Source organism: Bradyrhizobium sp. 18BD (assembly GCF_054185225.1).
Genome location: NZ_JAVAYL010000013.1, coordinates 169,514 through 226,928 on the forward strand (window position 1 = coordinate 169,514; position 57,415 = coordinate 226,928).

The window sequence follows — 57,415 nt, forward strand, 5'->3', positions numbered from 1 at the left end:
CGACCGTCACGGGCGGCATTTCCGGCTTCTTTACGCCCAATCCGCTGGCGCATGCGGGGGATTCCTTTCCGCTCGGCGCCGATCACGCCGGCTATTATTCGACCGCGCCGCTGGAGTCGACGCTGCGCGAACTGGTCGATTTTGGCCTTGCCAATCGCTGCGCGCCGCGCCTGACGGTCGGTGCGGCTCATGTCGGCACCAGCGAGATGCGCTATTTCGACAGCCGCGACGGCGAGCTGACGGTGAAGCACATCATGGCCTCGGGTGCGCTGCCGCCGGCCTTCCCGGCGGTGCGTATCGACGGCGAGCTTTATTGGGACGGCGGCATCCTGTCGAACTCGCCGACGGAAGCGGTTTTCGAGGACAATCCGCGCAGGAATTCGCTGATCTTCTCCGTGCATCTGTGGAATCCGGTCGGTGCCGATCCGGCGACGATGGGGGAGGTGCTGAACCGGCACAAGGACGTGATGTACTCCAGCAGGATCACGAGCCAGATCGAGCGCCAGCAACAGGCCCATCGCCTGCGCCATGTCATCAACCAGCTTGCGGCACGCTTGCCCGAGAGCGAGCGCGACGACCCCGCCGTGCGCGAGCTCGCAAGCTATGGCTGCGCGACCCGCATGCACGTGGTGCGGCTGCTGGCGCCGCAGCTCGATCGTGAGACCCACACGAAGGACGTCGACTTCAGTCCGTCCGGCATCTCGCGGCGCTGGCACGCCGGCTACGCTCACACGAAGTCTGTGCTCGCGCGAAGACCTTGGATCGGCGAATTCGATCCGCTGGCCGGCGTGGTGCTGCACGAGCAGATCGACGAGATGCCGATGGCGGCGGAATAGGGCTGCGTCCGTCGTTCATCGAATTGCCACAGGCTCCGCGGATCGTAAGCGGTCCGCAGTCGATGAGGCTCTGCAAGTGGTGTCCGCGAACGATCTGGAATTGGCGCTCGATCAGGTCCGCATGAATGCGGCGGGACCGGTGCCGGGTGTGTTCGGTCCTGACACGGTGACCTGGCGGATCGACCGGGAAGCCGTGATCTTTCTCGGCGCCGGGCGCGCGCTGCTGCTTCAACTGGCTCATCCATGGGTCGCGGCCGCCATCGCCGAGCACTCAAAAACCTTTGCCGATCCGATCGGCCGCTTTCACCGTACCTTCGACATCGTCTTTGCCATGGTGTTCGGCTCGCTCGACCGGGCCTTGCTGTCGTCGCGGCAATTGCACCGGCGGCACAGCATGATCGTCGGCGAGATGCCCGAGACGGTCGGGCCGTTCGCGGCCGGCTCGCGCTATTGCGCCAACGACATCCCGTCGCTGCGCTGGGTTCATGCCACGCTGGTCGAGACCGCGCTGATGGCACACGACCTGGTCCTGCCGCCGCTCTCGGTGGAGGAGCGCGAGCGCTACTGGATAGGGAGCCGGACGTTCGGCGCGCTGTTCGGATTGACGGGTGATGATCTGCCGGCGGATTGGGCCGGCTTTGCGGCCTATACGGCGGCGATGGTGCAGTCGGAGACGCTGACCGTCAGCCCGGCGGCACGCGAGATCGCCGCGCAGATTTTTGGCGGCGCGCGCCCGTGGCTGCGGCCGCCGCGCTGGTACCGCGCGCTCACGGCGCGGATGCTGCCGGAGCCGATACGTGCGGGCTTTGGGTTTGAGCTGAGCGAGCGTGACGCGAGGTCTGCCGACAACGCGCTCCGATGGATACGGCGCGTCTATCCGAAATTGCCTGACCGGCTGCGCTATGTCGGTCCCTACCAGGAAGCGCTGACGCGGCTGAATGGCGGGACCGGGCCCGACTGGATGACCCGCTGCCTCAACCGCGCCTGGATCGGCCGCCCGCAGATGGATGTGCGCGGGAAGGGGTGAGGGCTGCGCTGCTTTTAGTCCCGTCATCCCCGCGCAATGGCTTCGCCGTTGCGCGGGGATGACGGTGATGGAGTGGTGCGCGCTGCTCCTACATCGTCATTGCGAGCGTAGCGAAGCAATCCAGAATCTTTCCGCGGAGGGATTCTGGATTGCTTCGTCGCTTCGCTCCTCGCAATGACGGTGGTGAGAGAGGTGCGCTCGCAATGACGGAGTAAACGGAAGCGCCCCCGCCCTCACACCGACGCCAGCTTCCTGTACAGCGCGCTGTAGCTCCCCGCCGAAATGCTCCAGGAGAACGACCGGCCCATGGCGCTGCGGCGCATGGTGTCGAGCTGGTCCTGGGCCATGAAGGCCGAGAAGGCGCGGCGGACGCCGCCGAGGAAGGATTCGTGCGACGGCCGCGAGAACAGGAAGCCGGTCTCGCCGTCGGTGATGGTCTCGGCAAGGCCGCCGGTCTGGTGGCCGATCGGCAGCGATCCGAAGCGCTGGGCGTACATCTGGCTGAGGCCGCACGGCTCGAAGCGCGACGGCATCAGGGTAAAGTCGCTGCCGGCAAAGATGCGCCGGGCCTGGGCGTCGTTGAAGCCGATGGTGACGCCGATCGCATCGGGGCGGCGGCGATGGGCGTCGATCAGGGCCTGCTCGAGCGCGGGCTCGCCGGAGCCGGTGACCACGATCTGCCCGCCGGAATCGATGATCTCGTCGGCGGCCGACAGCACGAGGTCGATGCCCTTCTGGTGCACGAGGCGCGCGACGATCGCGAATATCGGCCCGCGCGAGACCGCCAGCCCAAACTGCTTGCGGACATAATCCGCGTTGGCCTTCTTGCCGACCCAGTCGCCGGCGCCGAACTGCTGGGCGAGCTGGGAGCAGGAGCGCGGGTCCCAGCTCTCGTCGATGCCGTTGAGGATGCCGGTGAGCTCGGCCGCATCGGAGCGGACGCGGAGCAGGCCTTCGAGGCCGCAGCCGAATTCCTCCGTCGTGATCTCCCGCGCATAGGTGCCGCTGACCGTGGTGAGATGCGAGGCGTAGACGAGGCCGGCCTTGAGGAAGGAGAGCTGGTCGTAGAACTCGACGCCGTCGATGTGGAAGGAGCTTTCGGGGACGCCAATTCGCCGCAGCGACTCCTTCGGGAAGAGGCCCTGATAGGCGAGGTTATGGATGGTCAGGATCGACGGCAGCTTGGAGCCGCGCCAGGCGAGATAGGCCGGCACGAGCGAAGCCTGCCAGTCATTGGCATGGATCAGGTCAGCTGCCCAATTCTTGTCCAGCTTGCCCATGGCCAGCTCAGCGGCTGCCGAGGCAAAGCGCGCGAAGCGGATGTCGTTGTCCGGCCAGTCGCGTCCGGACTCGTCGCCATAGGGGTTGCCGGGCCGGTCGTAGAGTTGCGAGCACAACAGCACGTAGACCGGCAGGCCGTCCTTGGTCGCGGCCCGGCCGAGCGAGCAGGCGGGCATTTCCGCGAATGCGGGGCAGCGTCCGACGATCTGAATATGCGTGAGTTGTTCGATGATGTCGCGATAGCCGGGCAGCATGATCCGGATATCGGCGAAGGGGCGGAGCGCTCGGGGGAGGGCAGCGGAAACGGCGCCCAGTCCGCCGACGCGGACGAAGTCATCCATCTCCGTGGTGACGAATAAGACCCTCAAGAACGATTGCCCTCTTCCGATCCCGATTGCTGCTATGCAAGATCGGGTCCAGTTGCCCCTGGAAATCTCAAGCCCCCCACGAGACGGGTTCGTTCGGTAAAGACTTTCCTACTCAGTCGCCGCCCTCTAGGGTCGGCGCACCAACAACAGAGAACGTTGATCGTTCCTAAGGGACCGCCGGGGATGCAGCTACCAGATAAGCACGAACACACGACGACAAAGGCCTTCGCGGGCCTGCGGGTGCTGGATTTCTCGACCACCATCGCCGGTCCCCATTGTGCGCGGATGCTTGCCGACATGGGCGCCGAGGTCATTAAGATCGAGACCGACGGCGGTGAGACGATGCGCACCCGGCCACCGCTGCGCAAGGGCTGCAGCACGGTGTTCGGCCAGCTCAATGTCGGCAAGAAGAGCGTCGTGCTCGACCTGAAGTCCGAGGACGGCCGGGAGGCGGTCCGCCGGCTGGTCGCGACGTCGGACATCCTGGTCGAGAATTTTCGCCCCGGCGTGATGCGCCGGCTGCGGCTCGACTACGACAGCCTGCGCCCGGCCAATCCCAGGCTGATCTATTGCTCGATCTCGGGCTACGGCCAGAGCGGCCCCTCGGCCGAGCTGCCGGCCTATGCGCCGGTGATCCATGCGGCCTCCGGCTACGACATGGCGCATCTCGCCTATCAGCCCGGGCGTGTCAGGCCGGACTATTGCGGCATCTATCATGCCGACGTCGTCACCGGCACCTACGGTTTTGGCGCGATCGCCTCTGCGCTCTATCAGCGCACCGTGACCGGGCGGGGCCAGCACATCGATGTCTCCATGCTGGAGTCGATGCTGAGCCTGACGGTGATCGAGCTGCAGAGCTCGCAATTTGCGGTGAAGCCGCCGCCGCGCCCGATGTTCGGTCCGACCGAGACGGCTGACGGCTACGTCATGATCACCGTCGCCAGCGAAAAGACGTTCCAGTGCCTGATGGGCGTGATCGGCCGTCCTGAATGGATCTCCGATGCGCGCTTCTCCAGCTATGCCCCGCGCCGCGAGAACTGGGCCGACATGATGGACGGTGTCGAGGCCTGGTCGAAGCAGCTCTCGACCGATGCATGTCTCGTTGGGCTCAGCGCGGCCGGCGTGCCGGCCTCGGCCTATCGCACCGTGTCCGAGGCGCTGGCCGATCCGCAGCTCGCGCATCGCCAGGCGCTCTCCGCGGTGGAGGACGGAGGCGGCTCGTTCCAGGTGCTCAATCTGCCGTTCCGGATGTCGGGCGCCGACACCACGCCGGCGAAGATGATGGCCGAGCTCGGCGAGCATACTGCTGCGCTGCGCGACGAGGTCGGCCTGCCGAACGACGCGTCAATTCCGACAGGCAAAACAGCCGCGACACACTGAGCAACGTTGCGCCGCGTCGCGCACATGCGGCATTTGATCTCCGTCGTGTTCCTCTTGCCGTGGCGAGCATTTGTCGCCAATCTCGCGCCCGAGTCATTCAACGATCCGAAACATCGGACGAGGGATCCCGGGAGGAACCATGACGAAGATTGCTGCCGCAGCGCGCAATTGCGCGCCGATTTTCCTTGTTGCGGCATTTGCGCTTGTCTCGCCTGCGCAGGCGCAAAAATCGGGCGGCAGCATCACCGTCGGCCAGGAGATGGACATTTCGGGCTTCGACCCGCTCAAGGTCGGCGTCTACGACACCTCGACCAACACCGCTGCGGCTGCGATCTTCGACACGTTGACCACGCTCGACGACAAGGGCGAGGCTGCGCCAAAGCTCGCGGTGTCCTGGACGCATTCCGACGACTACAAGACCTGGACCTTCAAGCTGCGCGAGGGCGTGAAATTCCACGACGGCACGCCGTTCAATGCGCAGGCCTTCAAGGAGAATTTTGACCGGCAGAAGGATCCCGCCAACAAGTGCCGCTGCGCCTTCTACATCAGCAACGTCAAGGAGGTGCTGGCGCCGGACGAATACACTGTCGTCTACAATCTGACCGATCCCTCAGTGAACCTGCCGGCGACGAACACCATCCAGAGCTCCAACAACGTCATTCATTCGCCGACGGCCTGGAAAACCAGGGGCGCCGATTACAATCGCAATCCCGTCGGCACCGGTCCCTACATCGTGAAATCATGGACCGCCGGCGACCGCATGGTGCTGGAGAAGAACCCGGACTACTGGAACAAGGGCCGACCCTATCTCGACCGCATCATCCTGAAGCCGCTGCCCGACGCGCAGTCGCGGTTTGCCTCGCTGCAATCGGGCGAGGCCGACATCATCTGGGACGACGAGAACGACGCCGATAACATCATGAAGGCGCAGAAGGATCCCAAGCTCACCGTGCACACCTACAAGGGCTCGGGCGCGCAGGTCTACGCCTTCAACACCAAGGTCGCGCCGTTCGACGACGTTCGCGTCCGCCAGGCGCTGGTGATGTCGATCGACCGCCCGAAGATGTCGCAAGCGATCAGCAACGGCCTGAGCCGGCCCGCGAGCAATCCTTATGGCGATGGCTCCTGGGTCAAGTGCAAGGACGACGGCGCGCTGCCGTTCGACCTCGAGAAGGCCAAGGCGCTGCTCAAGGATTACGGCAAGCCGGTCGAGTTCAAGATGCTGGTGACCGCGACGCCGCGCGGCCGCATGATCGGCCAGGTGCTGCAGCAATTCTGGAAGCGCGCCGGCGCCAACATGGAGATCGAGCAGGTCGACCAGGCCACGATTCCGCCGCGCGCCTTCACGCGTCAGTTCCAGCTCGTGCCTTGGCGCATCGTCGATCTCGCCGACCCCGATCCGCAGATGTATGCCAACTTCCGCAGCGGCAGCCCGCTCGCGCTCTCCAATTTCGCCGATCCGGAGCTGGACCGGTTGCTCGACCACTCCCGCGTCACCGCTGATCCCGCGGCACGCACCGAGGATTATTGCGCGATCAGCCGCCTGATCAACAAGGAGGCGATCTGGTTCTGGACCTTCCAGAATACGTATTATGCGCTGTCGAGCGCCAAGCTGAAGGGTTTTCCAAAGATCTACAACGGCGTGATCGACGTCTCGACCACCTGGCTGGAATGATCGCGAGATGCTGATTTTCGTCGTGCGGCGGCTGCTTGCCATCCTGCCGGTTTTGCTTGCGGTCTCGCTGCTCACTTTCCTGATCGCCTCGCTGCTCCCGGGCGATCTCGCCTATGTCATTCTCGGCGACCAGGCAACGCCGGAGAATGTTGCCGCGCTCCGTCATGACATGGGGCTCGATCAGCCGCTGTGGTGGCGTTACCTGAGCTGGCTCGGGCACGTATTGCAGGGCGATCTCGGCCGCTCCTTCCGCACCGGGCAGACGGTGCTGCAGGCGGTGGCCGAACGCATTCCGGTCTCGCTGCAACTGATGCTGATGGCCGAGCTCATCGGCCTCCTGATCGGCGTTCCCGTCGCGATCGCCTGCGCGGCGCGCGCCGGCGGCGCGTTCGACCGCTTCATGACCGGCAGCGCCTTCGCCATGTTGTCGATGCCGTCCTTCCTGATGGCGATCCTGCTGATCTACCTGTTCGCGGTCGAGCTGCACTGGCTGCCGGCGACCGGCTATGTGCCGTTCACCGAGGAGCCGCTCAATAATTTGCGCTTCTTCGTGCTGCCGGCGCTGACGCTGGCCCTCGCCGAATGGCCGGGCATCATGCGGGTGCTGCGCTCCGACATGATCGCGACCCTGCAGGAGGACTATATCGCGCTCGCCAAGGCCAAAGGCTTGAAACCCGCGCGCATCCTGTTCGTGCACGCCCTCAAGCCTTCGTCGCTGACGCTGGTGACGGTGACGGGCATCAATATCGGCCGTCTGCTCGGCGGTACGCTGATCGTGGAGACGATCTTTGCGTTGCCGGGCATCGGCCGGCTGCTGGTCGGCGCGATCTACACCCGCGACCTCGTCATCTTGCAGGGCGTGGTGCTGCTGGTCGCCTGCGGCTTCGTCATCGTCAATTTCATCGTCGACATGCTCTACGCCGTGCTCGATCCGAGGATCCGCCATGGCCACGCTTGAGCTGTCGATGCAGGACGAGGCGACGGCCGCCCCCAGCCGCCGCAAACGCAGGCTCGGCCTGCTGTTCTGGATCGCGAGCGTCTGGCTCGCGGTCATCCTTGCGCTCGCCATCCTCGCGCCGGTGCTGCCGCTGCAGAACCCTGTCGACATGGACATGCTTGAGCGCCGCGCCGCGTTCTCCACCGAGCACTGGCTCGGCACCGACGGCCTCGGCCGCGACGAGCTCGCCCGGCTGATCTTTGGCGCGCGCGTGTCGCTCACGGTAGGGCTGATCGCACCGATGATCGGGCTGACGTTCGGCGGCGCGCTGGGCCTGCTCGCCGGCTATTTCCGCGGCCGGTTCGAGACACTGGTGGTCGGCAGCATGGATGTGCTGCTCGCCTTTCCACCGCTGATCTTCGCGCTCGCGGTGACCGCCTATCTCGGCCAGTCGATTCCCAATCTCACCATCATCCTCGGCATGCTTGGCATTCCCGCCTTCATGCGGGTGGCGCGCGCGGCGACGCTGACCCTGGCGCGGCGCGAGTTCGTCATCGCGGCCGAAGCCCTTGGCGCCAGCCATGCGCGCATCCTGCTGCGCGAGCTGCTGCCGAACGTGATCCTGCCGCTGCTGGCGTTCTTCCTGCTCGGTGTCGCCGTCACCATCGTGGTCGAGGGCGCGCTGTCCTTCCTCGGCCTCGGTGTGCCGCCGCCGATGGCGAGCTGGGGCAGCATGATCGGCGAGGGCCGCGACAGCCTCGACGTCGCGCCTCGGCTCGCCTTCCTGCCGGCGGCCGGGCTGTTCCTGACCGTGCTGGCGTTCAACCTCGTCGGCGACACCATGCGGGCACTGACCGACCCGCGTCAGGGGGCGCTGTGAGCAAGCCGCTCCTGACCATCGAGGACGTCGCGGTCGAGCTGCCGACCCCGCGCGGGAACCTGCGCGCCGTCGATCATGTCGATCTCTCGCTGGAGGCCGGCCGCACGCTCGGCATCGTCGGTGAGTCCGGCTGCGGCAAGACCATGCTGTCGCGCGCGGTGCTGCAATTGCTGCCGAAGAAGGCGAAGCTCACGGGCCGCGTCATGTTCGACGGCGAGGATCTGGTGCGGCTCGATGCGGAGCGCTTGCGGCGCCTGCGTGGGCGCGACCTCGCGGTCGTGTTCCAGGACCCCATGACTTCGCTCAATCCGGTGCTCACCATCGGTACCCAGTTGATGGAGACGATCCAGGAGCATCTCGAGCTCGATGCACCTGCCGCTAAGAAGCGCAGCATCGAGCTGCTCGCCGCCGTCGGCATCCCGGCGCCGGAGCAGCGGCTCGCGCAATATCCGCATCAATGTTCCGGCGGCATGCGCCAGCGCATCGCAATTGCCATCGCGCTGTCCTGCGAGCCGAAGCTGCTGATCGCGGACGAGCCGACCACAGCGCTCGACGTCACCATCCAGGCGCAAATCCTCGATCTGCTCGCGCGCGAGCAGCGCCGCCGTCACATGGCGATGATCATCATCACCCATGATCTCGGCGTCGTCGCCGGCCGCGCCGATGAGGTCGCGGTGATGTATGCGGGCAGGGTGGTCGAGCGTGCGCCGACGCAGGCGTTGTTCAAGCGGATGCACATGCCCTACACCGAGGCGCTGCTGGCGGCGATCCCGAAGCTCGAGACCGCGCCGCATACACCGCTGCCCGCGATCTCCGGCCGTCCGCCCGATCCGACCCGCCCGCTGAAGGGCTGTTCCTTTGCGCCGCGGTGCCGCTATGCCGCAGGGCGTTGCCATGAGACGAAACCCGAGCTGAAGGGAGCGGAGATGCCCGATCATCTCTATGCCTGCTTCCATCCGATCCAGATGGCCGAGGGGATCGGCGCATGATGCAACTGGCCGCGCGCAAAGAGCCGCTTCTGAATGTCGACAATCTCGTCGTCGAATATGGTCTCGGCAGCAGGACGGTGCACGCCGTCTCCGGGGTCAGCCTGAAGGTTGCGCGGGGCGAGACGCTGGGGCTGGTCGGCGAGTCCGGCTGCGGCAAGTCGACGCTGGGGCGCGCGGTGCTGCAATTGCGTCGCGCCAAAAGTGGCCGCGTGATGTTTGACGGCGAGGACCTCACCGCGATGGAAGGCGAGGCGCTGCGAAAAATGCGCCGCCGCGTGCAGCTGATCTTCCAGGATCCGATCGCCTCGCTCAATCCGCGCCGGCGTATCGGCGATATCGTGGCCGAGCCGCTGATCATCGCCAGCGTCAAGGATGCCGCCGAGCGCAAGCGCAGGGTTTACGACGTGCTCTCTGCGGTTGGGCTCGACCCCGATCTCGTATCGGGGCGGTTGCCGCACGAATTCTCCGGCGGGCAGTGCCAGCGCATCTGCATCGCGCGCTCGCTGGTGCTCAATCCCGAATTCATCGTCTGCGACGAGCCGGTCTCCGCCCTCGACGTCTCCATTCGTGCGCAGATCCTCAATCTGCTGGAGGAGATGAAGACGCGCTTCGGCCTGACGCTGCTGTTCATCGCGCACGACCTTGCGGTGGTCAAAGCGGTTAGCGATCGCGTCGCGGTGATGTATCTTGGCCGGCTCTGCGAGGTCGGGCCGTCGGAGCAATTGTTCGCTAGACCTGCGCATCCCTATACCGCGCTGCTGCTGCAGGCCATCCCGGTGCCCGATCCCGACGTGCGTCCCGCCGAGAGTGTGGCGACCGGTGAGCCGCCATCGCCGATTGCACCGCCGTCCGGTTGCCGCTTCCGCACCCGCTGCCCTCGCGCCGATCAGCGATGCAGCGCGGAGATACCGGAGTTGCGCGAGGTCGCGCCCGGCCAGTTCGCCGCTTGTCACCATCCGCTGGCCTGAATTAAGACCGCTGTGCGGGTTTGTCTCGCCCCGCTGCCCGTGGCATGGTGACGTGACGACAAGTATGCCGGGAGAACGCCGATGAAGAGTTTCAAGGTCGCCGATTTCAAGGCACCGCTGCAGGAGTTCGACGAGGCCACGCCGCAGCCGTCGGGCACGCAGGTGCTGATCAAGGTGAAGGCCGCCGGCGTCTGCCACAGCGACCTCCACATCTGGGAGGGCGGCTACGATCTCGGCCACGGCCGCAAGCCGCTGTCGCTGAAGGACCGCGGCATCAATCTGCCGCTGACCATGGGCCACGAGACCGTCGGCGAGGTCCTCGCGTTCGGTCCCGACGTCAAGCCGACCGACCAGCGCGATCTCAAGCTCGGCGACGTCGGCCTGGTCTATCCCTGGATCGGCTGCGGCAAGTGCGCCACGTGTCTCGCGGGTGACGAGAACATGTGCCTGACGCCGCGCTCGCTCGGCGTCTATTGCGACGGCGGCTATTCCGATCACATGCTGGTGCCGCATCCGCGCTATCTGCTCAATTTGAAGGGGCTCGATCCCGCCACGACCGCGCCCTATGCCTGCTCGGGCGTGACCACCTACAGCGCGCTGAAGAAGGTCGAGCAGCATTTCGACACCCCGATCGTGATGTTCGGCGCCGGTGGTCTCGGCCTGATGGCGCTGTCGCTGCTGAAAGCGATGGGCGGCAAGGGCGCGATCATGGTCGACATCGACGCCAGGAAGCGCGAGGCCGCAGAGAAGGCCGGCGCGCTCGCGACCATCGACCCCAAGGCGCCGGATGCACTGGAACAGCTTGGCAAGAAGGCGGGCGGTCCGATCCGCGCCGTGATCGATCTCGTCGGCAATGCCGCAACGACGCAGCTCGGGTTCGACTGCCTGACCAAGGGCGGCAAGCTCGTGATCGTCGGCCTGTTCGGCGGCGGCGCGACCTGGGCGCTGCCGCTGATCCCGATCAAGGCGGTGACGATCCAGGGCAGCTATGTCGGCAATCTGCGCGAGACGCAGGAGCTGCTCGACCTCGTGCGCGCGAAGAACGTCGCGCCGATCCCGGTGACGAAGGCGCCGCTCAACAAGGCCAACGACGCGCTGGTGCAATTGCAGCAGGGCGCGGTGGTCGGGCGCACGGTGCTGACGCCGTAATCATTTTTTCTCTCCTCCGTCATTGCGAGGAGCGAAGCGACGAAGCAATCCAGAATGTTTCCGCAGATGCAGTTCTGGATTGCTTCGCTTCGCTCGCAATGACGACTCGGCTGGCTCCCCTTCTTGAGGCCTCTTACATGTCCGCGAACAACGCCTTCCACATTGCCGTGCTCGCCGGTGACGGCATCGGTCCCGAAGTCATGGCGCCGGCCATCGAGGTGCTGCGCAAGATCGAGCAGAAATCGGGCCTGAGCTTCCGCTTCACCGAGGCGCCGGCCGGCGCCAACAATTATCTCGCCACCGGCAAGTCGATGCCGGATTCAACCATCAAGCTGTGCGAGGAGGCGGACGCGATCCTGCTCGGGGCCTGCGGCCTGCCGTCGGTGCGCTACCCCGATAACACCGAGATCGCGCCGCAGATCGAGCTGCGCTTCATCTTCGATCTCTATGCCGGCGTGCGTCCGGCGCGGCTGATCCCGGGTGTGCCGAGCCCGATTGTCGGCGCGGACAAGCGCGGCATCGATCTCGTGGTGATCCGCGAATCCACCGAAGGCCTGTTCGCCTCGATGGGCAAGGGTGTCGTCACGCACGAGGACGCGCGCGAGACCATGGTGATCACGCGCAGGACGTCCGAGCGCCTGTTCGAGCTTTCGTTCCGCCTCGCCGAGCGGCGCAAGGCGCGCGGCAAGCCGGGCGCGCTGACCTGCGTCGACAAGGCGAACGTGTTCAAGGCGTTTGCGTTCTTCCGCGGCATTTTCGACGAGATCGAGAAGAAGCATCCGGGCGTGAAGACCGATCGCCTTTATGTCGATGCCTGCTCGGCGATGCTTGTCAAGCGCCCCTGGGATTTCGACGTGATGGTGATGGAGAACATGTTCGGCGATATCGTCTCCGACATCACCGCGAGCCTGATCGGTGGCCTCGGCATGGCGCCGTCGGCCGACATCGGCGACAAATACGCCGTGTTCCAGCCCTGCCACGGCACCGCGCCCGACATCATGGGGCAGGGCAAGGCCAATCCGACCGGCATGATCCTGTCGGCCGCGATGATGCTGGACTGGCTCGCCGACAAGCACGGCGTCGAGAGCGCGGCCGAAGCCGGCGAGACGATCGAGCGCGCGGTCGATCAGGTCTATGCCGGCGGCATCAAGCCGATGGAGTTCGGCGGCAGCAACGGCACGGCGGATATCACGAAAGCCGTGCTCGCGGCGCTGTAGTCTGCGTTTCTTCACCTCTCCCCGCTTGCGGGGCGAGGGAGCGCACGGTCCGAGTGGTGATCACAAACGCTTATGAAAAAGGGGCCTTCCGGCCCCTTTCGTGATTCACCAGCGGTGCCAGTGGCGGTGGCCCCAGCCCCACGGGCGCGGGCCGCCATAGTACCGGCGAGGGCCGCCGTAATAGCCATAGGCGCCGTAATAGTTCGGGCGCCACCAGCAGCGGCCCCAGGCGTTGCAGACCATCCGCACCTGATCGACATTCGCGGCCGGGCCGCCTGCGACCTTATCGGCCTGCGGGATGCCATTCGGCATCGCCGCGAGCGCCGAACCCGAGGCCAGCGCAGCGCCGCCCAGGGTAGCCAGACCAAGAACAGCAAAGCTGAGTTTCATCGCAATCTCCTCCATTGGTGGCGGGAGAACTTGCGGCGGATCAGTTGGTTGCTACCGCGATGCGAACGGCAAAGGAATTTAATCTTCCTGAATTTCTGTTCACGCCGGCTGATCTCAGAAGTTCCGGGTGACGATGTTCAACGCCGCCAGAACTCTCTCCATCCCGTCGTTGCGAGCGCAGCGAAGCAATCCAGAATCCTTCCGCGGAGGAAGTCTGAATTGCTTCGTCGCTGCGCTCCTCGCAATGACGTGGTGAGAGGAGCGCGCTCGCAATGATGAGCAACGACGCTGCCCTCACTTCCCCTGGAACTGCGGCTTGCGCTTTTCCATGAAGGCTTGCCGGCCCTCGCGGAAATCCGCGCTGTCCATGCAGGCTGTGCCGACCGCCCTGATCGCTTCCATGTCGCGCTGGCTCTCGTCTTTCAGCACCTGCGCGATGGTGATCTTCGCGGCCTTGATCGCGAGCGGGGCGTTCTCGGAGATGGTCTGCGCAATCGTCATGGTCTCACCCCAGAGCTCGTCGACCGGGAACACGCGCTCGACCAGGCCGATGCGCAGTGCCTCGGCGGACTCGATGCGCATGCCCGTGTACATCAGGAGCCGCGCCCAGGACGGGCCGACCAGCGACACCAGGTGCTTCAAGCCGTCATAGCCATAGGCGATGCCGAGCCTGGCCGCGGGGATGCCGAACTGGCTGCCATACGCGGCGAGGCGGATATCGGCGAGCATCGCGACCTGCATGCCGCCGCCGAGGCAAAACCCCTCGATGCAGGCAATGGTCGGCTTGGGATAGTCGGCGAGCAGCGCGCGTTGGGCGGCGCTGCGCTTGGCATATTCCTCGGACGCCGCCGCGTTGTGGCGTGTCTTCTCGAACTGGCTGATGTCGGCCCCTGACACGAACGCCTTGCCGCCGGCACCGCGCAGGATCACGACGCGCACCGCATCATCGTCGCGCAAGGCCGTCAGCGCTTCGCCAAAGCCCTCCCACATCTCCAGCGACATCGCATTGCGCTTGTCGGGATTGTTGAAGGTGACGACGCCGACGCCGTCAACGACGTGCTTGAGGATCTTGCCGTCGGCGTAGGGTGTTCCGGTCGTGCTGAAAATGTCGGGCATCGCGCGCTCGCTGGTCATTGGCGAGCGCAATGTGCGGCCGGGCCGCGGCCCTGGTCAATCGCGGCGAGGGAGGCGGCTTTGCATCCGCCTGTGCCGCGATTGCATGGCGCGCCTACTGTGCCATATGCGCGGTCAGCGGATGGCCGGCGGCCTTGCCGAAGAACGCCGCCTCCTCGGCGGTCGCCTCGAGCAACTGCTCGTCCTGGTTATAGACGTCGTTGCGGAACTGGATGGCCTGGTCCCTGGTCATCCAGGCCGTGAGGTAGATCCAGGCCACCGGCACCTTCTTCGCCATGGTGACCTCGAGATGCTGGCCGCTTGCGATCTCCGCGTCGATCGCGGCGCGGCTCCATTTCGGCTGGTCCTTGAGCAGCCAGGCGGCGAGATCGCGCACATTGTCCACGCGCGAGCAGCCGTGGGAGTCGAAGCGGTAGTCGTCGCTGAACAGATTGCGCTGGTTGGTGTCGTGCATGTAGACCGAATAGGCGTTCGGCATGTCGATCTTGACAGCACCGAGCGCGTTGAAGGTGCCGTTCTGCTGACGCACGGTGAAGTTCGGCGTGTGCGTGCCCGACCAGTCGACCGAATGCGGATCGATCGGATTGTCGTGGGCGTCGAGCACGTCCATGTGCATGCGCGCCAGGTAGGTCGGGTCTTTGCGCATATGCGCGGAGATCTCGGTCTTGGCGATCGAGGAGGGGACAGTCCAGGTCGGATTGAGCACGACGCTGGTGATCTGCGCCGTCAGCGTCGGCGAGGGCTTTTCGGTCTTGCCGACGATGACGCGATAGCGGCGAACCACCACGTCGTTCTCGACCGCCTCGGCGAAGGCGGCGGGGATGTTGACCACGACATAACGCTGGCCGAAGCCGAAATTCATGTTCTCGAGCCGCTCCAGCGAAGCCTCGAGTTGCCGGATGCGCTTCTGCACGGAGACGTTCATCGCCGCGAGCGTGCGCGGCGTCACCGTGCCGGTCGGCGCCAATCCATGGCGGGCCTGGAAGCGCTTCACGGCGTCCGCGAGATCCTGGTCGAAGGCGCCGCTCGCCTTGTCGGCGGCGAGGTCGCCGGAGATGATGAGCCGCTTGCGCAACAGATCGTCATTGGCGCCCTGGACGCCGAGCGCGAATTTTGCATCCGCCGGGATGGTCGGCCAGCCGCCGCGCACCGCGAGGTCGGAATAGCTCAGCGCGGCATCCTTGATGCGTTGGGCCGAGCCTTCGTCGTAGGTCGGCTCGTGCGTCATCGCGAGCGCGGCGGCCGAGCGGCCCTCCGGCGTCGAGGCTGAACCTGGCGCGGCAGCTTTCGGCGCAGGCGCATGGGCCGGGTTCGCCGCTGATGGCACCGTGCCTGATGTCGCTGGCTTGGGCCCGGCCTGGCCGATGGTCTCTGTCTGCGCCAGCGCGGAGGCGCTTGCGAGCAGGCCGACGGCAATGATCATCGCATGGCGTTTCGACATCTGTCCCATCTTCCCCTTGAGGACGAGGCCCGGGCGGGCACTCGCATTGGCAATTCCCGGCCGCCGCGCCGCGGGCACCGATTCGCAAAATCGGCGGAAAACTAGGGCACCAATGTTGAGGTCACATTAAGCACGGCGAATCAAAAACTCCGCGCGTCACGTGCGGAGATTCTCATTAGGTCGCTGCAGGGGTGGGATGGGTTCGCAAAATCCGCGACGAATGGCGGCCAAACGGCCGAGAAAAACACCCAAGAAAACCAGACAAGAAAAAAGGGCGGCCAAGCCGCCCCGAGGAAGGCCGCGCGCACGCGCGCCAGCCCATATCTGATCCCGTCGGTCTAGTCCAATCCGGCCGCGCCCCCGCGACGCGGCGGATTGAACATCGGCCGTCAAGGCCAGAGCGACGATCTCAGTCTTCGTTCGCTGCGATCGATTCCATCAACGAGACGAGCTGACGCTGCACCGTCTGGTCCTTGATCTTGCTGTAGGCGCGCAGAAGGCGGAGGCTGAAGGCCGAGTCGAGGAACAGCAGGCTCTCGACTTCGCGCGCCTTGTTGTCGCCGTCGTAGAAGAAGGTCACCGGCACGTCGAGGGCGGAGGCGATCTGCTGAAGCCGAGCCGCGCCGACGCGATTGACGCCTTTCTCGTATTTCTGGACCTGCTGGAAGCTGACGCCGAGCTTCTCACCGAGCTCAGCCTGCGAGATCTTCATCTCGACGCGCCGCAGACGGATGCGCTTGCCAAGCTCGATGTCCGGCTTGCCGGCGCTGCGCTGCTTCATTCTCTTCGCCGCTGCTTTCATTTTAGTTTTCACCTTTGTTCTTCGGTTGAAAATCCCCCGAAGAGCTGGGTCAGGGGTTCGCCCATATACGAGTCCTTGAATTCATGCGGATGCACGAACTCTTCCTTAAACCACGGGAAGCGAGCCGGATTGAAAGCCTCGATCAGCCAGTCAATCATGTGCCGCACGCGGGGAATCCGGCCGCTACCGGGATGGTAGGACAACCAGATATCCAGCGGTCGGTTCAATTCGACCTCCAGTGGAATCAACTTCCCGCCAAGCGCAATGGCGTAGCTCGGGAATACGCCGATTCCGGCGCCGTTCGCGACCGCCCAGTAGTTGGCGCTCGAGACGTTGGTCTTCATGACCAGAAGGTCACGCTCCTGAACGCCCGGGAAGAAGCTCTCAAATGTTTCCTTGGCGGCGAGCTGGTCGGCGAATTGCAGCACCAGGCGATGCTTGATCAATTCGTGGGCCGAACGCGGTGTGCCGCATTTCTCAAGGTATTTTTCCGAAGCCCAGAACATCAGATGCATGCGGCCGAGCCGCACCAGCTTGACGTCGAGCGCGGAGGGACGCGACAGGTGGATGGCAACGTCGGCCTCGTGGCGGGAGACGTCGGCTGAGCGCATCGCGCAGTGGAGATCGACCAGGACCTTCGGATAGGCCTGCTGGAATTCGACCAGCCGCGGGGCGAGCCAGAACGTGCCCAGGCCCTCGGTCACGGCGACGCGGACCTCGCCGGACAGCGCGTTGGCGGTCGAATCGCTGGTGCGCAGCACGTCGAAGGCTGCCGCCTCCATGCGCTCGACCGCGGAGACCACCATCGCGCCCTCATCGGTCAGATGCGTGCCGTGGACGTCGCGAGTGAACAGAGTGGTGCCGGTCTGGCGTTCGAAATCGTCGATGCGACGGCGGACGGCGTTGATGGACAACGACAGGCGTTCAGCCGCCGAGCGAAAACTTCCGCATCGGACGACTTCCAGAAATATTCGGGCCGCATCCCAATCGGAGAGGCTGCTCAGATTTGTCTTTGGGCGTTCCTCCAGTGGAACGCCCCTTTCCGCCAAGGAGTGCATACAAGTCCTCTCGGTCCGTTAAACTGGCAGAATCTGGCGCAAACCACAACCACGACGGGTTGGGGAATGACGAGTTTTGAACGTCATCCTTTACTACCGCGTGGGTGGTATATTGGTGCCGCCGGAAGTGGGAATAAGGCTGGGAATCGGGCAGTTTATTGCCCGTTGAGGGGTGTCGCGTGAGGTCCGTTGCGAGCCTTGAAATGGCTGCGGGATTGTCGGCGTTGTCCGCACTGGACGCCCTCGCGAGAGAGGCGCTGCTGCCTTCTTCGTTGGATCAATCACGGCGCGCGAGGCGTTTTGCCTCCGGTTGCTCGTCCGATCGCCGCCAACGCAACGGCGCGATGGTCGCAAAAACCGCGGTTTCAGCGCGGAAACGCACTGAAATCATGTTCAAGGGCGCAGGAGCCTCATGCTATCCTCGGCATTCCATGGGGGCCGAGGGGATCACCACAAACACGTCTCGCAGGCCGAATTAACGGAAAGAACGCCGGTGTCGCATTCAGACGAACAGTTGCAGTCGGTGCTGGAAACGCTCGAGGGCTGCCGCAGGGCGCTTAACGAGATGAACAGCCGTGAGTCGGCCGAACTGCTGTCCATCGTCATTCTCGACGTACGGATGAAGCTCAAAGGAATTGACGGCGCCGATCTCAAGGCGCTGTGCGACGAAATGTTGCGGAGCGCTGGAAGCGAACCGCAGCCCCCCTCCAAGCAGACGCAGGACCAGCCCCGGCGTCCGCTGCTCCGCGTGGTGAAGTAGCCACGCCGCCGAGTCTCGCTTTTTGGCGAGATTTGTGCGCGTCCCGATGCCGCATCTGTGATTGCAGACGGCATCGGGAGGAGCCCTGGTTTTGTGCGCCTCTGTTGCGCATTCCCCGGCATCGGCTACACCAGAGCCGTTCGGCTCCGGCGCGCGCATCCCAGCGCGTGGCCAACGGGCCTGAGATGGCTCCGACTGCACCATGCAAAATGTTTCGATCCCGGCGGCGCTGATTGCCGGCCTCGTCAGCTTCCTCTCCCCTTGTGTCCTGCCGCTGGTTCCGCCCTATTTGATCTATCTCACGGGCGCGACGATCGAGCATGTCGAGAGCGACGAGGAGGCCGCCGCCTCCAAGCGTGCGATCATGATGTCGGCGCTGCTGTTCGTGCTCGGCTTCTCCACGGTGTTCGTGGCGCTCGGCGCCAGCGCCTCGCTGATCGGCGGGCTGATCCGCGCCTGGTCGGCCGAGCTCTCGATCCTCGCCGGCATCGTCATCATCATCATGGGGCTGCACTTCCTCGGCCTGACCCGCATCGGCCTGTTGATGCGCGAGGGCCGGATGCCGATCCCCAAGCCCGTCGGCCTCTGGGGCGCCTACATCATGGGCCTCGCCTTCGCCTTCGGCTGGACGCCCTGTATCGGCCCGATCCTGGCCGCGATCCTCTCGATCGCCGCGGCGGAGGCCACCGTGACGAAGGGCGCGGGCCTGCTCGCGGTCTATTCGGCGGGCCTCGGCATTCCCTTCCTGATCGCGGCGCTGATGATCGAGCAGTTCTCAAAGCTGTTCGCGCGCATGAAGGGCCATCTCGCCAATGTCGAGCGCGCCATGGGCGTGTTGATGGTGATCACCGGCATCGGCTTTCTCACCGGCGCCGTCTCGAATGTGAGCATCTGGCTGCTCGAGACGTTCCCGGCGCTGCAGACGATCGGTTAGATTGTGCGTATTGGTCGCGGCGGCTTCCGCTTCGCGATCGGAAGCGGAAGCAACTGAGGCCGGGACCGCACCAGGCTGCGCGAGACTCAAGCCAGTCCCAAGCCGCCATCGACGGCGAGAACCTGGCCGGTCAGCCATCGCGAGGCGGGACCGGCAAGCTGAACGATCCACTCGGCGACGTCTTCGGGAACGCCGCGCCGACGGAGCGGGATCCGCGTCCGCTCTTCTTCCTTGACCGCCTCCGCCTGTGCCGCAGACAGGCCCATCATCCCGGTCAAGGCGCCCGATTCCGTGGGGCCGGCAGCGACCGCATTCACTCTGATTCCGAGCGGTGCGAGTTCGAGTGCCCAGCAACGGGTGAGGTGCTCCAGCGCCGCCTTGCTGGCGGCGTAGTGGGATAACCCCGCTGCCGGCCGGTGACCGAAGGTCGAGGAAATGTTGATGATGGTGCCCTGTGCCGCCTTCAGATGAGGAAGTGCAGCGCGGGCCAGCAGGCTCGGGCCGACCACGTTGACGGCGAAGATGTCTGCGATCCGATCGGGCGCCACATCCGACAATGGAAGGATGGCTCCCGCGCCGGCATTGTTGACGAGCGCATCGAGTCGCTCCCATTTGTTGATCGCCGCATCGATGGTCCGCCTCGCGTCGTCAGCGGATGCCGTGTCCGCAACGATGCCCGCGATATTCCGATGCTCCGCCATCGTTTGCTCGATCGGGCCGGCGCGGCGGCCGGTGATGAGCACTTTGTCGCCCTGATTGGCGAAACGCAGCGCGGCCGCCCGGCCGATACCGGAACTGCCGCCTGTTATGATGATGACTTTTTCGTTCTGCATGTCGTTCGATGTGTTGCGCCGGGCAAAGCGCCGAAGCGGGCGATGAACCATCGCCTTGGCCTTGCCGGCTTCGTGGGTACAAGAGGCTGAACCAGGGCGCGCACGTATCAACGCCCGCGCCCTGGCTTAACTTCATCAAGCGGTCAGTAGTCCCAGAACACCGGCACCCAGCGGAAGGCGTCGCCATCGACCGCGACGCGTCCGACCGACGGGAACGGCAAATGGGTGGCCACCAGCATCTCGCCGGTCGCGGCAAGCTCCCGCAAGAGGTTGACACGAACGCGCGCGGCTTCCTCGGGATCGTGCTCGAAGCCGTTGTACCAGTCGGGTTGCTCGAATCCGACGGCAAACACGGCATCGCCGGCGAATGTCAGCGCGTCGCCGCCGGACGCCACGCGAACCACGCTGTGCCCGGGGGTATGACCGCCGGTGCGACGGGCGACCACGCCGGGCGCAATCTCGTGCGTCTCATCGAATGTGCGCAGTTGACTGCCGTACTCCTTCACGAATTGCCTGGCGGTCGCCCGGAGCGCATCCGGAAAACCCTGCGGCATGTTGGTGTGGGTGAAGTCGGGCGCTTCCCAGAACTTGACCTCGGCGGCCGCCACGTGGATGCGCAGATCCTTGCGCAGCCGCTGCTTCACGCCGTCGACGAGCAGGCCGCCGATATGGTCCATGTGCATATGGGTCAGCACCAGATCGGTCACGGTCGACAGATCGATACCGGCGGCCTCCAGTCGCTTGATCAACTGGCCGGCCCGCGGCAGGTGCAGGTCAGGATCGGATCCGAGGCCGGCATCGATGAGGATGGTCTTGCCGCCGCTCTTGACCATGACGGCATTCAGCGCCCAGTCGAAAGCATCCTGCGGCAGGAACATGTCGTGCAGCCAGGCCGCGCGCTCGGCCGGGGCCGCATTGTGCGCCAGCATCGTGGTCGGCAGCGGCAGCACGCCGTCGCTGACCACGAGCACGTCGATATCGCCGATCTTGACCGCATAGCGCGACGGAACGAGCTCTTCGGGTCCCGACGCCACGGGATGTGACGGATTGTGCAGATTCATGTTCGTCTCCTGGTTCATGATAGTGGCCCCGGCAGGTTCTGGTTGAACGGGCCGCGCAGCCGGGAGTGCGCGGCCGTGATCGTTTCGTGCGTCAGAGATCGGTGACACGCTCCGGATCGGCCGAGGCGAGCGCTGCGGCGCGCTCGGCCTTCGGTGGGTAGATCCAGACGGTGTTGATCTCCTGCTTGGTCTTCTTGGCGACGTCGCCGACCATCTCGACCTCGCGCTCCCAGCCGCGCGTGAACAGCGCGCCGGCTTCGCCGAGGTCGAGGCAGGTCACATAGGCCTTCTGGTGATAGGGCCTTGTGGGAACGCCGAGCAGCTCGGCTGCGGCGTTGTTGCCGGCAAAGGCGCCCATGCGGGTGGCGTGCTGGCACGACATCAGCGCGTAATTGCCGTCGTCGTCGCAGGCCGCGCGGGCGGCATCGCCGGTGGCGAAGACGCCGACCACACCCGGCACGCGCAGATCGCGATCGACCAGCAGCCGGCCGAAATTGTCGCGCTCGGCGGGAATCTGCGCCGTCAACGGCGCGGCGCGAATGCCTGCGGCCCAGATCACGGTCTCGGTCTCGATATGCTCGCCGGTCGACAGCGTGACACCGGATTTATCGAGCGAGGCGACGCCGGCGCCGAGCCGTGTCTCCACGCCGAGCTTGTTCAGCGCGTCCGCGATCACGGGGCGGGGACCTTCGCCCATGTCTGGAGCAATTGCGCTGTTGCGCTCGACGATGATCACGCGCGTTTTGGAATCCTTGCCGAAGATCTTGCGAAGGCGCGTGGGCAATTCGGTCGCTGCCTCGATGCCGGTGAAGCCGCCGCCGGCGACGACCACCGTGTCGCGGCCGTTCACAGCCGGCCGGTCGGCGAGACCGTGCAGATGCTTGTCCAACGCGATCGCGTCGTCGAGCGAGTCGACGCTGAAACCGTGCTCGGCGAGGCCGGGAATGTTGGGGCGGAACAGGCGGCTGCCGGTGGCGATCACCAGGCGGTCGTAGGACAGGGTTTTCTTTGTGCCTTTTGCAGTCGTGACCTGCACCGTCCGTGCCTCGGTGTTGACGGTCTCGGCGCTGCCCTGGATGTAGTCGACGTCGATCGCCCTGAGGACGTCGAGCAGCGGCGCCGTCAGGGTTTCCGGCTTCGGCTCATAGAGCCGCGGGCGGACCACCAGCGTCGGCTCCGGCGCGATCAGCGCGATCTCGAGATCTTCGGGGGAGGCGCCCTGGATGTCGCGCAGGCGGGCGGCGGAGAGGGCGGCGTACATGCCGGCGAAGCCGGCGCCAATGATGAGCAGTCGCATGTGGTTCACTCCTGAGTTGGTTCTGGATCGGGTTGGTTTGCGCGCGGCATCGCCGCCGCTCGATGCGAGCGGAGCCGTTGCGGTCGACGATGACGCAGAGAGGTAAGACGGAGACGGCCGGGCCGTTACGGCGCGGTGCAGTTCGGTAGCGAAGACAAGAGCGCGGGGCCTTCACAGGCGGCGCGGCAGCTTCGCGGGCCCAACGGCCAGCCGCGCAGGGCGACCGGCATCGTCGGTCTGTTGGGCCAGCTACGATCAATCAGGATCGACGTCGCGTGGCTGGCGCCTTGCGCGATCTGTGCCGGCGCTTCCTCGGCTGTCGGCGAGGTGAAGCGCACGGTCAGGGAGAGCCCGTACACGAGCGCTGTCGAGACGGCTTTCCGTCGTGGTGCAATCGCAAGAGATTTCCAGTCCATCGTTCGTCTCCGTCCGCGTGGTGCGATGCTGCAATGTCTAGCGAACCAGATCGTCGACTGCCCCAGAGCGATTGCCGTCGCTATCGCGCGATTGCTGTCAACGGACGCGCCTGCGCCAATCACTCGGCGTTTCGCCCATCAGCTTCTTGAAGGCGGCGGCGAAGGCGGTCTGGGAGGAATAGCCAAGGGTCGCAGCGATCGAGGCCATTGTTTCATCGCTCTCCCGGAGCATGTTCATGGCCTGCTCGAGCCGGTGCTGGCGCAGCCAGCCGTGCGGCGAAAGCCCGGTGCTCTCCTTGAAGGCGCGGCAGAAATGGAAGCGCGACAGGCCGGCATCGGACGCAAGCGCCGAGAGCGAGACGTCCGCATCGCTGTCCGAACGCAGGCGCTCGATCGCCCGGCGCAGGATCGCCGGTGAAAGCCCGCCGATGATCGGCTGCGGCGTGGCCGCAACGCCGGCGTGGGCGGCGAGCAGGCGCGTGGCGAGAAGATCGGTCAATTGCTGCCTGAACAGCGTGTCCAGTGCGGCGCTGCCGTCGAGTGCGTCGGCAGCGCTCAGCAGAAGACGGGACGTGATGGCGTCGGGATGACCGGTTCTCTCCAGCAGATCGTCAGGGCCTGCCGTGTTGGCCTCATCGGCGATCCGCAGCAGCGTCCGCTGCGGAAGATAGAGCTGAACGACATGCATGGGCCGGTGAATGTCCCATCGCGACGTCGAGCCCGCCGGGATGATCGTCACGACGCCTGGACGCGCTGTGCTGATGGCGGCCGATTTGCCGCTGCGCCGCTCCAGCGCCTGCGAGCCGACGGGATATGTCATGATGACGTGATCGGCCATGGGTTCGACCACGTCGTGCAACGGCTCGTGCTTCCAATAGGCGATGGCGCCGCTCTGGGAATCGGAGGCCATGCGAAGCGGCTGCGTCTTGAGCACCCGCGCCATCTCCGCGTCGGCGGCGCGCAGTTCGGGCGTCGAGCCGTCGTTGGGCTGTGCGGATGGTGGTGACGGCAAGCCCTTGTGCGAGGGATCGCGCATGAGTGCGGTGCTCCCGGTCATTTCATGGAATCTCCTGATCGCATCGAGCTTCAAATCAGGCGCCCGTATCTGTACGGGTCGGCGCGTGTTCTATGCGGTGCAAGGACGAAGCGTCTTTCCTGAAGCGGCCGTGCTTTGTCCGATCCTGCTTCGGGCAGGACGCGTGATTTCGTAAACGCACGCTGGGCGGGCTGCGCTGATATGGAATGGAGACGCGGGTAGACGACTTTCGACAAAGCCTGTGGCAAGCCGCCACACGTCTATCTCACGGGCAAGTCAGGAAAACTGCTCGATTGCCGATGACGTGCCTCAACTTGCGGCAAAGCGCGCGAGTGCCTCGAGATTGATCTCGATGCCGAGCCCCGGACCGTCGGGGATTCGCACGACGCCCTTGGCATGCTCGATCGGCTCTTTCAGGATCGCCTGCCGGATCGGATGTTCGGTGCGGTCGAATTCCAGCATCGGCTCGAGCGGCGCGAGCGAGGTCGGCGTGTGCGAGGGCAGCACCGCGAGAAGCTGCAGCGAGGCGGCGATCGCTACACCGGTGCCCCAGACATGCGGATTATAGCGAATGCCGAAGGCTTCGCTCATGTCGGCGATCTTCTTGCATTCGGAGAGGCCGCCGGCCGCGCAGGTGTCGGGCTGGGCGATATCGAGCGCATGCGAGGCGAACAGGTCGCGGAAGCCGAAGCGGGTGAATTCGCATTCGCCGCCGGCGACGGGGATCGTGAGCGCGGATTTCACCGCGCGATAGCCGGCGACGTCCTCGGGCGGCACCGGCTCTTCGAACCATCCGATGTCGCAGGGTTCGATCAGGCGGCCAAGCCGGATCGCCGCGACCGCGTCATAGGCATGGTTCGCATCGGCCATCAGCGCGACATCGCCGCCGATCGCCTCGCGCACCGCGCGCGTGACCGCAGCGTCCTCTTCGATGCCGAAGCCGACCTTCAGCTTCACGGCGCGAAATCCCTCCGCGACATAACCGGCCGCTTCCTCCGGCAGATATTTGAGCGGGTCGCCCGATTTGCGCCGGTAGAGCCCGGTCGCATAGGCCTGCACTTCGCGCCGCGCCGCGCCGCCAAGAAGCTGATGCGCGGGCACGCCAAAATGCTTGCCCTTGATATCCCACAGCGCGATGTCGATGCCGCTCAGCCCCTGGATCACGATGCCCTTCTGGCCGTGATCGCGCAGGCGCGCGTAGATCGTTTGCCACAAAACGTCGGTGCGCAGCGGGTCCTCACCGATCAGCCACGATGCGACACTATTGACCACAGAAGCCGTCATCCGCGCCGGCCCATAGCACTCCCCCCAGCCGGTCAGCCCCGCATCGGTCTCGATCTCGACCAGCATGGCAGTGCGGGTGTCGTACCAGGCGCGCGAATAGGCGAAGGGCTGCGAGAGCCTGGCTTCGAGGATGTGCGTGCGAATGTTGATGATCTTCATCGCTAGTCCCCTCGTCTATTGCGCCTCGTCCAAGGTCCAGGTCACCGTGCAGACGACGCCGCGCGGCAGGAAATCGACGGTCGCCTCGCCGCCGAGCTGGTCGCGGGCGCTGCGTTCGATCAGGCGCGAGCCGAAGCCGCGTCGCACCGGCTCCGTCACCGGCGGTCCGCCGATCTCGGTCCAGATCAGCCGCAGCCGTGGCTTCGGCGTGTCGGCGATGACGTCCCACTCCAGCGTCACCCGTCCGGTCTCGTTGGAGAGCGCGCCGTATTTCGCGGCGTTGGTGGCGATCTCGTGCACGATCATCGACAGCACCAAGGCAAGCCGCGGCGACAGCGGCACCGCTGGTCCGCTGATCCGGATGCGGTCGGGCGCATTGAGCAGGAAGGGCTGCAGCGCACGCGCGACGACGTCCTTCAGCTCGGAGCCCGCCCATTTCTCCTGACTGAGCAGATTATGCGCCTCCGCAAGTGCGCCGAGCCGTCCCTCGAATTTGGCGCGCTCGTCGCGGCTCGCGCTGCGGAAGGTCTGCACCGCGATGGCCTGCATCAAGGCCAGCGTGTTCTTGACGCGGTGGTTGAGCTCCTCGATCAGGAGATCGTGCAGCATCTCGCCGCGCGCGATCGTAGTTGCCATCCGCACTGCGAAGGTGAGGCCGACCAGCAGCAGGATGCCGCCGATCAGGCTGGTGATGGCGATGTTGCGCCAGAGCGGTGCGATCAGCGAGCTTTCGGGCACGCCCGCAGCCACCGTCCAGGCCGTGAGTTGCGACCGGGTGTAAGCGGACGCGAGCGCGACGCCATCGAGCGATATCGACGAGAGCGTCGCCTCGGGTGCGCGAAACATCTCCACGTAGAGCGAGGGCGAGGCGCGCTTGCCGAATGTCTCGCCGGGATTCGGCACGCGTGCGAACACGGTGCCCTTGGCGTCGAGCAGGGACACCGTCCATTGCTGGTCGGGCCGCTGCTTCTCGACCATCTCCTGGAAGATGCTGACCGGCGGACTGAAGCAGAGGTCGTAGATCACCTCGCCGTTGCGAAACACCGGCACTTCGACGGTCAGAACCTGCCGTCCATTGAGTGCGCCGGTGAACAGATCGGAATATTGCGGCGCCCTGGTCGCGAACACCTTCTCGACGATCTCGAGATTGCCCCGCGGCGGCAGGCTCGCGATGTCCTCCGTCGACGAGGAGAACAGCAGGCGGCCCTTGTGGTCGGAGATCAGCAACAGGCCGCCTTTGCCGTACTGGTCGAGAAAGCCGAGCGCGATGCGGCGGAAATTCGTGAAGTCGTCGTTGCGCAGCGAGTTCGTCAGCGCGAGCACCTGCAGGCTGCCGGTCATCCGCTGCACCTCGGAATCCAGCACCAGGCGCATGCTGCGCACGTTCTCCAGCACGCGGCGGGCCGCGTCGCTGCGATCCTGCTTGTAATGGTAGAACGCGATGCCGACCGCGAACACGATCATGGGCAGCGTCGTTCCCGCGACCAGGAGAGCGAGCCGGACCGGCAAAGTGAGCTTGGACAAACGCGGACGTCCCGGTTCCGGCGACGGCGCCGGATTATGATTTTGCGGAGAACCATATGGGCAGGACCTGCACCGCGCCATGATTTTCGCATGCGGCGAGAGGTCCGAAAGAGTTTTGCAGCGCAGTGCGGAAAGGCCTGCGCCTCAGCTCATGCTGATTGCGGTCAGCAGGAGGCACATGGCGTAGACGGCCGCCAGGCTCAACCCGGCGATCCGGGCCTCTCGATGCGATGTCATGCGGGCAGTTCCGGCAAGGGCGGCCGCCGTCACAGCGGCCGCCCGTCCGTCAGGTCCTGATCAATCGATTTCCTGAACGACAGTCCGCGTGCCGGGATCCACCAGCATCACGCGCTCGCCGGAATAGATATAGCGATACTGCGTCAGCGACGGGCCCCAGTCGGCCGGCACGGCTTCGAGCTCGACATCGGTCGGAACCGTCGCGCCGACGACGATCTTCTCCTTGGTCGTGACCGGGCGCAGATGATGCTCGGTGACGTAGGATTTGATCCGGGTGCGGTACTGCGGCTCGATCTGTACCGCGGCGGCATGACCGGTTCCGGTGGTGGTGGTCACGGTAGATTGCGCGAACGCGCCGGTCGAGATCATCAGTGTCGCGGCGGAAAGCAGAAACAGCTTTTTCATGTTGTCCTCCTCGGAACGATAAGCGCGGCGTCAACCTCTCATCTCGGACAGCGTTCCTGCTGCTTAGGAACAAATTGCTAGATTTTCCCGTTCGTGAATCGACCGGGCGCGGAACGCCCGGCAATTGGAGGAGGAGAGTATGAAGCTGAGGATCGCAACCGCAGCGCTGATGGTTGCTGCGTTTTCCATGCCGGCGTTCGCGGCCGACGAGTTCTACGTCGTCCAGGACGTCAAGACCAAGAAGTGCACGATCGTGGACAAGAGGCCGACGGATACATCCATGACCGTCGTCAGCCCGTCAGGCACGATCTACAAATCGCGCGCCGAGGCTGAAAGCGGCATGAAGACCGTCAAGGTCTGCACGTCGAACTGAGGAGGACGGCAATGCCAGTTCTGATTCTGTGGGCCGTGCCGGCCGTGCTGGTGATCGGCGGCGGCATCTACCTGATCGGTCATCTCCACTAGGCCGCAACGACAATGGGCCCCACGATGACGTGGAGCCCATTGCAACAAATGTTAGGAAGCTCAGAGATTGCTCTCGGTGATCGCCGCATAGACCATGCTGCGCAGCTCGCGGCGGAGCGGATAGGCGCTCGACGGCAGAACCTGCGTCATGAAGATGGTGATCAGCTCCTCGGCCGGATCGATCCAGAACGAGGTGGTGGCCGCGCCGCCCCAATTATATTCGCCGGGGCTGCCGGCGATCAGCGTCTCGGCCGGGCGCGTGGTCACGGCGAAGCCGAGGCCGAAGCCGATGCCGTTATAGGCCGCCTCCGAGAACAGCGAGCGTGACACTTCAGGCAGCGCGCGGCCGCCCGGAATGTGGTTGCTCGTCATCAAGGCCAGCGTCTTCGGACCGATCAGCCTGACGCCGCCGAGCTCGCCGCCGTTGAGCAGGGCGCGGCAGAAGGTGAGATAGTCGGCCACGGTCGAGCACAGTCCGCCGCCGCCGGAGATGAAGGCGGGCGGGGTGAGGAACGAGCTCGTGGCCGGATCGTCCTGGAGCGTCAGCCCCTTGCGGCGCTGGCCGGCATGGAAGGTCATGCCGCCACCGGGATCGGCCGAATAGCAGGCTGCGAAACGATGCGCTTTCGAGGCCGGCACGTGAAAATCGGTGTCGGTCATGCCGAGCGGATCGAGAATGCGCTGCTTGAGGAACTGTTCGAACGGCATTCCCGAGATCTTGCCGACGAGATAGCCGACCACGTCGGTTGCGACCGAATAGTTCCAGGCCTCGCCCGGCGAGAACTCAAGCGGGATCTTTGCCAGGCCTTCGATCATGCTCTGGAGCGTGCCTGATTTCTCGACCTCGCCGATCTTTTCGCTGCGATAGGCGGCGTCGACATTGGAGCGCTGCTGGAAGCCGTAGGTGAGGCCGGCGGTGTGACGCAAGAGGTCGACGATCAGCATCGGCCGGGACGGCGGCCGGGTCAGGAAGGCCGGGGCGGTGCCGGCGATGAACACGCCGAGATCCTTCCACTCCGGAATGTATTTGGCGACCGGCTCGTCGATCGCGACGAGGCCTTCCTCGACCAGCATCATGAAGGCGACGCTGGTGAGCGGCTTGGTCATGGAATAGATGCGGTAGATGGTGTCGTCCTTGACCGGCGCCTTGCGCTCGACGTCGGCAAAGCCCTGCACCGAACTGTGGGCGATCTTGCCGCGGCGAAAGACCAGCAGATGCGTGCCCGGGAAGCGGCCGGCATCGATGTACCGGTTCTTCAGGTGCGCATCGACGCGGTCGAGCGCGGCCTTGGACATGCCGACGGATTCGGGCGAGGCGGGGGCAGGGGCGAGCATCAGTTCCTCCGGGCAGTTTCTCGAAAAGGTGATAGCCAAATGGCGGCCTCATTCCAAGCCGGTCGCGCTTAACGCGAGGCCGCCCGTTGGTGTAGTCTCCAGTCTGGAACGCCTCCAGGGCGACCCAAGGGAGACCCAAGGGATCCCGGCGGGGCCAACGAGAAAACGCAGGGCAAACGCACCATGACCCAGTTCAACGAGACCGAACTCACCGAAGCCGTCGTCAGCAGCTTCGATCAGACGCCCAACCCGCGGGCGAAATTCCTGCTCCAGGAATTGGTGAAGTCGCTGCACGATTACGTGAGCAAGACCGGTCTCACCTTCGAGGAATGGGAGTATGCGATCGACTTCCTGACCCGCACCGGCCAGAAATGCACCGACACCCGCCAGGAGTTCATCCTGCTGTCCGACGTGCTCGGCGTTTCCATGCTGGTCGACGCGGTCAACCACCGGGACCGCGACGGCGCCACCGAGACCACGGTGCTCGGGCCGTTCTATGTCGGCGAGCACAAGGTGACCGCGCACGGCACCGACATCTCCCCGAACAATCTCACGGGCGAGCGGATGTTCGTGCAGAGTCGCGTCACCGACCTGAAGGGCAAGCCGCTCGCGAATGTCCCCGTCGACGTCTGGCATGCCGATGATGACGGCTTCTATGATTCACAGAAGGCCAATTATGACGAGGTGGGCGCCTCGGCGCGGGCGCGCTTCATCACCGACAGCGACGGCCGCTTCTTCTTCCGCACGATATTGCCGTGCAGCTACCCGATCCCGACCGATGGCCCCGTCGGCGAGATGATCGTGCAGACCAACCGGCATCCGATGCGCCCGGCGCATGTTCACTTCCTGGTCAATGCGAAGGGCTATGAGCCGCTGATCACCCACGTCTTCATGGACGGCGACAAATATCTCGATTCCGACGTCGTGTTCGGGGTCAAGGACGAACTCGTCGCCAAGGTCGAGCCGCGCAACGATGCGGCGATGCCCGATGGCACCAAGGCGAGCGGGCAGTGGCACCTGATGACTTACGAATTCCACCTCAAGCCCGGCGGCGGCATGGCGCCGAAACCGCTGGGGACGAAGGCGGCGGAGCCGGCGTGAGCGCGCGCTGCTTTGGCTATCGCAGCCGAAGCACTGCAAGCAGCACGATCACGACGCAGGCCAGCATCGCCGTGGTCAGCTTCCAGAACAGCAGCGGGTTGCGCTCCAGCAGGGGCGTGGTCCGCGTGGCAAGATAGGCCGGATTGGGATTTCTGAGCTCGAAGACGAACTCGGAAAGATCTTCGTGGCGCTTGTAGGGATCGGGATGCAGTGCCTTCCTCAGCGCGCCGTCGATCCAGCCGGGGATGCCGCGCTCGGCGTCGATCGCGGGACGGTATTGCAATTTCCACGCGTCCGATTTGCCCCGAATTTTGGCAAGCTGGGCGCCGTAGGGAAGATGTCCGGTGAGCATGTGGTAACAGATCGCCGCCAGTGAAAACATGTCGGAGCGGGGCGATCCGCCTTCGCCGAGGAAATACTCCGGCGCGGTGTACTGGACCGTGCCGAGGATCTCCGCGTCGGCCGCTCCAGGCGCAGCCTCAGCGACGCCCGCGACCCTGACCGAGCCGAAGTCGATGATCTTCGCGGTGCCGGTCTTGTCGAGCAGGACATTGTCGGGCCTGAGGTCCTGGTGCAGCATCTCCATGCGGTGGAAGGCGCGCAGTCCGGTGGCGATCTGCTCGACGATCCTGCGGACCGTCTCCAGATCCGGGCGCGGATTGTCCAGCATCCACTGCCGCAGCGTCTGGCCCTCGACGAACTCGGTCGCGACATAGAGATAGTTGCGCCGGGTCGATCGCGTTCGCGGCTTGAGCACGTACGGACTGTCGATCCGCCGCGCGATCCACTCCTCCATCAGGAAGCGCTTCAGATAGGCCTGATTGTCGCGCAGGTCGATCGACGGAATCTTGAGCGCGACCGCTTCCTCGGTGTCCGCATCGACGGCGAGATAGATGTGACTGCGGCTGCTGCCGTGGATCTCCCGGATGATCCGGTAGCCATCGAACATCGCCCGAGGCTCAAGCAGCGGCGGCAGCGGCAGCGCGGAGGCCTGATCGAACACGCCGGATTCCTGCTCCGGCACCGCATCGATCCGCAGGATCTGCACCGTGATGTTGTCGTCGCTGCCGCGCCGATAGGCTTCCTCGACGATGGCTTTTGCAGCGTTGTCGAGCTCGCTTGCATGCTCATCGATGGCACTCGTGACGAACCGCGGATCGACGAATTCATAGGCGCCGTCGGTCGCCAGCAGGAAGGTGTCGCCGGCCTGGATCTCGACGGTCTGGTAGTCGATCTCGAGCTGCGGATTGATGCCGAGCGCCCGGCCGAGATAGGTCTGCTCCGACGACACGATGATCCGGTGATCGTCGGTCAGTTGTTCGAGCGCCTTGCCGGCGACACGGTAGATGCGGCAGTCGCCGACATGGAAGATGTGCGCGGTGGTCGCCTTGATGACCATGGCGCTGAGCGTGCAGACATAGCCCTTGTCGCGGTCATAGGCATATTGGCTCTTGCACGTCTGCGCGTGCAGCCAGGAATTGGTCGCCTCCAGCACACGCCGGGCGGAGGTCTTCACCGTCCAGGATTCCGACGTGCAGTAATAGTCCATCAGGAAGCTCTTGACCGCCGACTCGCTGGCGATCTGGCTCACCGTGCTGCTGGAGATGCCGTCGGCGAGCACGGCCGCGATGCCCTTGAGGCTGAGCAGCGGCTCTTCCGGAATCAGGACGCCGTGAAAATCCTGGTTGACGGGCTTGCAGCCCCTGTCGGAGTGCTGGCCGATCGAAATCAGGAGACCGCGGGTCATCGTCGTCACCAGGGCAAAGAGAGCCTCACCCTGGTCGGGCGAGGCTCCCCTGTCGAGAGTCTTCGATCAGGCCGCGACGCGGGGCGGCGTGGCCTTGCCGGCCTGGCGCTTCGGCTGGGTCATGACATGCGTGGCGTAGAGGGTCATGCCGGTGAAGGCGAGGCCGCCGACGAGGTTGCCGAGCACGGTCGGGATCTCGTTCCAGATCAGATAGTCCATGATCGAGAATTTCCCGTGCAGCATGAGGCCCGACGGGAACAGGAACATGTTCACCACCGAGTGCTCGAACACCATGTAGAAGAACACCAGGATCGGCATCCACATCGCAATGACCTTGCCGGGGACCGAGGTCGAGATCATGGCGCCGACGACGCCGGTCGAGACCATCCAGTTGCAGAGCATGCCGCGCATGAACAGCGTCGCCATGCCGGCCGCGCCGTGCGCAGCATAGCCCAGCGTTCGGCCCTCGCCGATATTGCCGATGGCGGTGCCGATCTTGTCGGGGTCCTGCGTGAAGCCGAAGGTCGTGACGAAGGCCATCATGAAGGCGACGGTGAAGGCGCCGGCGAAATTGCCGACGAAGACGAGGCCCCAGTTGCGCAGCACGCCGCTGAAGGTGACGCCCGGGCGCTTATCGATCAAGGCGAGCGGTGAGAGCACGAACACGCCGGTCAGGAGGTCGAAGCCCAGGAGATAGAGCATGACGAAGCCGACCGGAAACAGCAGCGCGCCGACCAGCGGCTGGCCGGTGTTCACGTTGATGGTGACGGCAAACCAGGCGGCGAGGGCGAGGATGGCGCCGGCCATGTAGGCCCGGATGATGGTATCCCGGGTGGACATGAAGATCTTGGACTCGCCTGCATCCACCATCTTGGTGACGAATTCCGAAGGCGCGAGATACGACATCAATGGTTCCTTTTGCTTCGTAAGTGGGATCGACGCGCCCGAGAGAGCGCGGCTGAACGTCATTGGCCGTGCGGGCTGGCCGGCCGCGCACGAGGGCTATGGAATGTCTGGAAGCCTTGGGAATCGCGTCACGAGGACTGAGCCGGGAAGGGCCGCGAAGCAGTTGAGCTTCCGGGATGCGGCCGCCAGAGGCCGCAACAATGCGGCGAGCCGCAGTCTTCGTTGACGCCAACAGAGAAGCAAGTTGCGTGCCGTCGATGTGCGTCGGGAAAGGCGAATGATATCAATCGGATGAAGGCTGTCTCGTCCCGCCCTTTGCGGTCCCTGCGGCTTGTTGGTTAGGCGGCTGCATAAGATTTGTGCGCCGCACACGGAATGGGCAGGTCGCAAATTTCGCGTGCTCCGCACGTCTGCGACGGACTGGCGCGGAGCGTATAACTAATTGATTTCAAGTCATTTTCGGCGATGGCAGGCTTGGCATGAAGCTTGAATAGTTCCAAGCCGACGCCATTGAAGCCGTCCCGCGAGACTTCTCATCCGAATTTGCTGACGCCACCAGACGGGGGTCCCCCCGTCGCGCGTCCGCATGCGCCTTTTTTGGGCGTCACGGACGGACGGGCTGCTCGTGCGCACTGACGCAATCATTCGCAACGACGCACAAAGGACGACACCACCCATGACCAAGCGCATTCGCCGGCCCTCGGATAATGTCCTCAGCCGCCGTCAATTGTTGAAGGCCACTGGTTCTACCGCCGCTCTTCTCGCCGCCGCCAAGCTCAATTTCCCCGCAGGCGCTTTCGCGCAGGATGCAGGCCCCGAGGTCAAGGGCGCCAAGCTCGGTTTCATCGCGCTGAGCGATGCCGGCCCGCTCTTCGTCGCCAAGGACAAGGGCCTGTTCGCCAAATACGGCATGCCCGATGTCGACGTGCAGAAGCAGGCCTCCTGGGGCACGACGCGTGACAATCTCGTGCTCGGCTCCGAGGGCAACGGCATCGACGGCGCGCACATCCTCACCCCGATGCCGTATCTGATCTCGGCCGGCAAGGTGACGCAGAACAACCAGCCCACGCCGATGTACATCCTGGCGCGGCTCAATCTCGACAGCCAGTGCATCTCCGTTGCCAACGAATATGCCGACCTGAAGCTCGGCGTCGACGCATCTCCGTTCAAGGCGGCTCTGGAAAAAAAGAAGGCCTCCGGCAAGTCGGTGAAGGCGGCGATGACCTTCCCCGGCGGTACGCATGATCTCTGGATCCGCTACTGGCTCGCTGCCGGCGGCATCGATCCCGACAAGGACATCGAGACCATCGTTGTGCCGCCGCCGCAGATGGTGGCCAACATGAAGGTCGGCACCATGGATTGCTTCTGCGTCGGTGAGCCCTGGAACCTGCAACTGATCCACCAGAACATCGGCTACACCGCGGTCAACACCGGTGAGCTCTGGAACAAACATCCGGAAAAATCCTTCGGCATGCGCGCTGCGTTCGTGGACAAATATCCGAAGGCGGCGAAGGCGCTCCTGATGGCGGTGATGGAAGCCCAGCAATGGTCCGACAAGGCCGAGAATAAGGCCGAGCTCGCCGCCATCATGGGCAAGCGGCAGTGGATGAACTGTCCGGTCGAGGACGTGCTCGACCGCACCGCGGGCAAGTTCGACTACGGCATCCCCGGCAAGGTGGTCGAGAACTCGCCGCACATCATGAAGTACTGGCGCGACTTCGCCTCCTATCCGTTCCAGAGCCACGACCTCTGGTTCCTCACCGAGGACATCCGCTGGGGCAAGTACGAGGCGAATTTCGACACCAAGGCGCTGATCGCCAAGGTCAACCGCGAGGACATGTGGCGCGATGCGGCCAAGACGCTCGGTGTTTCCGCTGCCGAGATCCCGGCCTCGACCTCGCGCGGCAAGGAGACCTTCTTCGACGGCAAGGTGTTCGATCCTGAAAATCCGGCTGCCTATCTGAAGTCGCTCGCGATCAAGCGCGTCGAAGTCTGATCGAGCCCTGCGGCCGCCGCGAGGCGGCCGCATCGTCCTTGGGAAGCCGGAGAGATATTGCGATGAACATGCCTGCCACGAAGATTGAGGTTGAGACTGCGGCGCCCGCGGCCGTCGCCGCGCCTGTTGTCGCGATGACGCCGAAGCGGCCGCCGCGCAGCGAGGCCTACGCACGCATGGCACGGGAGACCGCGGTGCGCGTGATCCCGCCGCTGGTCGTGATCGCGCTGCTGACGCTGGTGTGGGAGCTGGTCTGCCGCCGCGCCGGCTCGGCGCTGCCGCCGCCGTCGAAAGTGTTCAAGGACACCAAGGAGCTGATCCTCGATCCGTTCTTCGACCATGGCGGTATCGACAAGGGCCTGTTCTGGCATCTCTCGGCCAGTCTCCAGCGCGTCGCGCTCGGCTATTCGCTGTCCGCGATCGCCGGCATCGCGCTCGGCGTGCTGGTCGGGCAGTCGGTCTGGGCGATGCGCGGGCTCGATCCGCTGTTCCAGGTGCTGCGCACCATTCCGCCGCTGGCCTGGCTGCCGCTCTCGCTCGCTGCTTTCCGCGACGGCCAGCCCTCGGCGATCTTCGTCATCTTCATCACCTCGATCTGGCCGATCATCATCAACACCGCGGTCGGCATCCGCAACATCCCGCAGGACTATCGCAACGTCGCCGCGGTGGTGCAGCTCAATCCGCTCGAATTCTTCGGCAAGATCATGATCCCGGCGGCAGCGCCCTACATCTTCACCGGCCTTCGCATCGGCATCGGCCTGTCCTGGCTCGCGATCGTCGCGGCCGAAATGCTGATCGGCGGTGTCGGCATCGGCTTCTTCATCTGGGACGCCTGGAACTCCTCGCATATCAGCGAGATCATCCTGGCGCTGTTTTATGTCGGCATCGTCGGCTTCGTGCTCGATCGCCTGATCGCGGGCCTCGGCAAGATCGTCACCCGCGGCACCGCCACAAGCTAACGGGGAAGGGACACATGACCGCCTATCTGAAGCTCGACCACATCGACAAGATCTTCACCCGCGGCGCCGCCACCACGGAGGTGTTGAAGGACATCAACTTGACCATCGAGAAGGGACAATACGTCTCGATCATCGGCCATTCCGGCTGCGGCAAGTCGACCCTGCTCAACATCATCGCGGGATTGACCACCGCCTCGACCGGCGGCGTGCTGCTGGAGAACCGCGAGGTCAACTCGCCAGGTCCCGACCGCGCTGTGGTGTTCCAGAACCACAGCCTGCTGCCGTGGCTCACCGTGTATGAGAACGTCAAGCTCGGCGTCGACAAGGTCTTTGCCAAGTCCAAGACGAAGGCCGAGCGCGACGCTTGGGTGATGCACAATCTCAACCTGGTGCAGATGGCCCATGCCAGGGACAAGCGCCCGTCCGAAATCTCCGGCGGCATGAAGCAGCGCGTCGGTATCGCGCGGGCGCTGGCGATGGAGCCGAAAGTGCTGCTGCTGGATGAGCCGTTCGGCGCGCTCGACGCGCTGACCCGCGCTCACTTGCAGGATTCGGTGATGGCGCTGCATCAGAAGCTCGGCAACACGATCCTGATGATTACCCACGACGTCGACGAAGCGGTGCTGCTGTCCGACCGCATCGTGATGATGACGAACGGGCCGAGCGCGCGGATCGGTGAGGTGCTGGAGGTGCCGCTCGCGCGGCCGCGCAAGCGGCTCGAGCTTGCCACCAACACCACCTACTTGAAGTGCCGGCAGCGCGTGCTCGAATTCCTCTATGAGCGTCACCGCTTCGTCGAGGCTGCGTAAACGCGTCGTTAACGCGTGGCAACGTTGCGCCTAATTTGGGATCACGAAGCTCAATCCTTGTGCGCCGCACAGGGATTGAGCGAATCGCAAAATTTGCGTGCGAAACAGCCCTGCAAAAATTTCGGGCAATTCGAATAAGCTGCTGAATTCCCTGTATTTCCCGATCGCGGCGAGTTGGCACGGAAGTTGAATTACCTTGTCCGACGCCAACGACGACGTCCCTCAACATCATCAATCAGCATCGTGAACTCGCCACCGGGGCTTGGCCTCGGAGCGCGCCTCCGTGGCCGGAGGCAGAGCCTGCAACGACGCAGCGGTGAGCCTGGAAGGGATAAGCAATGACGAAGAGTCCGGCTCTAAATAAGACTTGGATTTCTGACTGGCGCCCCGAAGATAAGGCGTTCTGGAATGCGGGCGGTAAAGCCATCGCCCGGCGTAACCTGATCTGGTCGATCGTTGCCGAGCATATCGGCTTCTCGGTGTGGCTGATCTGGAGCATCGTCACCACCAAGCTGCCGCAGGCAGGCTTCCATTACACCACCGACCAGCTGTTCCAGCTCGTCGCGGTGCCGGGGCTGATCGGCGCATTGATGCGCTTCCCCTACACCTTCGCGGTCACGACCTTCGGCGGCCGCAACTGGACCATTCTCAGCGCGGCGATCCTGTTCATCCCGACGCTGTCGCTCGCCTATTTCGTGAGCCAGCCCGATACGCCGTTCTGGCTGATGCTGCTGGTGGCCTCGACCGCCGGCCTTGGCGGCGGCAATTTCGCCTCCAGCATGACCAACATCTCCTTCTTCTTCCCCGACCGGATGAAGGGCTGGGCGCTCGGTCTCAATGCGGCCGGCGGCAATATCGGCGTCTCCAGTGTGCAGCTGCTGACCCCGATCCTGATGACGCTCGCGGTCTTCAATCTGTTCCAGGCCACGCCCGTCGACGGCATCTTCCTTCAGAACGCCGGCCTGATGTGGGTGCTGCCGATCGCGATCGCGGTGTTCGGTGCGGTGTTCTTCATGAACAACCTCACCACGGCGAAATCGTCGATCAAGAACCAGCTCGCCGTGGTCAAGCGCAAGCACACCTGGATCATGGCGTATCTCTATATCGGCACGTTCGGATCCTTCATCGGCTATTCCGCGGCGTTTCCGCTGCTGATCAAGACGCAGTTTCCGTCGGTGACGATCTCGATCGCGTTCCTCGGGCCTCTGGTCGGTTCGCTGTCGCGACCGCTCGGCGGCCTGCTCGCCGACAAGATCGGCGGCTCCATCCTAACTTTCTGGAATTTCATCGCGATGGCGGCGGCGACGGTCGGCGTGCTCTACTTCGTCGGGCACAAGGACTTCATCGGCTTCCTGTCGATGTTCCTGGTCCTGTTCGTGACGACGGGCATCGGCAACGGCTCGACCTACCGCATGATCCCCTCGATCTTCCGCGAGCAGAACCTGTTCAAGGTGTGCGGCAAGGGCGATGCGGCACGTGCGGCTGCCCTGAAGACGGCGAGCATCGAGAGCGGTGCGGCGGTCGGCTTCATCGGCGCGGTCGGGGCCGTCGGTGGCTATCTGATCCCGAGCGGCTTCGGCAAGTCGATCGCCATGACCGGCGGCCCGTCGCTCGCGCTCGCGATCTATCTCGCCTTCTACGCCTCCTGCCTCGGCCTGACCTGGTGGTTCTACCTGCGTCGCGGTCCGCAAAGCGAAGGCGCGCCAAGCCTTGCCGAGGCGCGCGTGTAACACTTGGCATGAAACACCCTTCTCTCCGTACGCGGGGAGAAGCCGCTCTGATGACGTTTGACCCATGAACTTTTTCCGCAACGGCGCGGACAAAGGCAGACCGAAACAGACAGGAGACCACCATGACGCCTCAGCAGATCGCCCTCGTGCAGCAGAGCTTTTCCAAGGTCGCACCGATTTCAGAAGCAGCCTCAGGGCTGTTCTACGACCGCTTGTTCGAGGTGGCGCCGTCCGTGCGCGCGATGTTCCCTGAAGACATGACCGAACAGCGCAAGAAGCTGATGGGCATGCTTGCTGCCGTCGTCAGCGGCTTGTCGAACCTCGAGACGATTCTTCCCGCGGCCTCCGCGCTCGCCAAGCGCCACGTCGCCTATGGCGCCAAGGCCGAGCACTACCCTGTGGTCGGCGCGACCCTGCTGTGGACCCTGGAGAAGGGGCTCGGCGAGGCCTGGACGCCCGAGCTTGCCGCCGCCTGGACCGACGCTTACGGCGTGCTGTCCGGCTACATGATTTCCGAGGCCTATGGCGCGCAAGCGCACGCCGCCGAATAGGAGATGCCTTGTGAGCGAACCGCTGGTTATCGTCGGTAACGGTATGGCAGCCGCGCGTCTGGTCGACGAGCTCGCCAAGACCTCGCTCGGCCGCTACGCGGTCGCTGTGATCGGCGAGGAGCCGCGGCTCGCTTACAATCGCGTCCTGCTCTCATCCGTGCTGGCCGGCGAGACCGGCTCGCACGAGATCGAGCTGAGACCTGCGGATTGGTGGCGCCATCGCGGCGTCACCGTGCGCTACGGCTATCGCGTCACCGAGATCGACACCGGCCGCCGCGAGCTCAAGATCGCCGGCGAAGAGAGCATGGAATATTCCAAGCTCGTGCTCGCGACGGGGTCGACGCCGCTGCGGCTCAACGTGCCCGGCGCTGATCTCGCCGGCGTGCACACCTTTCGCGACACGCGGGACGTCGATCTGCTGCTGACGCTTGCGGCCGCCAAGAAGCGCGTCGTCGTGGTCGGCGGCGGCCTGCTCGGACTTGAGGCCGCCTATGGCCTCGCCAAGGCCGGCGCGCCGGTGACGCTGCTGCACCTGATGGACCGGCTGATGGAGCGCCAGCTCGATGGGCCCGCGGCCGATCTGCTCAAGATGCTGGTCGAGCGCAAGGGCATCCGCATCGTCCTCAATGCCTCCACGGCCCGCATTCACGGCGATGGACATGTCGAGGCCGTCGAGCTTGCCGACGGCAGCCGCATCGAGGCCGACGCGGTGATCTTCGCGGCCGGTATCAGGCCGAACATTGCGCTGGCCAAGGAAGCCGGCATTGCTGTCAACCGCGGCATCGTCGTCAACGACGAGATGCAGACGGCATCACCCGACATCTACGCGCTCGGCGAATGCGCCGAGCATCGCGGCACCTGCTATGGCCTGGTCGAGCCCGCCTACGAGCAGGCGCGCGTGCTGGCGCGGCATCTCGCCGGCCGTCCCGCCGCCTATCAGGGCAGCGTAGTCTCGACCAATCTGAAGGTCTCGGGCGTCAGCGTGTTCTCCGCCGGCGACTTCATGGGCGGGGAGGGCAGCGAGAGCCTCGTGCTGTCGGACCGCAGGCGCGGCACCTACAAGAAGCTCGTCATCGCCGACGGCCGGCTCGCCGGCGCCGTGCTGATCGGCGATACCGTCGATGCGCTCTGGTATCTCGAGCTGATCCGCAATCGCGACAAGGTGGCGGCGATCCGCGCCGACATGATGTTCGGCCGCGCGCTCGCGGTTCCTTCCAAGGCGGCCTGAGATGACTGCGATCGACCCGACACTCCGCACCACCAAGACAACCTGTCCCTATTGCGGCGTCGGCTGCGGCGTGCTGGCGACGCCTGACGGCAAGGGCGGCGCCGCGATCGCGGGCGATCCTGATCATCCCGCCAATTTCGGCCGGCTGTGCTCGAAGGGCTCGGCACTCGGCGAGACCGTCGGGCTCGAAAGCCGGCTGCTCTATCCGATGATCCGCTGCAAGGGCGTGCTGGAGCGCGTCGCCTGGAGTGATGCGCTCGATCACGTCGCCCATCGCATGCAGCACATCGTCGCCCGTGACGGCGCCGATGCGGTCGCCTTCTATCTCTCCGGCCAGCTCCTCACCGAGGACTATTACGTCGCCAACAAGCTGATGAAGGGCTTTGTCGGCACCGCGAATGTCGACACCAATTCGCGGCTCTGCATGTCGTCTTCGGTCGCCGGCCATCGCCGCGCCTTCGGCGCCGACACCGTGCCGGGCTGCTACGAGGATCTCGATCAGGCCGATCTGCTGGTCTTCGTCGGCTCGAACGCGGCCTGGTGTCACCCCGTGCTGTTCCAGCGCATGCTGAAGAACCGCGGGGAGCGCGGCGCGCGGATGATCGTGATCGATCCGCGCCGCACCGACACGGCAAGCGACGTCGATCTGTTCCTCGGCCTCAAGCCCGGCACCGACACGGCGCTGTTCTCCGGCCTGTTCGTGCATCTCGCCGACAATGGCGCGCTGGATCAGGATTACATCGCGCAGAACACGAGCGGCTTCGACGACGCGCTGGCGCGCGCGCGCAACATCGCCGGCAGCATCGCCGCGACTGCACTCGCGACGGGACTGTCCGAGCCCGACGTCGCCGCCTTCTTCAAGATGTTCCGCGAGACGGAGCGGGTCGTCACGCTCTATTCGCAGGGCGTCAACCAGTCAGCGCAGGGCACCGACAAGGTCAATGCGATCCTGAACTGCCACCTCGCGACGGGGCGCATCGGCAAGCCCGGTGCTTCGCCGTTCTCGCTGACCGGTCAGCCCAACGCGATGGGCGGCCGCGAGGTTGGCGGTCTTGCCAACCAGCTTGCCGCGCATATGAATTTTACGCCGCCCGACATCGACCGCGTCAGGCGGTTCTGGAAGGCGCCGCGTATCGCTACCCATGAGGGATTGAAGGCGGTTCAGCTGTTCGAGGCAATCAACCGCGGCGAGGTCAAGGCGCTGTGGGTGATGGGCACCAATCCCGCGGTGTCGCTGCCCGATGCGGACTTCGTGCGCGAGGCGCTGAAGAAGCTCGAGCTGTTCGTGGTGTCCGAGAACGTGCTCTCCAACGACACGGTTGAGGCCGGCCCGCATGTGCTGCTGCCTGCGCTTGCCTGGGGCGAGAAGTCGGGCACGGTCACCAACTCCGAGCGCCGCATCTCGCGCCAGCGCTCGTTCCTTCCGGCGCCGGGCGAGGCGCGACCGGACTGGTGGATCCTCAGCGAGACCGCCAAACGTCTCGGCTTCGGCGACAGTTTTAACTACAAATCCGCCGCCGACATTTTTCGTGAGCATGCCGCACTCTCGGCGTTCGAGAACAATGGCAGCCGTGATTTCGATATCGGCGCGCTGTCCGCACTGTCCGACGAAGGCTTCGACGCGTTGAAGCCGGTGCAGTGGCCGCTGCGTGACGGTCAGGCGCCGGGCGAACGGTTCTTCGCAAGCGGCGGCTTTTTCACCAATGACGGCAAGGGCCGCTTCGTCGCGCCCGAGGTGCCGGCACTGCGCAGCGAGACCGGTCCGTCACGTCCCCTCAGGCTCAACACCGGCCGCATACGCGACCAGTGGCACACCATGACGCGCACGGGGCTGAGCCAGCGGCTCGGTGCGCATCTGCCCGAGCCGTTCGTCGAGATCCATCCTGATGACGCCAGCAAATACGGCATCGCCCACGACGGCTTTGCCCGCATGACCACCGATTACGGCCAGTGCATCCTGAAGGTCGTCGTCAGCGCGCGCCAGCAGCGCGGAACGCTGTTCGCGCCGATCCACTGGAGCGCGATGAACGCCTCGCACGGCCGCGTCGGCGCGCTGGTAGCACCGTTCACCGATCCGTTCTCGGGCCAACCGGAGTCGAAGGCGACGCCGGCAGCGATCGCACCCTATGAATACGTCTTCCGCGGCTTTGCGCTGTCGCGCAAAGAACTCGATCTGCCGCCAAACCTGATGTGGACCCGCGTCACGGTGAGCGGTGGCTTCGGCTATCTCTTCGCAGACAATGCCGATCTGCCGCGCTGGCCGGCCTGGCTCGACGGTGTCGCCGGCGAGGACGTCGCCGAATATCGGGACTTCGGCGGCGGTGTCTACCGCGCGGCGTCGTTTGCCGGAGATCGCATCGAGACCTGCCTGTTCGTCGGCCCCGCGCATGACGCGGGCGACTGGGAGGTGGTGAAGAGCCTGTTCGTGGCCGACCACGTCACCGACGATCAGCGCCGCATGTTGCTCTCAGGCAAGTCCAGCGAGGGCGCGGCCTCGACCGGCCCGATCGTCTGCGCCTGCTTCGGCGTCGGCCGCGGCACCATCTGTGACGCCATCGCATCCGGCGCACGCACGGCCACCGAGATCGGCGCAAAGCTCAAGGCCGGCACCAATTGCGGCTCCTGCATCCCCGAGCTGAAGCGCCTGATCGCGACGACGGAAGTCGCGCCGGTGAAAGAGGCCAGGCTGGCTGGGGCGGCGGGGTAGGGCTCCTCTCTTAGCCCGAATGGAGCGCAGCGAAATCCGGGCTACGATTCTTTCGTCATTGCGAGCGCAGCGAAGCAATCCAGGAATTTCTCCGCGGACGCAGCTCTGGATTGCTTCGCTTCGCTCGCAATGATGGCGTGGATGCGGTTTGCTCGACAACCGCTCCCAGGTCTCCGGTGCGTCCATCTCCCCAAGGCAGCCATGACGACTCCCCAATCGACGCGCCTGCGATTGTGCCGTATGTTGCCGCGCTCTCCCTCAACATCCATAAAAACAATGATGTACCTGGAAACGCCGCCGCGCCTGATCGAAACCAAGATCTTCTCCGCCATGCCCGACACGTTCCGCCGCAAGGGCGTACGGACCGATTGGGCCGACGCCAACCGGCCGGGTGTGCCGACCGACAGTTTTATCGAGGGACCGTCCTTCGATAGGGCCGGCAATCTCTACATCGTCGACATTCCCTTCGGCCGCATCTTCCGCATCGCACCTGATGGCGAGTGGTCGCTGGTGATCGAATACGACGGTTGGCCGAACGGGCTGAAGATCGCGGCTGACGGCCGCATCCTGGTCGCCGACTACATGCACGGCATCATGGAGCTCGACGGCAAGGCCGGAAGCATCAAGCCGATCCTCACCGCGCGCAATTCGGAATCCTTCCGCGGCTGCAACGACCTGCATCTCGCTTCCAACGGCGATATCTTTTTCACCGATCAGGGCCAGACCGGCTTGCATGATCCCTCCGGCCGCGTCTACCGGCTGGCACCGAATGGCCGTCTCGATTGCCTGATCGACACCGGCATCAGTCCGAACGGCCTGGTGCTCGATCCCAGCGAGAGCGTGCTGTTCGTCGCCATGACGCGCGACAACGCCGTGTGGCGGCTGCCCTTCATGAAGGATGGCAGTGTCTCCAAGGTCGGCCGGTTCTGCTCGCTGTTCGGCACATCAGGCCCTGACGGCATGACGATGGATGCGGCGGGACGGCTGTTCGTCGGCCATGCCTCGCTCGGCCACGTCTTCGTGTTCGCGCCGAACGGCGAGCTGATCGCGCGGATCAAGTCGTGCGCGGGACCGAACTGCACCAACGTCGCGGTCGGTGGCGCGAAGAAGGATCGGCTCTATATCACGGAGTCTGCGACCGGCAGTGTGCTGGTCGCCGACATCAGCGGATCGAACTCTTGAGCTTGAGCACAGTTGCCTGAGTGAAAGAGTGGCATCGGAGCGAACATGAACACAAAACCCTTCGGCAAGACCGGCGCCAATGTCTCCGTGATCGGGCAGGGCACCTGGTATCTCGATCACGGCGATCGCAGGCGCGCAATCGCGGCGCTGCAGCGCGGGCTCGATCTCGGCATGACGCATATCGACACCGCTGAAATGTATGGCGATGCCGAACTTGTCATTGCGGATGCGATCGCGGGCCGCCGCGATGAAGTGTTCCTGGTGTCAAAGGTGCTGCCGAGCAACGCCTCGCGCCGTGGCACCATCACGGCCTGCGAACGCTCGCTGAAGCGGCTGAAGACGGATCGGCTTGATTGCTATCTGCTGCACTGGCGCGGATCGTATGACCTTGAAGACACTGTCGCTGCATTCGAGGAACTGGTGAAATCAGGCAAGATCAAGTCCTGGGGCGTCTCCAATTTCGACGCCGACGATCTCGACGATATTCTCGATGTGTCCGGCGAAGGCAGGATCGCCTGCAATCAGGTGCTCTATCATCTCAAGGAACGCGCGATCGAGCATGCGGTGATCCCGTGGTGCGAGCGGCAGGGTGTCGCTGTGGTCGCTTATTCGCCGTTCGGGCACGATGATTTTCCCGATGAACGCAGCAAGGGCGGCGCGGTGCTGGCGCGCATCGCGGAGGCGCGTCGCGCGACACCGCGTCAGGTCGCACTGAGCTTCCTCACCCGTGCGACTACGGTGTTCACGATCCCGAAGGCCTCGTCCGCGGAACATGCCGGCGAAAATGCGGCCGCTGGTGATCTCGTGCTGACGAAAGAGGAGATTTCGGCGCTGGATGCGGCGTTTCCGCGCGGCCCGAAGCCGCGCGGTCTGCCCATGCTGTAGTGCAGCAAACCGCGCTTTATTCGCATTCTTAATGGAGTATTGACGCGCGCGGACCTGAGTGCATATCGGCATCCTGTTTTCGGAAGTTGTGAAGGCGGCGCATTTGTCGTTTTTTACAGCCCGATCTCGATTCGTATTTTTCCCGGGTTCCTACAGTGACACCGCCGCCCGCCGCAGCCGCAAGGCTCGACCGTATCCCCATGCCTGTCGTGCCGGAGAAGAAGCAGGAGGCTCGCCGTGCGCCTGCGCGCGTCGATCATCCCTTCAAGGGCATCGCGCTGGTGCTGTTGTCGACGGTGTTTCTCGGCTGCTCCGACGTCACCGCGAAATATCTCTCGACCAGCCTGCCGTCGATCGAGATCACCTGGATCCGCTTCGTCACCTTCGCGCTGATGTTCACGCCGGTGATGCTGCCGGGCTCGCCGCTGCACGCGATGCGCACTGACCGCCTCGGCCTGCAGTTAATGCGCGGCATCGCGCTGCTCGGTTCCTCGCTGTTCTTCATCACCGGCCTGCGCTTCCTCCCCATCGCGGAAGCCTCAGCCACCGGTTTCATCTCGCCGCTGTTCGTCACCGCGCTCTCGATCATCTTTTTGAGTGAGAAGGTCGGCATGCGCCGCTGGATCGCGACTGCGATCGGTCTCGTGGGCGTGATGATCATCCTGCGGCCGGGCTCGAACGCGTTCCACGCCGCCGCCGTCTTCCCGATCGTCTCGGCGTTCTGCTGGGCCGCCGCGCTGATCCTGACGCGCATGATGAGCGGCCGTGAAGCCGTGCTCACCACGATGGCGTATTCCGCGCTCACGGGCGTTGCGATCCTCAGCCTGATGGTGCCGTTCGTCTGGGTCACGCCGACCTGGACGGGAATCGGCCTCGGCATCGTGATCGGCGTTGCCTCCACCGTCGGCCAGTGGATCATCGTGCTGGCCTATCGCTACGGCGATGCCTCGGTGCTGGCGCCGTTCTCCTACACGCAGTTGCTCTGGGTCAGCATTTTGGGCTTCTTCCTGTTCGGTGAAGTCCCTGACGTCTGGACCGTCACGGGTGCTGCCTTCATCGTTGCCAGCGGTCTCTACATCGCCCATCGCGAGCGCATCCGTCGCGCCCAGCTGCTGGTGCTGGAAGAGCGTTCTCCGAACCCCTGACGCAAGTCCGCGCGTCCTGATACGTGCTATCAACGGCTCCAACAAGCATGGGAGGAGCCGGATGCGCGCTGCGATTTTCAGGAACGGTGAGATTGTCGTTGACCGGATCGCCGAGCCGAAGCCCGGCCCCGGCCAGGTGCTGGTCAAGACGCTCGCTTGCGGCATCTGTGGCTCCGACCTGCACGCGCGCCAGCACGCTCCCCGCATGGTGGAGATGGCGAAGAAGACCGGACGCACGCCGATGGATCTGTCGCGCGACGTCGTGTTCGGTCACGAATTCTGCTGCGAGATCGTCGACTACGGCCCCGGCACCGAACGCCGGCTCAAGCCGGGGACGCATGTCTGCTCGCTACCCGCGCTCGTGACAGCGGAGGGCATCAAGGGCATTGGCTACTCCAACGACTTCGTTGGCGGCTACGCGGAGCAGATGATCTTGAGCGAGCCGTTGCTGCTCGAGGTGCCCAACGGTCTTGCGCCGGAACATGCGGCGCTCACGGAGCCGCTCGCCGTCGGCGTTCACGCAGTCGAGAAAGCCAACATCAGGGGCGGTGAGGTGCCGCTGGTGATCGGCTGCGGCCCGGTCGGACTCGCGGTGATCGCCGCGCTCAGGATCAAGGGCCTGCACCCGATCGTCGCCGCCGACTATTCACCGGCGCGCCGCGCACTTGCGGATAAGCTCGGCGCCGACATCGTCGTCGATCCCAGGGTGTCGCAGCCCTATGCGACCTGGGCCGAGCACGCGCAGATGTCGGATGCCGAGAAGGCGGCGCGGCCGCCGTTCCAGGCAATGCTGCCGGCGCTGAAGCCCGCAATCATCTTCGAATGCGTCGGCGTGCCCGGCTTGCTGCAGCAGGTGTTCGAGGGCGCGCCGCGCGATGCGAAGGTCGTCGTGGTCGGCGTCTGCATGGAGAGCGACAGAAACGAGCCCATGCTCGGCATTATGAAGGAGCTCAACGTCCAGTACGTGCTCGGCTACACGCCGGACGAATTCGCGGCGTCGCTGCGCCTGATCGCGGAAGGGCAGGTGGATGCCGCGGCGATGGTGACCGCGGATGTGGGCCTTGACGGCGTCGCCAAAGCGTTCGCCGACCTCGCCAATCCCGAGGCGCACACCAAGATCATCGTGCAGCCGTGGAGATGATGATACTGCCGTAATGACGGTGCGCTCCCTCCCCCGCTTGCGGGGGAGGGTTGGGGAGAGGGTGTTTCCGCATCGAGAATCTCTCAGCTGAGGAAGCCCTCACCCGCGCCTCCGGCGCGACCTCTCCCACGAGCGGGAGAGGTTGACGGAAAGCGTTTTTCCTCAATCAATACTTTGACGGCACGTACATCTCCGGCGGGATCGGGCCGCGGTGATAGTCGGGATTGCGGACGCGCGGCGGCAGCACCACCGGCACGCGGGCGACTTCCTGGTACGGCATCTGGCTCAGCAGATGCGAGATGCAGTTGAGGCGGGCGCGCTTCTTGTCGACGGCATCGACGATCCACCAGGGCGAGTCCGGCAGGTGCGTGTGCTCCAGCATCGTCTCCTTGGCCTTGGTGTAGGCCTCCCAGCGGCTGCGGGCCTCGACGTCCATCGGGCTCAGCTTCCACTGCTTGAGCGGATCCTTGATGCGCATGGTGAAGCGGAACTGCTGCTCGTCGTCAGTGATGGAGAACCAGTATTTGACCAGGATGATGCCGGAGCGGATCAGCATCCGCTCGAATTCCGGCACCGTCTTGAAGAACTCCTGGTACTGCTCGTCGGAGCAGAAGCCCATCACGCGCTCGACGCCGGCGCGGTTGTACCAGCTGCGGTCGAACAGCACGATCTCGCCGCCGGCCGGCAGGTGCGACACGTAGCGCTGGAAATACCATTGCGTGCGCTCGCGCTCGCTCGGGGCCGGAAGCGCTGCGACGCGGCAGATGCGGGGATTGAGGCGCTGGGTGATGCGCTTGATCACGCCGCCTTTGCCGGCGGAGTCGCGGCCCTCGAACAGCACGACGACCTTCTTCTTCTCGCTCTGCACCCAGTCCTGCAGCTTGACCAGCTCGCCCTGGAGGCGGAGCAGCTCGCGGAAATAGACCTTGCGGTCGACCGTCGGGCTCAGCGTGCCGGTTTCGTCCAGTAGCTCGTCGAGACGGGCATCATCCAGCTCCATCTCCAGTTCCTCGTCGAGATCGTCGGCCATCTCCTGAATGATGCGCTCGCGCTTGGCGGTTTCGGAGGTGCGGTCGGATGCGGTCATGGTTGCGGCTCTCGGGTGGGAACGGTGTCAAATGACCATCGGTGCCCTTTGTTTCATCCATGTGACAACGCCGCCTTTGGCGACCTCGGAATGAAGCGCCCGGAACTACCTCCTCCGCCGTCATTGCGAGCGAAGCGAAGCAATCCAGAATCTCTCCGCGGAGGCAGCCTGGATTGCTTCGTCGCAAGGGCTCCTCGCAATGACAGTCCGTCATACCGGCAGCGCGATCGAATACTTCACCTGGCTGAGCGCAAAGCTGGACTCGATTGAGGCGATGCCGTCGAGCCGGGTCAGCTTGGTCTTGAGGAAGGTCTCATAGGAGGCGAGGTCGGCGGCGACGACGCGCAGGAGATAGTCGCGGTTGCCGGTCATCAGATAGCACTCCAGCACCTCGTCCCATTTCGAGATCGCGCGCGCGAAGCGGTTGAGGTCCTCCTCCTTCTGCCGCGCCAATTTGATCGAGATGAACACGCTGACATGCAGCCCCAGTGCCTTCTGATCCACGGTCGCGATATAGCGGCTGATGACGCCGCGCTCCTCCAGCAGCTTGACCCGGCGATGACAGGGCGAGACCGAGAGGCCGACCTTGTCGGCGAGCTCCTGCATGGTCAGCCGGCTGTCGGTCTGGAGCAAAGCGAGGATCTTGCGGTCGATGGCGTCGAGCTCGGGCATTGGGATGGAACCTGTCTTTTGTCCGGTTGCATTGGTAAAATATCCCAATATTTGGAGGTATGGCGCGAAAAATTGAGAAGTTTGGCGCCGCCCGCAGGCGTATCATCGCCCGACCTGATTTCCGGGAGCATTGCCATGCCCGTTGATTCCGCCCGTCTCGACATATTGACCGCCCTTAGCCGCAAGGCGCTGTGGCTGTCGTCGTGGACCATCCACCACGCCAACCACGTCCGCCCCAACGCTGATGGCCTCAAGGTCGGCGGCCACCAGGCCTCGTCCGCCTCGCTCGCGACCATCATGTCGGCGCTGTATTTCCACATGCTGCGCCCGGAGGATCGCGTCGCGGTGAAGCCGCATGCGAGCCCGGTGTTCCACGCCATCCAGTATCTGTTCGGCCGGCAGAGCCGCGCGAAGCTGGAGAACTTTCGCGGCTTCAAGGGCGCGCAGTCCTATCCCTCGCGCACCAAGGACGTCGACGACGTCGATTTCTCCACCGGCTCGGTCGGCCTCGGCGTCGCGCAGACGCTGTTCTCCTCGCTGGTGCAGGATTACGTCAAGGCGCATGGGTGGATGAAGGATCGCCGCGAAGGGCGGATGATCGCGCTGGTGGGCGATGCCGAGATGGACGAGGGCAACATCTTCGAGGCGCTCGCCGAGGGCTGGAAGCACGGCCTGCGCAACACCTGGTGGGTGGTCGACTACAACCGCCAGTCGCTCGACGCCGTCGTGCGCGAAGGCCTCTGGGAAAAATTCGAGACCATGTTCCGCAATTTCGGCTGGGACGTGGTCATCGTGAAATACGGCCGGCTGATGCGCGACGCCTTCGCCGAGCCCGGCGGCGAGGCGCTGAAGCGCTGGATCGACAATTGCCCGAACGCGCTTTACGCCGCGCTGTGCTTCCAGGGCGGCGCCGCGTTCCGCAAGCATCTGCACGACGAGATCGGCGACCAGGGCCCGATCACGAAGCTGATCGACAAGCGCAGCGACGAGGATCTGTTGGCGTTGATGTCGAATCTCGGCGGCCACGACATGTCGAGCATGCTGGAAGCTTTCGAATCCATCGACCACGATCGCCCGGTCTGCTTCATCGCCTACACCATCAAGGGCGTCGGCCTGCCGTTCCAGGGCCACAAGGACAATCACGCCGGCCTGATGACGGTCGCGCAGATGGAGAAATATCGCGAGAGCCAGAACATCCGTCCAGGGCATGAGTGGGACAAGTACGAGGGCCTTGCGCAGAGCGCCGCCGAGCTCGATGCCTTCCTCGCGCGCGTGCCGTTCAACCAGGACGGCCGCCGTCTGACCGCGCCCGTCGTCGAGGTGCCGCAGCAGCTTGCGTTCAAGCCGTCGGCGCAGATGTCCACGCAACAGGGCTTTGGCCTGGTGCTGAACGAGATCGCGCGCGGCGACAGCGAGCTCGCACAGCGCATCGTCACGACGTCGCCCGACGTCACCGTCTCGACCAATCTCGGTCCGTGGGTGAACCGCCGCGGCCTGTTCGCACGCGGCGAGAAGGCGGACTTATTCCGCAGCGAGAAAATTCCCTCCACCTTCAACTGGGACTTCTCGCCAAAAGGCCAGCACCTCGAGCTCGGCATTGCCGAGATGAATTTGTTCATCATGCTCTCGGCGCTCGGCCTGTCGCACCAGATCAACGGCGAGAGGCTTTTGCCGGTCGGCACGCTCTACGATCCCTTCATTGAGCGCGGCCTCGATGCGCTGAACTATGCCTGCTACCAGGATGCGCGCTTCATGGTGGCGGCGACGCCGTCGGGCATCACGCTCGCGCCCGAGGGCGGCGCGCACCAGTCGATCGCGACGCCGCTGATCGGCATGGCGCAGGACGGGCTCGCCTCGTTCGAGCCGGCCTTCGTCGACGAGCTCGCCGTGATCATGGGCTGGGGTTTTGACCACATGCAGCGCGATCCGGGCGAGGGCGGCTCGGTGTATTTGCGGCTCTCGACGCGCAGCATCGAGCAGGCGCAGCGCATCATGACGCCGGACCTGCAGCAGGGCATCACCGACGGCGCCTATTGGCTACGCAAGCCGGGCCCGAATGCCGAAGTCGTGATTGCCTATACCGGTGCGGTCGCGCCCGAAGCGATCGAGGCGACCGGCTTCATCGGCGAGAGCCGCCGCGATATCGGCCTGCTCGCGATCACCTCGGCCGACCGTCTCCACGCAGGCTGGACTGCCGCGCGAAAACTGCGGCGCGACCGTCGCGGCGTGCAGCATCTCAGCCACATCGAAAAGCTGCTCGCGCCGCTGTCGCGCGACTGCGGCATCGTGACCGTGATCGACGGCCATCCCTCCGCGCTCGGCTGGCTCGGCAGCGTTCGCGGCCATCGCGTCGAGGCGCTCGGCGTCGAGCAGTTCGGCCAGACCGGCACCATCGCCGATCTCTACCGCCACTACGGCATCGACGCCAACGCCATCATCGATGCGGCGGAAAGCCTCACGGCCGGCGCGCCGATCGCCCATCGCAAAATGGCGGTGTAGTCGGGGTAACTGCCTTGTCATTCCTGGCTCGCGGCTTTGCCGCGTCCCGGAATGACGGCGCTGCGCCGCACTTGCCACGTTCCCGCCATCGGCTCATATAACCTCCGTCCGCCGCAACGCTGGCCCCGCATATGGCGGGTTCAATTGCCGGCGCTTTCGTGCAAGGATGCCTGCCGAAACGCCCCCTCCAAGCCCCAAGAAGAGGTTAACGATGGTCAATCGCATGCAATTCTACATCGACGGCGCCTGGGTCGATCCCGCCGTCAAGAAGTCCACCGCCGTGGTGAATCCCGCGACGGAAGAGGCGATGTACGAGGTTGCGCTGGGCTCCAAGGCCGACGTGGACAAGGCGGTCGCCGCCGCCAAGCGCGCCTTTGCGACCTTCTCCCAGACCACCCGTGAAGAGCGCGTCGCGCTGCTCACCAAGGTGATCGAGATCTACAAGGGCCGTCTCAAGGAGATCGGCGCCGCGGTGTCCGACGAAATGGGCGCGCCGCTGCCGATGGCGGAGAAGCTGCAGGCCGGCGCCGGCCTTGGCCATCTCATGACCACGCTCGACGTGCTCAAGAACTATCATTTCGAGGAGCCGGTCGGCACCGCCATGGTGCTGCGCGAGCCGATCGGTGTGGTCGGCATGATCACGCCCTGGAACTGGCCGCTCAACCAGATCGCCTGCAAGGTCGCGCCTGCGCTCGCCGCCGGCTGCACCATGATCCTGAAGCCGTCGGAGTTCACCCCGACCTCGGCGCTGATCTTCGCGCAAATCCTCCATGAAGCCGGCGTGCCGAAGGGCGTGTTCAACCTCGTCAACGGCCTCGGCCCCGAGGTCGGCGCCGCCATGAGCGAGCACCCCGACATCGACATGATCTCCTTCACCGGCTCGACCCGCGCCGGCATCGATGTTGCGAAGCGCGCAGCTCCGACCGTGAAGCGCGTCAGCCAGGAGCTCGGCGGCAAGTCGCCGAACGTCATCCTCGAAGGCGCCGACCTCACGAAGGCGGTGACCGGCGGCGTGATGCACATGTTCAACAACTCCGGCCAGTCCTGCAACGCGCCCTCGCGCATGATCGTGCCGGCCTCGAAGATGAAGGAAGTCGCCGCGATCGCGAAGGCCGTCGCCGACAAGACCAAGGCGGGCGATCCGCGCGCCGAGGGCACCACGATCGGTCCCGTGGTCAATCGCGGCCAGTGGGACAAGATCCAGGCGCTGATCAAGAAGGGCATCGACGAGGGCGCAACGCTCGTCGCCGGTGGTCCGGGCCTGCCCGAAGGCGTCAACAAGGGCTTCTATGTCCGTCCGACCATCTTCGCCGACGTCACTCCTGAGATGACGATCGCGCGCGAAGAAATCTTCGGACCGGTGCTGACCATCCTCGGCGCCAAGGACGAAGCCGAAGCCGTGCACATCGCCAACGATACGCCGTATGGCCTCGCGGGCTATGTCTCCGGCGCGTCGGTCGAGGACGCCAAGCGCGTCGGTCGCCAGATCCGCGCCGGCAACGTCAACCTGCAGGGCGTGCCCAACGACCGCACCGCGCCGTTCGGCGGCTACAAGCAGTCGGGCAACGGCCGCGAGTGGGGCAAGTACGGCCTCGAGGACTTCCTCGAAGTGAAGGCCGTCGCCGGCTTCAACGCGGCGTAAGTTTAGAGCGAGAACAAACCGAACGCCGGAGCGGGCAACCGCTCCGGCGTTTTTCGTTTCGTCATTGCGAGGAGCGTAGCGACGAAGCAATCCAGAGTGCCTCCGCGGAAACAGTCTGGATTGCTTCGCTTCGCTCGCAATGACGGAGGAGAGATCTCGTAGGGTGGGCAAAGGAGCGCAGCGACGTGCCCACGATCTCGCGCGACGAACAGGCAGTGGTGGGCACGCTTGCGCTTTGCCCACCCTACGGCATCGTCGCTTGCCGAGACTATCCGCCCAGCGCCCCCTGCGTATTCACATACAGCGCGTAGATCGACTGGCTCGCTGCCATGAACAGGCGGTTGCGCTTGACGCCGCCGAAGCAGAGATTGGCGCAGCGCTCGGGTAGCGCGATGCGGCCGATCATGACGCCGTCGGGCGCGAACACCACGACGCCGTCGAGCTCGGGATCGCCCATGCCCCAGCCGCACCAGAGATTGCCGTCGATGTCGCAACGCATGCCGTCCGGCGTGCCCGGACCGGCATCGATGTGGACGCGTTTGTTGGAAATCGCGGTGCCATCAGCCGAGACGTCATAGGCGAGGATCTTTCGGTTCGGCACGCCGCGCGATTCCACGACATAGAGAATTGTCTCGTCCGGCGAGAAGCACAGCCCGTTCGGGCCGAGCACGCCCTCGGCGACGATGGTTGCCTTGCCGGTCGCGGGATCGAGCCGATAGACGTTCGGATCGATCTCGCTCTCGGCCTTGTAGCCTTCGTAATTGCCGAGCAGGCCGAAGGTCGGATCGGTGAACCAGATCGAGCCGTCCGATTTAACAACGACATCGTTCGGCGAGTTCAACCGCTTGCCGTTGAATTGATCCATCAGCACCGTGATCTCGCCGTCATATTCGGTGCGGGTCACACGGCGCCCGCCATGCTCGCAGGTGACCAGCCGGCCCTGGCGATCGCGCGTGTTGCCGTTGGCGAAATTGGAGGGCTTTCGGAAGACCGAAACCGCGCCGGTCTCTTCCTCCCATTTGATGATGCGCTGGTTCGGGATGTCGCTGCACAACAGATAGCGCCCGTCGCCGAACCACACCGGGCCCTCGGCCCAGCGCAGGCCTGTCGCCAGCCGCTCCACCGCCGACAGCTTCAGCCAGTATTTTTCGAAGCGGGGGTCAAGCGCGTGAATGGCCGGATCTGGATAATAGGTCGCCGGCCGCCAGCCTGGCCGCTCCTGGGTGTGGGACGATGCCTCATTCATGTCGGTTCTCTCGTTTCGTTCCCTCTGGACAATCCAGCTACCATCAGTGATCAACGACCGCAAATCGGTCGCCAATGACGAGGAAAGACATGCCGCGCATCTTGATGACGGGAGCTTCGGGCGGAATCGGAACGCGTCTGCGGAAACTGCTGCCGCCGATCTATCCCGATCTGCTGCTCTCTGACATCCGTCCGCCCGAGGATCTCGGGCCGAACGAGCAGTTCAAGGCGGCGGACCTCGCCGACCTCGCGCAATGCGAGGCGCTCTGCGAGGGCGTCGACGGCATCCTCCATTTCGGCGGCTATTCGGTCGAGGGTCCCTGGGACGACATCCTCCAGGCCAACATCATCGGCGGCTACAATCTGTTCGAGGCCGCCTACCGCAAGGGCGTCAAGCGCGTGGTGTTTGCGTCCTCGAACCATGCCGTCGGATTCTATCCGCGCCACCGCAGGATCGATACCGACGTCACCGCGCGTCCGGATGGCCGCTACGGCGTCAGCAAGGTGTTCGGCGAAGCACTCGGCGCGCTCTATGCCGACAAGCACGGCCTGAAGGTGACGTGCCTGCGCATCGGCAATTTCGGCGACGTGCCGCTCGACCTTCGCCGCATCTCGATCTGGCTGAAGCCGGAAGACCTAGTGCAGCTCTGCCAGATCGGGCTCGAGCATCCCGACATCCATTTCGAGGTCTTCTACGGCGTCTCCCTGAACGAGCGCGCCTGGTGGGACAACCACCGCGCTTACGAATTCGGCTACCGTCCGACCGGCCGCTCCGAGGATCACGTGGCGCACGCCATGGCCGAGCAGGCCAAGCTGAAGCCCGATCCGGTCGGCGACCACTACCAGGGCGGCGCGTTCTGCAGCAACGAATTCGACGGCGACGCGAGCCGGATCATCGATTGGAACAAGCGGTAGTCCTGCTGATGTAGCCTGCGCTCTCGCCGCGATACAGGTGCGCTCCCTCGCCCCGTTCTTATGGCGAGCGCGGTGGGGTGAGAGGCCGCCTCCACGAGGACGGCAAAGGTTGGGCTCGCAACCACTCACCCCGAGTCATTGCGAGCGCAGCGAAGCAATCCAGCGTCTGTCCGCGGAGGGATACTGGATTGCTTCGCTGCGCTCGCAATGACGTGTTGAGGGAGCGCTGCCTGCCCATTGATCTGAATCAACGTTGATCCGTGGCTCTACCTGAATCGTTGACCGATCCGGTCCACGTGGCGGCGGCAGCGAGAGCCACGACAATGAGAATCAAATTGTCAGTCGTCGCGATGTTCGCGACGATCGCATCTGGACCGGCGCGAGCCGGAACGCTCAGCGACGCCGAGGCAACGTTCCTCGACCAGCTCGTCACCGCATCCGTGGTGCTCGAACAGCGGTGCGACGGCTACGAGGTCGATGGTGCAGGTGGCGTTCAACTCGGCGCCCGGCTGCTCGGCAGCCCCGAGGCGGCGATGGCCATGATCGACGCCTATGCCGCCGCCATCAAGGCCCGCGACGGCGAGAGCTACGATCCCGGAAAATTCCGTCCCGAGGTGTCCGAGGCGGCCGCCAGGACGTTCAGGCGCGTCCGGACGGATTTGATCAGGGATCCGAAAGGCGCCTGCGCCGACTATGGCGATGCCGGCGTGGATCGCGGCCTCTTGAGGCGGTATTGAATTTCCAGGTGTGCTCCATCGCCTTGAGGGGCTGTCAAGGGAACCTTAGCGAAGGAGATGAGCAATTGGACTCGCAGCAACCCACCACCGTCATTGCGAGGAGCCCTTGCGACGAAGCAATCCAGCGTCTTTCCGCGGAGAGATTCTGGATTGCTTCGCTGCGCTCGCAATGACGTGCTGAGGGAGTGCTGCTCTGCCAGCGAGCATGTGGCTCGCTGAGGCTTCCTCTCAACCGAAGGCCGCGCTAGCGATCAGTCTCCCCCGCAATCCGCGCCAGATAATCCGCCTTGCTGAACTGCATGTGGTCCACGCAGAGCTGCGCCAGCGCCCAGCTGTCGCGGCCCTTGAGCAGCTCGATCATCAGCTCGTGCTGCCGCCGCGATAGTGCCAGCCCCTCGCGGTCGGCGAGGTTCTTGGCACGCATCGGCAGTGTCAGGCTCATATAGTCCTGGAGCGAGCGCACCAGGTAGGGATTGCCGCAGGCAGCGAACAGGGCGACGTGGAAAGCGTCGTTGGCCTCGTGGATGCCGCGCAGGTCGCGGATGTCGGCCTTCGCGCAATAGTCGCGCTGCAGCGTAGTCAGCTCGTCGATCAGGCCTTGCGGTGCGGGCAGGGGGATCATCAGCGCGGCCTGCCGCGTCAGCATCTCCCTGACTTCGTAGATCTGCCGCACCTCCTCGGCCGAATAGAACCGCACGGTGGCGCCGACATTCTTCTCGCGCCGGACGATGCCGCGCCGCTCCGCATCCACCAGCGCCTGGCGCACGAAATGACGCGAGGTGCCGTAGCGCGACATCAGCGCGTCCTCGGTCAGGCGCGCGCCCGGCGCGAGGCGGCCGAAGATGATGTCCTCCTCCAGCCGCGTGACGACGTCATCAGGATCGTCGCGCCGGATAGCCATGGCGTCTGCGGTGCGGATGTCGGACATGCCCTCAGCCTCCGGCTCATGCCGGTCCGCCTTGTGGAGCAGGGAGAGCCCCGATTGTCAATAATTTGTGTCTCCCACGGTGCCTGAAGCCAGAAAGCGCGACGATCTGGCCCAATCTTATTGACAATCAGGGGGCAGGCTGTAGCACAATGGCAAACGAGAAGGAGCGGCATGATGACGAGTGGTTTGCGCAAGGGTCTGACGAGCTATGGCGATGCCGGCTTCTCGCTGTTCCTGCGCAAGGCGTTCATCAAGGCCATGGGCTATTCCGACGACGCGCTGGAGCGCCCGATCGTCGGCATCACCAACACCTATAGCGACTACA

Annotated in this window: 51 protein-coding genes (2 of these 51 cut by a window edge); 30 read left to right on the forward strand and 21 right to left on the reverse strand. The window is 64.7% G+C overall.

Annotated elements, in window-relative coordinates; all coding sequences use genetic code 11:
- On the forward strand, window positions 1-836 hold the 3' portion of the coding sequence (locus tag RAD16_RS23745; RefSeq protein WP_458160266.1) for a patatin-like phospholipase family protein. It extends 301 nt beyond the left edge of the window; 836 of the gene's 1,137 nt are visible here — the last part of the coding sequence; its start codon lies off the left edge, out of view; its stop codon occupies window positions 834-836.
- Between the two features lie 76 nt (window positions 837-912).
- Complete coding sequence (locus RAD16_RS23750; RefSeq protein ID WP_458160267.1) at window positions 913-1,863, forward strand: oxygenase MpaB family protein; 951 nt, start codon at window positions 913-915, stop codon at window positions 1,861-1,863.
- A gap of 233 nt (window positions 1,864-2,096) precedes the next feature.
- Here the strand turns inward: RAD16_RS23750 and glgA are convergent, their stop codons facing one another.
- The gene (gene glgA, locus RAD16_RS23755) at window positions 2,097-3,512 is read right to left on the reverse strand and encodes a glycogen synthase GlgA (protein ID WP_458160268.1); all 1,416 of its coding nucleotides are present in this window, start codon (window positions 3,510-3,512) and stop codon (window positions 2,097-2,099) included.
- Window positions 3,513-3,695: 183 nt separating this feature from the next.
- On the opposite strand from glgA, the gene RAD16_RS23760 reads away from it, so the two are divergent.
- The 8 genes from RAD16_RS23760 (at window position 3,696) to RAD16_RS23795 (ending at window position 12,707) form a co-directional block, all read left to right on the forward strand.
- Window positions 3,696-4,892, forward strand: coding sequence for a CaiB/BaiF CoA transferase family protein (locus RAD16_RS23760; protein ID WP_458160269.1), 1,197 nt, complete (start codon window positions 3,696-3,698; stop codon window positions 4,890-4,892).
- A 139-nt stretch (window positions 4,893-5,031) separates the two neighbouring features.
- On the forward strand, window positions 5,032-6,567 hold the full coding sequence (locus tag RAD16_RS23765) for an ABC transporter substrate-binding protein (protein ID WP_458160270.1): 1,536 nt from the start codon (window positions 5,032-5,034) through the stop codon (window positions 6,565-6,567).
- Window positions 6,568-6,574: 7 nt separating this feature from the next.
- Window positions 6,575-7,525, forward strand: coding sequence for an ABC transporter permease (locus tag RAD16_RS23770; protein WP_458160271.1), 951 nt, complete (start codon window positions 6,575-6,577; stop codon window positions 7,523-7,525).
- Window positions 7,512-8,384, forward strand: coding sequence for an ABC transporter permease (locus tag RAD16_RS23775; protein ID WP_458160272.1), 873 nt, complete (start codon window positions 7,512-7,514; stop codon window positions 8,382-8,384). Before RAD16_RS23770 ends, RAD16_RS23775 begins: the two co-directional genes overlap by 14 nt.
- Window positions 8,381-9,373 carry an ABC transporter ATP-binding protein gene (locus RAD16_RS23780; RefSeq protein ID WP_458160273.1) on the forward strand — a complete coding sequence of 331 codons (993 nt, stop codon included), beginning with the start codon at window positions 8,381-8,383 and terminating at the stop codon, window positions 9,371-9,373. The genes RAD16_RS23775 and RAD16_RS23780 overlap by 4 nt, the downstream gene beginning before the upstream one ends.
- Entirely contained in the window at window positions 9,370-10,341 is a 972-nt protein-coding gene (locus RAD16_RS23785; protein ID WP_458160274.1) for an ABC transporter ATP-binding protein, read from the forward strand. Before RAD16_RS23780 ends, RAD16_RS23785 begins: the two co-directional genes overlap by 4 nt.
- Before the next feature lie 81 nt (window positions 10,342-10,422).
- Window positions 10,423-11,490: an alcohol dehydrogenase gene (locus RAD16_RS23790; protein WP_458160275.1), complete on the forward strand. Its 1,068-nt coding sequence runs from the start codon at window positions 10,423-10,425 to the stop codon at window positions 11,488-11,490.
- A 137-nt stretch (window positions 11,491-11,627) separates the two neighbouring features.
- Entirely contained in the window at window positions 11,628-12,707 is a 1,080-nt protein-coding gene (locus RAD16_RS23795) for an isocitrate/isopropylmalate dehydrogenase family protein (RefSeq protein ID WP_458160276.1), read from the forward strand.
- A gap of 105 nt (window positions 12,708-12,812) precedes the next feature.
- Here RAD16_RS23795 and RAD16_RS23800 read toward each other — a convergent pair whose 3' ends face one another.
- The 5 genes from RAD16_RS23800 to RAD16_RS23820 form a co-directional block, all read right to left on the reverse strand.
- Window positions 12,813-13,097: a hypothetical protein gene (locus RAD16_RS23800; RefSeq protein WP_458160277.1), complete on the reverse strand. Its 285-nt coding sequence runs from the start codon at window positions 13,095-13,097 to the stop codon at window positions 12,813-12,815.
- A 294-nt stretch (window positions 13,098-13,391) separates the two neighbouring features.
- A complete protein-coding gene (locus RAD16_RS23805) occupies window positions 13,392-14,213 on the reverse strand; it encodes an enoyl-CoA hydratase (RefSeq protein WP_458160278.1) in 822 nt (273 codons plus the stop codon).
- Between the two features lie 112 nt (window positions 14,214-14,325).
- Entirely contained in the window at window positions 14,326-15,672 is a 1,347-nt protein-coding gene (locus tag RAD16_RS23810; protein WP_458160279.1) for a L,D-transpeptidase family protein, read from the reverse strand.
- A gap of 409 nt (window positions 15,673-16,081) precedes the next feature.
- On the reverse strand, window positions 16,082-16,453 hold the full coding sequence (locus tag RAD16_RS23815; protein WP_164938811.1) for a helix-turn-helix domain-containing protein: 372 nt from the start codon (window positions 16,451-16,453) through the stop codon (window positions 16,082-16,084).
- Between the two features lie 29 nt (window positions 16,454-16,482).
- Entirely contained in the window at window positions 16,483-17,532 is a 1,050-nt protein-coding gene (locus RAD16_RS23820) for a LysR family transcriptional regulator (protein ID WP_458160280.1), read from the reverse strand.
- Window positions 17,533-18,025: 493 nt separating this feature from the next.
- Between RAD16_RS23820 and RAD16_RS23825 the strand changes: the two genes are divergently transcribed.
- Window positions 18,026-18,292 (forward strand): hypothetical protein, encoded by a 267-nt coding sequence (locus RAD16_RS23825; RefSeq protein WP_326897087.1) that lies wholly within the window; start codon window positions 18,026-18,028, stop codon window positions 18,290-18,292.
- Window positions 18,293-18,494: 202 nt separating this feature from the next.
- Window positions 18,495-19,226: a cytochrome c biogenesis CcdA family protein gene (locus RAD16_RS23830; RefSeq protein ID WP_458160281.1), complete on the forward strand. Its 732-nt coding sequence runs from the start codon at window positions 18,495-18,497 to the stop codon at window positions 19,224-19,226.
- An 86-nt stretch (window positions 19,227-19,312) separates the two neighbouring features.
- Here RAD16_RS23830 and RAD16_RS23835 read toward each other — a convergent pair whose 3' ends face one another.
- The 8 genes from RAD16_RS23835 to RAD16_RS23870 all read right to left on the reverse strand — a co-directional run bounded on the left by RAD16_RS23835 (window position 19,313) and on the right by RAD16_RS23870 (window position 27,478).
- Window positions 19,313-20,110: an SDR family NAD(P)-dependent oxidoreductase gene (locus tag RAD16_RS23835; protein WP_458160282.1), complete on the reverse strand. Its 798-nt coding sequence runs from the start codon at window positions 20,108-20,110 to the stop codon at window positions 19,313-19,315.
- Between the two features lie 92 nt (window positions 20,111-20,202).
- Window positions 20,203-21,120 carry an MBL fold metallo-hydrolase gene (locus RAD16_RS23840; protein WP_458160283.1) on the reverse strand — a complete coding sequence of 306 codons (918 nt, stop codon included), beginning with the start codon at window positions 21,118-21,120 and terminating at the stop codon, window positions 20,203-20,205.
- A gap of 91 nt (window positions 21,121-21,211) precedes the next feature.
- Window positions 21,212-22,417 (reverse strand): NAD(P)/FAD-dependent oxidoreductase, encoded by a 1,206-nt coding sequence (locus RAD16_RS23845; RefSeq protein WP_458160284.1) that lies wholly within the window; start codon window positions 22,415-22,417, stop codon window positions 21,212-21,214.
- Window positions 22,418-22,542: 125 nt separating this feature from the next.
- Window positions 22,543-22,833: a hypothetical protein gene (locus RAD16_RS23850; RefSeq protein ID WP_458160285.1), complete on the reverse strand. Its 291-nt coding sequence runs from the start codon at window positions 22,831-22,833 to the stop codon at window positions 22,543-22,545.
- Between the two features lie 97 nt (window positions 22,834-22,930).
- The gene (locus RAD16_RS23855) at window positions 22,931-23,890 is read right to left on the reverse strand and encodes a helix-turn-helix domain-containing protein (protein WP_458160286.1); all 960 of its coding nucleotides are present in this window, start codon (window positions 23,888-23,890) and stop codon (window positions 22,931-22,933) included.
- Between the two features lie 288 nt (window positions 23,891-24,178).
- A complete protein-coding gene (locus RAD16_RS23860; RefSeq protein ID WP_458160287.1) occupies window positions 24,179-25,312 on the reverse strand; it encodes a mandelate racemase/muconate lactonizing enzyme family protein in 1,134 nt (377 codons plus the stop codon).
- Between the two features lie 15 nt (window positions 25,313-25,327).
- On the reverse strand, window positions 25,328-26,836 hold the full coding sequence (locus RAD16_RS23865) for a sensor histidine kinase (protein WP_458160288.1): 1,509 nt from the start codon (window positions 26,834-26,836) through the stop codon (window positions 25,328-25,330).
- 297 nt (window positions 26,837-27,133) lie between these two features.
- A complete protein-coding gene (locus tag RAD16_RS23870; protein ID WP_458160289.1) occupies window positions 27,134-27,478 on the reverse strand; it encodes a DUF1236 domain-containing protein in 345 nt (114 codons plus the stop codon).
- 139 nt (window positions 27,479-27,617) lie between these two features.
- Between RAD16_RS23870 and RAD16_RS23875 the strand changes: the two genes are divergently transcribed.
- Entirely contained in the window at window positions 27,618-27,851 is a 234-nt protein-coding gene (locus RAD16_RS23875; protein ID WP_458160290.1) for a hypothetical protein, read from the forward strand.
- Window positions 27,852-28,003: 152 nt separating this feature from the next.
- Here RAD16_RS23875 and RAD16_RS23880 read toward each other — a convergent pair whose 3' ends face one another.
- On the reverse strand, window positions 28,004-29,278 hold the full coding sequence (locus RAD16_RS23880; protein WP_458160291.1) for a serine hydrolase domain-containing protein: 1,275 nt from the start codon (window positions 29,276-29,278) through the stop codon (window positions 28,004-28,006).
- A gap of 183 nt (window positions 29,279-29,461) precedes the next feature.
- On the opposite strand from RAD16_RS23880, the gene RAD16_RS23885 reads away from it, so the two are divergent.
- Window positions 29,462-30,379: an intradiol ring-cleavage dioxygenase gene (locus RAD16_RS23885; RefSeq protein WP_458160292.1), complete on the forward strand. Its 918-nt coding sequence runs from the start codon at window positions 29,462-29,464 to the stop codon at window positions 30,377-30,379.
- Between the two features lie 16 nt (window positions 30,380-30,395).
- Here the strand turns inward: RAD16_RS23885 and RAD16_RS23890 are convergent, their stop codons facing one another.
- Together RAD16_RS23890 and RAD16_RS23895 are read right to left on the reverse strand one after the other, a co-directional pair.
- On the reverse strand, window positions 30,396-32,126 hold the full coding sequence (locus tag RAD16_RS23890) for a protein kinase domain-containing protein (protein ID WP_458160293.1): 1,731 nt from the start codon (window positions 32,124-32,126) through the stop codon (window positions 30,396-30,398).
- Between the two features lie 66 nt (window positions 32,127-32,192).
- Complete coding sequence (locus tag RAD16_RS23895) at window positions 32,193-33,032, reverse strand: formate/nitrite transporter family protein (protein WP_458160294.1); 840 nt, start codon at window positions 33,030-33,032, stop codon at window positions 32,193-32,195.
- A gap of 676 nt (window positions 33,033-33,708) precedes the next feature.
- Here RAD16_RS23895 and RAD16_RS23900 point away from each other — a divergent pair.
- The 11 genes from RAD16_RS23900 to RAD16_RS23950 all read left to right on the forward strand — a co-directional run bounded on the left by RAD16_RS23900 (window position 33,709) and on the right by RAD16_RS23950 (window position 47,365).
- Complete coding sequence (locus tag RAD16_RS23900) at window positions 33,709-35,028, forward strand: ABC transporter substrate-binding protein (protein ID WP_458160295.1); 1,320 nt, start codon at window positions 33,709-33,711, stop codon at window positions 35,026-35,028.
- Window positions 35,029-35,090: 62 nt separating this feature from the next.
- Window positions 35,091-35,987 (forward strand): nitrate ABC transporter permease, encoded by an 897-nt coding sequence (gene ntrB / locus RAD16_RS23905; RefSeq protein ID WP_458160296.1) that lies wholly within the window; start codon window positions 35,091-35,093, stop codon window positions 35,985-35,987.
- A 14-nt stretch (window positions 35,988-36,001) separates the two neighbouring features.
- The gene (locus tag RAD16_RS23910; RefSeq protein ID WP_458160297.1) at window positions 36,002-36,796 is read left to right on the forward strand and encodes an ABC transporter ATP-binding protein; all 795 of its coding nucleotides are present in this window, start codon (window positions 36,002-36,004) and stop codon (window positions 36,794-36,796) included.
- A 338-nt stretch (window positions 36,797-37,134) separates the two neighbouring features.
- Entirely contained in the window at window positions 37,135-38,526 is a 1,392-nt protein-coding gene (locus RAD16_RS23915; protein WP_458160298.1) for an MFS transporter, read from the forward strand.
- Window positions 38,527-38,648: 122 nt separating this feature from the next.
- Window positions 38,649-39,077: a globin family protein gene (locus RAD16_RS23920; RefSeq protein WP_458160299.1), complete on the forward strand. Its 429-nt coding sequence runs from the start codon at window positions 38,649-38,651 to the stop codon at window positions 39,075-39,077.
- 10 nt (window positions 39,078-39,087) lie between these two features.
- Window positions 39,088-40,305: an NAD(P)/FAD-dependent oxidoreductase gene (locus RAD16_RS23925; RefSeq protein WP_458160300.1), complete on the forward strand. Its 1,218-nt coding sequence runs from the start codon at window positions 39,088-39,090 to the stop codon at window positions 40,303-40,305.
- A gap of 1 nt (window position 40,306) precedes the next feature.
- The gene (locus RAD16_RS23930; RefSeq protein ID WP_458160301.1) at window positions 40,307-43,012 is read left to right on the forward strand and encodes a nitrate reductase; all 2,706 of its coding nucleotides are present in this window, start codon (window positions 40,307-40,309) and stop codon (window positions 43,010-43,012) included.
- Between the two features lie 279 nt (window positions 43,013-43,291).
- Entirely contained in the window at window positions 43,292-44,194 is a 903-nt protein-coding gene (locus RAD16_RS23935; RefSeq protein WP_458160347.1) for an SMP-30/gluconolactonase/LRE family protein, read from the forward strand.
- A gap of 45 nt (window positions 44,195-44,239) precedes the next feature.
- Window positions 44,240-45,079, forward strand: a complete 840-nt coding sequence (locus RAD16_RS23940) for an aldo/keto reductase (protein WP_458160302.1) — start codon at window positions 44,240-44,242, stop codon at window positions 45,077-45,079.
- Window positions 45,080-45,279: 200 nt separating this feature from the next.
- The gene (locus RAD16_RS23945) at window positions 45,280-46,224 is read left to right on the forward strand and encodes a DMT family transporter (RefSeq protein ID WP_458160348.1); all 945 of its coding nucleotides are present in this window, start codon (window positions 45,280-45,282) and stop codon (window positions 46,222-46,224) included.
- Between the two features lie 61 nt (window positions 46,225-46,285).
- Complete coding sequence (locus RAD16_RS23950; protein ID WP_458160303.1) at window positions 46,286-47,365, forward strand: zinc-binding dehydrogenase; 1,080 nt, start codon at window positions 46,286-46,288, stop codon at window positions 47,363-47,365.
- A gap of 166 nt (window positions 47,366-47,531) precedes the next feature.
- Here the strand turns inward: RAD16_RS23950 and ppk2 are convergent, their stop codons facing one another.
- Entirely contained in the window at window positions 47,532-48,452 is a 921-nt protein-coding gene (ppk2, locus tag RAD16_RS23955) for a polyphosphate kinase 2 (RefSeq protein WP_458160304.1), read from the reverse strand.
- A 210-nt stretch (window positions 48,453-48,662) separates the two neighbouring features.
- Window positions 48,663-49,124 carry an Lrp/AsnC family transcriptional regulator gene (locus tag RAD16_RS23960; RefSeq protein ID WP_074122330.1) on the reverse strand — a complete coding sequence of 154 codons (462 nt, stop codon included), beginning with the start codon at window positions 49,122-49,124 and terminating at the stop codon, window positions 48,663-48,665.
- A 135-nt stretch (window positions 49,125-49,259) separates the two neighbouring features.
- Here RAD16_RS23960 and RAD16_RS23965 point away from each other — a divergent pair, with 135 nt between their 5' ends.
- Window positions 49,260-51,623: a transketolase gene (locus RAD16_RS23965; protein ID WP_458160305.1), complete on the forward strand. Its 2,364-nt coding sequence runs from the start codon at window positions 49,260-49,262 to the stop codon at window positions 51,621-51,623.
- 211 nt (window positions 51,624-51,834) lie between these two features.
- A complete protein-coding gene (locus RAD16_RS23970; RefSeq protein WP_458160306.1) occupies window positions 51,835-53,265 on the forward strand; it encodes an aldehyde dehydrogenase family protein in 1,431 nt (476 codons plus the stop codon).
- A gap of 268 nt (window positions 53,266-53,533) precedes the next feature.
- On the opposite strand, the gene RAD16_RS23975 is transcribed toward RAD16_RS23970, so the two are convergent.
- Window positions 53,534-54,511 (reverse strand): SMP-30/gluconolactonase/LRE family protein, encoded by a 978-nt coding sequence (locus RAD16_RS23975; RefSeq protein ID WP_458160307.1) that lies wholly within the window; start codon window positions 54,509-54,511, stop codon window positions 53,534-53,536.
- Window positions 54,512-54,600: 89 nt separating this feature from the next.
- Here RAD16_RS23975 and RAD16_RS23980 point away from each other — a divergent pair, with 89 nt between their 5' ends.
- Window positions 54,601-55,425 (forward strand): NAD-dependent epimerase/dehydratase family protein, encoded by an 825-nt coding sequence (locus RAD16_RS23980; protein ID WP_458160308.1) that lies wholly within the window; start codon window positions 54,601-54,603, stop codon window positions 55,423-55,425.
- Between the two features lie 323 nt (window positions 55,426-55,748).
- A complete protein-coding gene (locus tag RAD16_RS23985) occupies window positions 55,749-56,162 on the forward strand; it encodes a hypothetical protein (RefSeq protein ID WP_458160309.1) in 414 nt (137 codons plus the stop codon).
- Window positions 56,163-56,406: 244 nt separating this feature from the next.
- Here the strand turns inward: RAD16_RS23985 and RAD16_RS23990 are convergent, their stop codons facing one another.
- The gene (locus tag RAD16_RS23990; RefSeq protein ID WP_458160310.1) at window positions 56,407-57,090 is read right to left on the reverse strand and encodes a GntR family transcriptional regulator; all 684 of its coding nucleotides are present in this window, start codon (window positions 57,088-57,090) and stop codon (window positions 56,407-56,409) included.
- Window positions 57,091-57,264: 174 nt separating this feature from the next.
- On the opposite strand from RAD16_RS23990, the gene RAD16_RS23995 reads away from it, so the two are divergent.
- Window positions 57,265-57,415 carry the start of an IlvD/Edd family dehydratase gene (locus tag RAD16_RS23995; protein WP_458160349.1) on the forward strand. The gene runs 1,565 nt beyond the window's last position, so the window shows 151 of its 1,716 coding nt (coding positions 1-151); the start codon lies at window positions 57,265-57,267; its stop codon lies beyond the right edge, outside the window.

Excerpts from the sequence above, each read along its gene's own strand:
- RAD16_RS23785 (WP_458160274.1), top strand. The coding sequence starts at position 9,370 with ATGATGCAACTGGCCGCGCGCAAAGAGCCGCTTCTGAATGTCGACAAT.
- RAD16_RS23900 (WP_458160295.1), top strand. The coding sequence starts at position 33,709 with ATGACCAAGCGCATTCGCCGGCCCTCGGATAATGTCCTCAGCCGCCGT.
- RAD16_RS23885 (WP_458160292.1), top strand. The coding sequence starts at position 29,462 with ATGACCCAGTTCAACGAGACCGAACTCACCGAAGCCGTCGTCAGCAGC.
- RAD16_RS23915 (WP_458160298.1), top strand. The coding sequence starts at position 37,135 with ATGACGAAGAGTCCGGCTCTAAATAAGACTTGGATTTCTGACTGGCGC.
- RAD16_RS23985 (WP_458160309.1), top strand. The coding sequence starts at position 55,749 with ATGAGAATCAAATTGTCAGTCGTCGCGATGTTCGCGACGATCGCATCT.
- RAD16_RS23820 (WP_458160280.1), bottom strand. The coding sequence starts at position 17,532 with ATGCACTCCTTGGCGGAAAGGGGCGTTCCACTGGAGGAACGCCCAAAG.
- RAD16_RS23930 (WP_458160301.1), top strand. The coding sequence starts at position 40,307 with ATGACTGCGATCGACCCGACACTCCGCACCACCAAGACAACCTGTCCC.
- RAD16_RS23920 (WP_458160299.1), top strand. The coding sequence starts at position 38,649 with ATGACGCCTCAGCAGATCGCCCTCGTGCAGCAGAGCTTTTCCAAGGTC.
- ntrB (WP_458160296.1), top strand. The coding sequence starts at position 35,091 with ATGAACATGCCTGCCACGAAGATTGAGGTTGAGACTGCGGCGCCCGCG.
- RAD16_RS23815 (WP_164938811.1), bottom strand. The coding sequence starts at position 16,453 with ATGAAGCAGCGCAGCGCCGGCAAGCCGGACATCGAGCTTGGCAAGCGC.
- RAD16_RS23895 (WP_458160294.1), bottom strand. The coding sequence starts at position 33,032 with ATGTCGTATCTCGCGCCTTCGGAATTCGTCACCAAGATGGTGGATGCA.
- RAD16_RS23805 (WP_458160278.1), bottom strand. The coding sequence starts at position 14,213 with ATGCCCGACATTTTCAGCACGACCGGAACACCCTACGCCGACGGCAAG.
- RAD16_RS23800 (WP_458160277.1), bottom strand. The coding sequence starts at position 13,097 with ATGAAACTCAGCTTTGCTGTTCTTGGTCTGGCTACCCTGGGCGGCGCT.
- RAD16_RS23890 (WP_458160293.1), bottom strand. The coding sequence starts at position 32,126 with ATGACCCGCGGTCTCCTGATTTCGATCGGCCAGCACTCCGACAGGGGC.
- RAD16_RS23855 (WP_458160286.1), bottom strand. The coding sequence starts at position 23,890 with ATGACCGGGAGCACCGCACTCATGCGCGATCCCTCGCACAAGGGCTTG.
- RAD16_RS23935 (WP_458160347.1), top strand. The coding sequence starts at position 43,292 with ATGTACCTGGAAACGCCGCCGCGCCTGATCGAAACCAAGATCTTCTCC.
- RAD16_RS23870 (WP_458160289.1), bottom strand. The coding sequence starts at position 27,478 with ATGAAAAAGCTGTTTCTGCTTTCCGCCGCGACACTGATGATCTCGACC.
- RAD16_RS23910 (WP_458160297.1), top strand. The coding sequence starts at position 36,002 with ATGACCGCCTATCTGAAGCTCGACCACATCGACAAGATCTTCACCCGC.
- ppk2 (WP_458160304.1), bottom strand. The coding sequence starts at position 48,452 with ATGACCGCATCCGACCGCACCTCCGAAACCGCCAAGCGCGAGCGCATC.
- RAD16_RS23980 (WP_458160308.1), top strand. The coding sequence starts at position 54,601 with ATGCCGCGCATCTTGATGACGGGAGCTTCGGGCGGAATCGGAACGCGT.
- RAD16_RS23770 (WP_458160271.1), top strand. The coding sequence starts at position 6,575 with ATGCTGATTTTCGTCGTGCGGCGGCTGCTTGCCATCCTGCCGGTTTTG.
- RAD16_RS23880 (WP_458160291.1), bottom strand. The coding sequence starts at position 29,278 with ATGCTCGCCCCTGCCCCCGCCTCGCCCGAATCCGTCGGCATGTCCAAG.
- RAD16_RS23840 (WP_458160283.1), bottom strand. The coding sequence starts at position 21,120 with ATGAATCTGCACAATCCGTCACATCCCGTGGCGTCGGGACCCGAAGAG.
- RAD16_RS23810 (WP_458160279.1), bottom strand. The coding sequence starts at position 15,672 with ATGTCGAAACGCCATGCGATGATCATTGCCGTCGGCCTGCTCGCAAGC.
- RAD16_RS23845 (WP_458160284.1), bottom strand. The coding sequence starts at position 22,417 with ATGCGACTGCTCATCATTGGCGCCGGCTTCGCCGGCATGTACGCCGCC.
- RAD16_RS23850 (WP_458160285.1), bottom strand. The coding sequence starts at position 22,833 with ATGGACTGGAAATCTCTTGCGATTGCACCACGACGGAAAGCCGTCTCG.
- RAD16_RS23835 (WP_458160282.1), bottom strand. The coding sequence starts at position 20,110 with ATGGTTCATCGCCCGCTTCGGCGCTTTGCCCGGCGCAACACATCGAAC.
- RAD16_RS23970 (WP_458160306.1), top strand. The coding sequence starts at position 51,835 with ATGGTCAATCGCATGCAATTCTACATCGACGGCGCCTGGGTCGATCCC.
- RAD16_RS23965 (WP_458160305.1), top strand. The coding sequence starts at position 49,260 with ATGCCCGTTGATTCCGCCCGTCTCGACATATTGACCGCCCTTAGCCGC.
- RAD16_RS23830 (WP_458160281.1), top strand. The coding sequence starts at position 18,495 with ATGCAAAATGTTTCGATCCCGGCGGCGCTGATTGCCGGCCTCGTCAGC.
- RAD16_RS23975 (WP_458160307.1), bottom strand. The coding sequence starts at position 54,511 with ATGAATGAGGCATCGTCCCACACCCAGGAGCGGCCAGGCTGGCGGCCG.
- RAD16_RS23790 (WP_458160275.1), top strand. The coding sequence starts at position 10,423 with ATGAAGAGTTTCAAGGTCGCCGATTTCAAGGCACCGCTGCAGGAGTTC.
- RAD16_RS23945 (WP_458160348.1), top strand. The coding sequence starts at position 45,280 with ATGCCTGTCGTGCCGGAGAAGAAGCAGGAGGCTCGCCGTGCGCCTGCG.
- RAD16_RS23795 (WP_458160276.1), top strand. The coding sequence starts at position 11,628 with ATGTCCGCGAACAACGCCTTCCACATTGCCGTGCTCGCCGGTGACGGC.
- RAD16_RS23960 (WP_074122330.1), bottom strand. The coding sequence starts at position 49,124 with ATGCCCGAGCTCGACGCCATCGACCGCAAGATCCTCGCTTTGCTCCAG.
- RAD16_RS23950 (WP_458160303.1), top strand. The coding sequence starts at position 46,286 with ATGCGCGCTGCGATTTTCAGGAACGGTGAGATTGTCGTTGACCGGATC.
- RAD16_RS23940 (WP_458160302.1), top strand. The coding sequence starts at position 44,240 with ATGAACACAAAACCCTTCGGCAAGACCGGCGCCAATGTCTCCGTGATC.
- RAD16_RS23760 (WP_458160269.1), top strand. The coding sequence starts at position 3,696 with ATGCAGCTACCAGATAAGCACGAACACACGACGACAAAGGCCTTCGCG.
- RAD16_RS23860 (WP_458160287.1), bottom strand. The coding sequence starts at position 25,312 with ATGAAGATCATCAACATTCGCACGCACATCCTCGAAGCCAGGCTCTCG.
- RAD16_RS23990 (WP_458160310.1), bottom strand. The coding sequence starts at position 57,090 with ATGTCCGACATCCGCACCGCAGACGCCATGGCTATCCGGCGCGACGAT.
- RAD16_RS23875 (WP_458160290.1), top strand. The coding sequence starts at position 27,618 with ATGAAGCTGAGGATCGCAACCGCAGCGCTGATGGTTGCTGCGTTTTCC.
- RAD16_RS23775 (WP_458160272.1), top strand. The coding sequence starts at position 7,512 with ATGGCCACGCTTGAGCTGTCGATGCAGGACGAGGCGACGGCCGCCCCC.
- RAD16_RS23765 (WP_458160270.1), top strand. The coding sequence starts at position 5,032 with ATGACGAAGATTGCTGCCGCAGCGCGCAATTGCGCGCCGATTTTCCTT.